Source organism: Pseudomonas panipatensis (genome assembly GCF_900099785.1).
GTDB classification, from domain to species: Bacteria; Pseudomonadota; Gammaproteobacteria; order Pseudomonadales; family Pseudomonadaceae; genus Pseudomonas; species Pseudomonas panipatensis.
The window spans coordinates 220,595-275,161 of sequence record NZ_FNDS01000001.1 but is presented as its reverse complement, the minus strand read 5'-3'; the positions used below and the strand labels follow the sequence as shown (position 1 = coordinate 275,161).

The 54,567-nt window shown below is 65.9% G+C and carries 54 protein-coding genes and 1 tRNA gene (2 of these 55 only partly in view); 22 read left to right on the top strand and 33 right to left on the bottom strand.

Features of this window, described 5'->3' with window-relative positions:
• The 5 genes from BLQ74_RS01345 to hflK (BLQ74_RS01325) form a co-directional block, all read right to left on the bottom strand.
• Positions 1-1,789 carry the 5' portion of a heavy metal translocating P-type ATPase gene (locus BLQ74_RS01345; protein ID WP_090260051.1) on the bottom strand. Its footprint begins 173 nt before the window's first position, so only the first 1,789 of its 1,962 coding nucleotides appear in the window; its start codon is at positions 1,787-1,789; its stop codon lies beyond the left edge, outside the window.
• Between the two features lie 7 nt (positions 1,790-1,796).
• Positions 1,797-2,303, bottom strand: coding sequence for a hypothetical protein (locus tag BLQ74_RS01340; RefSeq protein ID WP_244507126.1), 507 nt, complete (start codon positions 2,301-2,303; stop codon positions 1,797-1,799).
• Positions 2,304-2,427: 124 nt separating this feature from the next.
• The gene (gene hflK, locus BLQ74_RS01335) at positions 2,428-3,468 is read right to left on the bottom strand and encodes a protease modulator HflK (protein WP_090260048.1); all 1,041 of its coding nucleotides are present in this window, start codon (positions 3,466-3,468) and stop codon (positions 2,428-2,430) included.
• On the bottom strand, positions 3,461-4,522 hold the full coding sequence (gene hflC / locus BLQ74_RS01330) for a protease modulator HflC (RefSeq protein WP_090260046.1): 1,062 nt from the start codon (positions 4,520-4,522) through the stop codon (positions 3,461-3,463). Before hflC ends, hflK (BLQ74_RS01335) begins: the two co-directional genes overlap by 8 nt.
• Positions 4,519-6,507 carry a protease modulator HflK gene (gene hflK / locus BLQ74_RS01325; protein ID WP_090260044.1) on the bottom strand — a complete coding sequence of 663 codons (1,989 nt, stop codon included), beginning with the start codon at positions 6,505-6,507 and terminating at the stop codon, positions 4,519-4,521. Before hflK (BLQ74_RS01325) ends, hflC begins: the two co-directional genes overlap by 4 nt.
• 241 nt (positions 6,508-6,748) lie before the next feature.
• Here hflK (BLQ74_RS01325) and BLQ74_RS01320 point away from each other — a divergent pair, with 241 nt between their 5' ends.
• The 5 genes from BLQ74_RS01320 (at position 6,749) to BLQ74_RS01300 (ending at position 10,920) form a co-directional block, all read left to right on the top strand.
• Positions 6,749-7,747 carry a D-cysteine desulfhydrase gene (locus BLQ74_RS01320; protein ID WP_090260042.1) on the top strand — a complete coding sequence of 333 codons (999 nt, stop codon included), beginning with the start codon at positions 6,749-6,751 and terminating at the stop codon, positions 7,745-7,747.
• A gap of 111 nt (positions 7,748-7,858) precedes the next feature.
• Positions 7,859-8,659 (top strand): cystine ABC transporter substrate-binding protein, encoded by an 801-nt coding sequence (gene tcyJ, locus BLQ74_RS01315; RefSeq protein WP_090260040.1) that lies wholly within the window; start codon positions 7,859-7,861, stop codon positions 8,657-8,659.
• Entirely contained in the window at positions 8,656-9,330 is a 675-nt protein-coding gene (tcyL, locus tag BLQ74_RS01310) for a cystine ABC transporter permease (protein ID WP_090260038.1), read from the top strand. Before tcyJ ends, tcyL begins: the two co-directional genes overlap by 4 nt.
• A complete protein-coding gene (gene tcyN, locus BLQ74_RS01305) occupies positions 9,327-10,085 on the top strand; it encodes an L-cystine ABC transporter ATP-binding protein TcyN (protein WP_090260036.1) in 759 nt (252 codons plus the stop codon). Before tcyL ends, tcyN begins: the two co-directional genes overlap by 4 nt.
• 136 nt (positions 10,086-10,221) lie before the next feature.
• A complete protein-coding gene (locus BLQ74_RS01300) occupies positions 10,222-10,920 on the top strand; it encodes a pirin family protein (protein ID WP_090260034.1) in 699 nt (232 codons plus the stop codon).
• A 54-nt stretch (positions 10,921-10,974) separates the two neighbouring features.
• Here BLQ74_RS01300 and BLQ74_RS01295 read toward each other — a convergent pair.
• The 7 genes from BLQ74_RS01295 to ttcA form a co-directional block, all read right to left on the bottom strand.
• Positions 10,975-11,050 (bottom strand) — tRNA-Ala (locus BLQ74_RS01295).
• Between the two features lie 48 nt (positions 11,051-11,098).
• Positions 11,099-11,761, bottom strand: coding sequence for an O-methyltransferase (locus BLQ74_RS01290; protein WP_090260032.1), 663 nt, complete (start codon positions 11,759-11,761; stop codon positions 11,099-11,101).
• 15 nt (positions 11,762-11,776) lie between these two features.
• Positions 11,777-12,307, bottom strand: a complete 531-nt coding sequence (locus BLQ74_RS01285) for a C40 family peptidase (protein ID WP_090260030.1) — start codon at positions 12,305-12,307, stop codon at positions 11,777-11,779.
• Between the two features lie 83 nt (positions 12,308-12,390).
• Positions 12,391-13,017, bottom strand: coding sequence for a C40 family peptidase (locus tag BLQ74_RS01280; RefSeq protein ID WP_090260028.1), 627 nt, complete (start codon positions 13,015-13,017; stop codon positions 12,391-12,393).
• A 68-nt stretch (positions 13,018-13,085) separates the two neighbouring features.
• On the bottom strand, positions 13,086-13,847 hold the full coding sequence (locus BLQ74_RS01275; RefSeq protein WP_090261139.1) for an NAD-dependent deacylase: 762 nt from the start codon (positions 13,845-13,847) through the stop codon (positions 13,086-13,088).
• Between the two features lie 53 nt (positions 13,848-13,900).
• The gene (locus tag BLQ74_RS01270; RefSeq protein WP_090260026.1) at positions 13,901-14,572 is read right to left on the bottom strand and encodes a DNA-3-methyladenine glycosylase I; all 672 of its coding nucleotides are present in this window, start codon (positions 14,570-14,572) and stop codon (positions 13,901-13,903) included.
• 65 nt (positions 14,573-14,637) lie between these two features.
• Positions 14,638-15,462, bottom strand: coding sequence for a tRNA 2-thiocytidine(32) synthetase TtcA (gene ttcA, locus BLQ74_RS01265; protein WP_090260024.1), 825 nt, complete (start codon positions 15,460-15,462; stop codon positions 14,638-14,640).
• A 100-nt stretch (positions 15,463-15,562) separates the two neighbouring features.
• Between ttcA and BLQ74_RS01260 the strand changes: the two genes are divergently transcribed.
• From BLQ74_RS01260 to BLQ74_RS01250, 3 genes are all read left to right on the top strand, one after another.
• Positions 15,563-16,159, top strand: coding sequence for a DNA-J related domain-containing protein (locus BLQ74_RS01260; RefSeq protein ID WP_090260022.1), 597 nt, complete (start codon positions 15,563-15,565; stop codon positions 16,157-16,159).
• A 161-nt stretch (positions 16,160-16,320) separates the two neighbouring features.
• On the top strand, positions 16,321-16,917 hold the full coding sequence (locus BLQ74_RS01255; RefSeq protein WP_090260020.1) for a Yip1 family protein: 597 nt from the start codon (positions 16,321-16,323) through the stop codon (positions 16,915-16,917).
• Positions 16,918-17,105: 188 nt separating this feature from the next.
• Positions 17,106-17,603 carry a SprT family zinc-dependent metalloprotease gene (locus tag BLQ74_RS01250; RefSeq protein ID WP_090260018.1) on the top strand — a complete coding sequence of 166 codons (498 nt, stop codon included), beginning with the start codon at positions 17,106-17,108 and terminating at the stop codon, positions 17,601-17,603.
• A gap of 6 nt (positions 17,604-17,609) precedes the next feature.
• Here BLQ74_RS01250 and BLQ74_RS01245 read toward each other — a convergent pair whose 3' ends face one another.
• The 7 genes from BLQ74_RS01245 to BLQ74_RS27375 form a co-directional block, all read right to left on the bottom strand.
• Positions 17,610-18,791: a CaiB/BaiF CoA transferase family protein gene (locus tag BLQ74_RS01245; protein ID WP_090260016.1), complete on the bottom strand. Its 1,182-nt coding sequence runs from the start codon at positions 18,789-18,791 to the stop codon at positions 17,610-17,612.
• Between the two features lie 40 nt (positions 18,792-18,831).
• A complete protein-coding gene (locus tag BLQ74_RS01240) occupies positions 18,832-19,971 on the bottom strand; it encodes an acyl-CoA dehydrogenase family protein (protein WP_090260014.1) in 1,140 nt (379 codons plus the stop codon).
• 308 nt (positions 19,972-20,279) lie between these two features.
• Positions 20,280-21,575, bottom strand: coding sequence for an OprD family porin (locus tag BLQ74_RS01235; RefSeq protein ID WP_090260012.1), 1,296 nt, complete (start codon positions 21,573-21,575; stop codon positions 20,280-20,282).
• Between the two features lie 205 nt (positions 21,576-21,780).
• On the bottom strand, positions 21,781-22,020 hold the full coding sequence (locus tag BLQ74_RS01230; protein ID WP_090260010.1) for an anti-sigma factor family protein: 240 nt from the start codon (positions 22,018-22,020) through the stop codon (positions 21,781-21,783).
• On the bottom strand, positions 22,014-22,622 hold the full coding sequence (locus BLQ74_RS01225; protein WP_090260008.1) for an RNA polymerase sigma factor: 609 nt from the start codon (positions 22,620-22,622) through the stop codon (positions 22,014-22,016). The genes BLQ74_RS01230 and BLQ74_RS01225 overlap by 7 nt, the downstream gene beginning before the upstream one ends.
• Positions 22,623-22,625: 3 nt before the next feature.
• Entirely contained in the window at positions 22,626-23,747 is a 1,122-nt protein-coding gene (locus BLQ74_RS01220) for a beta-ketoacyl-ACP synthase III (protein ID WP_090261137.1), read from the bottom strand.
• Between the two features lie 226 nt (positions 23,748-23,973).
• Entirely contained in the window at positions 23,974-24,147 is a 174-nt protein-coding gene (locus BLQ74_RS27375; protein ID WP_170842749.1) for a hypothetical protein, read from the bottom strand.
• On the opposite strand from BLQ74_RS27375, the gene BLQ74_RS01215 reads away from it, so the two are divergent.
• Together BLQ74_RS01215 and BLQ74_RS01210 are read left to right on the top strand one after the other, a co-directional pair.
• Positions 24,146-24,661 (top strand): ankyrin repeat domain-containing protein, encoded by a 516-nt coding sequence (locus tag BLQ74_RS01215; RefSeq protein WP_090260006.1) that lies wholly within the window; start codon positions 24,146-24,148, stop codon positions 24,659-24,661. The genes BLQ74_RS27375 and BLQ74_RS01215 overlap by 2 nt on opposite strands.
• A gap of 86 nt (positions 24,662-24,747) precedes the next feature.
• Entirely contained in the window at positions 24,748-25,167 is a 420-nt protein-coding gene (locus BLQ74_RS01210; RefSeq protein ID WP_090260004.1) for a 3-isopropylmalate dehydratase, read from the top strand.
• Positions 25,168-25,206: 39 nt separating this feature from the next.
• Here the strand turns inward: BLQ74_RS01210 and BLQ74_RS01205 are convergent, their stop codons facing one another.
• Entirely contained in the window at positions 25,207-25,644 is a 438-nt protein-coding gene (locus tag BLQ74_RS01205; protein WP_090260002.1) for an HIT family protein, read from the bottom strand.
• A 122-nt stretch (positions 25,645-25,766) separates the two neighbouring features.
• Here BLQ74_RS01205 and BLQ74_RS01200 point away from each other — a divergent pair, with 122 nt between their 5' ends.
• Positions 25,767-26,471, top strand: coding sequence for a glutathione S-transferase N-terminal domain-containing protein (locus tag BLQ74_RS01200; RefSeq protein ID WP_090260000.1), 705 nt, complete (start codon positions 25,767-25,769; stop codon positions 26,469-26,471).
• Positions 26,472-26,605: 134 nt separating this feature from the next.
• Here the strand turns inward: BLQ74_RS01200 and hrpA are convergent, their stop codons facing one another.
• From hrpA to fadD2, 4 genes are all read right to left on the bottom strand, one after another.
• Positions 26,606-30,577 (bottom strand): ATP-dependent RNA helicase HrpA, encoded by a 3,972-nt coding sequence (hrpA, locus tag BLQ74_RS01195; RefSeq protein WP_090259998.1) that lies wholly within the window; start codon positions 30,575-30,577, stop codon positions 26,606-26,608.
• Positions 30,578-30,718: 141 nt separating this feature from the next.
• On the bottom strand, positions 30,719-32,404 hold the full coding sequence (locus tag BLQ74_RS01190) for a methyl-accepting chemotaxis protein (protein ID WP_090259996.1): 1,686 nt from the start codon (positions 32,402-32,404) through the stop codon (positions 30,719-30,721).
• Positions 32,405-32,543: 139 nt separating this feature from the next.
• Positions 32,544-34,229: a long-chain-fatty-acid--CoA ligase FadD1 gene (gene fadD1 / locus BLQ74_RS01185; RefSeq protein ID WP_090259995.1), complete on the bottom strand. Its 1,686-nt coding sequence runs from the start codon at positions 34,227-34,229 to the stop codon at positions 32,544-32,546.
• 245 nt (positions 34,230-34,474) lie between these two features.
• On the bottom strand, positions 34,475-36,163 hold the full coding sequence (gene fadD2, locus BLQ74_RS01180; RefSeq protein ID WP_090259993.1) for a long-chain-fatty-acid--CoA ligase FadD2: 1,689 nt from the start codon (positions 36,161-36,163) through the stop codon (positions 34,475-34,477).
• A gap of 217 nt (positions 36,164-36,380) precedes the next feature.
• On the opposite strand from fadD2, the gene BLQ74_RS01175 reads away from it, so the two are divergent.
• Positions 36,381-37,331 (top strand): alpha/beta hydrolase, encoded by a 951-nt coding sequence (locus BLQ74_RS01175; protein ID WP_090259991.1) that lies wholly within the window; start codon positions 36,381-36,383, stop codon positions 37,329-37,331.
• On the top strand, positions 37,328-37,798 hold the full coding sequence (locus tag BLQ74_RS01170; RefSeq protein ID WP_090259989.1) for a MaoC family dehydratase: 471 nt from the start codon (positions 37,328-37,330) through the stop codon (positions 37,796-37,798). Before BLQ74_RS01175 ends, BLQ74_RS01170 begins: the two co-directional genes overlap by 4 nt.
• Before the next feature lie 138 nt (positions 37,799-37,936).
• Here BLQ74_RS01170 and ccoM read toward each other — a convergent pair whose 3' ends face one another.
• The 4 genes from ccoM to BLQ74_RS01155 all read right to left on the bottom strand — a co-directional run bounded on the left by ccoM (position 37,937) and on the right by BLQ74_RS01155 (position 39,388).
• Positions 37,937-38,044, bottom strand: a complete 108-nt coding sequence (gene ccoM, locus BLQ74_RS27885) for a cytochrome c oxidase subunit CcoM (RefSeq protein WP_280139796.1) — start codon at positions 38,042-38,044, stop codon at positions 37,937-37,939.
• 236 nt (positions 38,045-38,280) lie between these two features.
• A complete protein-coding gene (locus tag BLQ74_RS27370; protein WP_090259987.1) occupies positions 38,281-38,442 on the bottom strand; it encodes a hypothetical protein in 162 nt (53 codons plus the stop codon).
• Complete coding sequence (locus tag BLQ74_RS01160) at positions 38,439-39,038, bottom strand: alpha-ketoglutarate-dependent dioxygenase AlkB family protein (RefSeq protein ID WP_090259985.1); 600 nt, start codon at positions 39,036-39,038, stop codon at positions 38,439-38,441. Before BLQ74_RS01160 ends, BLQ74_RS27370 begins: the two co-directional genes overlap by 4 nt.
• A gap of 53 nt (positions 39,039-39,091) precedes the next feature.
• A complete protein-coding gene (locus BLQ74_RS01155) occupies positions 39,092-39,388 on the bottom strand; it encodes an aspartate-semialdehyde dehydrogenase (protein ID WP_090259983.1) in 297 nt (98 codons plus the stop codon).
• A gap of 260 nt (positions 39,389-39,648) precedes the next feature.
• On the opposite strand from BLQ74_RS01155, the gene rapA reads away from it, so the two are divergent.
• Both rapA and BLQ74_RS01145 read left to right on the top strand, forming a co-directional pair.
• Positions 39,649-42,501: an RNA polymerase-associated protein RapA gene (gene rapA, locus BLQ74_RS01150; protein WP_170842759.1), complete on the top strand. Its 2,853-nt coding sequence runs from the start codon at positions 39,649-39,651 to the stop codon at positions 42,499-42,501.
• Positions 42,502-42,701: 200 nt separating this feature from the next.
• On the top strand, positions 42,702-43,151 hold the full coding sequence (locus tag BLQ74_RS01145; protein WP_090259978.1) for a universal stress protein: 450 nt from the start codon (positions 42,702-42,704) through the stop codon (positions 43,149-43,151).
• A gap of 90 nt (positions 43,152-43,241) precedes the next feature.
• On the opposite strand, the gene BLQ74_RS01140 is transcribed toward BLQ74_RS01145, so the two are convergent.
• The 3 genes from BLQ74_RS01140 to BLQ74_RS01130 form a co-directional block, all read right to left on the bottom strand.
• On the bottom strand, positions 43,242-44,903 hold the full coding sequence (locus BLQ74_RS01140; protein ID WP_090259976.1) for a phosphoethanolamine transferase: 1,662 nt from the start codon (positions 44,901-44,903) through the stop codon (positions 43,242-43,244).
• A gap of 163 nt (positions 44,904-45,066) precedes the next feature.
• The gene (locus BLQ74_RS01135; RefSeq protein ID WP_090259974.1) at positions 45,067-45,864 is read right to left on the bottom strand and encodes a hydroxypyruvate isomerase family protein; all 798 of its coding nucleotides are present in this window, start codon (positions 45,862-45,864) and stop codon (positions 45,067-45,069) included.
• 11 nt (positions 45,865-45,875) lie between these two features.
• A complete protein-coding gene (locus BLQ74_RS01130; protein WP_090259972.1) occupies positions 45,876-46,766 on the bottom strand; it encodes an NAD(P)-dependent oxidoreductase in 891 nt (296 codons plus the stop codon).
• A gap of 160 nt (positions 46,767-46,926) precedes the next feature.
• Between BLQ74_RS01130 and BLQ74_RS01125 the strand changes: the two genes are divergently transcribed.
• From BLQ74_RS01125 to phnE, 4 genes are read left to right on the top strand one after another with little or no spacing between them, the layout of a single operon-like run.
• Positions 46,927-47,784 carry a putative selenate ABC transporter substrate-binding protein gene (locus tag BLQ74_RS01125; RefSeq protein ID WP_090259970.1) on the top strand — a complete coding sequence of 286 codons (858 nt, stop codon included), beginning with the start codon at positions 46,927-46,929 and terminating at the stop codon, positions 47,782-47,784.
• Positions 47,781-48,587, top strand: a complete 807-nt coding sequence (locus tag BLQ74_RS01120; protein ID WP_090259968.1) for a phosphonate ABC transporter ATP-binding protein — start codon at positions 47,781-47,783, stop codon at positions 48,585-48,587. Before BLQ74_RS01125 ends, BLQ74_RS01120 begins: the two co-directional genes overlap by 4 nt.
• Complete coding sequence (locus tag BLQ74_RS01115) at positions 48,581-49,408, top strand: PhnE/PtxC family ABC transporter permease (RefSeq protein WP_090259966.1); 828 nt, start codon at positions 48,581-48,583, stop codon at positions 49,406-49,408. Before BLQ74_RS01120 ends, BLQ74_RS01115 begins: the two co-directional genes overlap by 7 nt.
• Positions 49,405-50,187 carry a phosphonate ABC transporter, permease protein PhnE gene (phnE, locus tag BLQ74_RS01110; protein WP_090259964.1) on the top strand — a complete coding sequence of 261 codons (783 nt, stop codon included), beginning with the start codon at positions 49,405-49,407 and terminating at the stop codon, positions 50,185-50,187. Before BLQ74_RS01115 ends, phnE begins: the two co-directional genes overlap by 4 nt.
• A 72-nt stretch (positions 50,188-50,259) precedes the next feature.
• On the opposite strand, the gene BLQ74_RS01105 is transcribed toward phnE, so the two are convergent.
• Positions 50,260-50,616 carry a DUF5064 family protein gene (locus BLQ74_RS01105; protein ID WP_090259962.1) on the bottom strand — a complete coding sequence of 119 codons (357 nt, stop codon included), beginning with the start codon at positions 50,614-50,616 and terminating at the stop codon, positions 50,260-50,262.
• A 65-nt stretch (positions 50,617-50,681) separates the two neighbouring features.
• Positions 50,682-50,999, bottom strand: a complete 318-nt coding sequence (locus tag BLQ74_RS01100) for a DUF2288 domain-containing protein (protein ID WP_090259960.1) — start codon at positions 50,997-50,999, stop codon at positions 50,682-50,684.
• Between the two features lie 306 nt (positions 51,000-51,305).
• On the opposite strand from BLQ74_RS01100, the gene BLQ74_RS01095 reads away from it, so the two are divergent.
• The 3 genes from BLQ74_RS01095 to BLQ74_RS01085 form a co-directional block, all read left to right on the top strand.
• Positions 51,306-52,427: a branched-chain amino acid ABC transporter substrate-binding protein gene (locus BLQ74_RS01095; protein ID WP_090259958.1), complete on the top strand. Its 1,122-nt coding sequence runs from the start codon at positions 51,306-51,308 to the stop codon at positions 52,425-52,427.
• Between the two features lie 123 nt (positions 52,428-52,550).
• Complete coding sequence (gene livH, locus BLQ74_RS01090) at positions 52,551-53,468, top strand: high-affinity branched-chain amino acid ABC transporter permease LivH (protein WP_090259956.1); 918 nt, start codon at positions 52,551-52,553, stop codon at positions 53,466-53,468.
• Positions 53,465-54,567, top strand: partial view of a high-affinity branched-chain amino acid ABC transporter permease LivM gene (locus BLQ74_RS01085; protein WP_090259954.1) — the 5' portion only. The gene runs 154 nt beyond the window's last position; 1,103 of the gene's 1,257 nt are visible here — the first part of the coding sequence; it begins with the start codon at positions 53,465-53,467; the stop codon falls past the right edge of the window. The genes livH and BLQ74_RS01085 overlap by 4 nt, the downstream gene beginning before the upstream one ends.

Below are 54,567 nucleotides of genomic sequence, written 5' to 3'. Positions count from 1 at the left end.
TCGCCAGGGTCCAGCCGAGGCCGATCAGCACGTTGACCTGCAGGGTGCGCCGGCACTGGCGGCTGAGCCGCACGCAGGTGCCGAGGCGGCGCAGGTCGCTGCCGATCAGCACCACGTCGGCCGAGGCCAGGGCGATGTCGGCACCGCCGGCGCCCATGGCCACGCCGACCACGCCGGCCTTGAGCGCCAGCGAGTCGTTGATGCCGTCGCCGACCACCAGTGGGCGGAAGCCCTTGGCGATCTCCTGGTTGACCCGGCGCAACTTGTCCTCGGGCAGCGCCTGGGCGCTCACCTCGCCGATGCCGACTTCGCGTGCCACCGTATCGGCCACGCTCTGCCGGTCGCCGGTCAGCAGCAGTTGCCGGCCGAGGCCGAGCTGACGCAGTTCGGCCAGGGCCTGGCTGGCTTCCGGGCGCAGGCTGTCGGCCAACAGCAGCCAGGCACGGAAGCGTCCGTCCAGGGCCAGGCCGGCGATCGGGCCGTCATGCTCAGGCACCGCGGGAGTGACGATGCCAAGCTGCTTGAACAGCTCCGGCCGGCCAAGCGCGGCCTCGCCCTGCGAGGTCTCTGCGATGACGCCGAGCCCCTGGCGCTCACGGATGTCGGCCAAGGGATGGTAGGCATCATGTGGCACCAGCGCGGCCAGCGCGCGGCTGACCGGATGGCTGCTCGCCGCGCCAAGGCTGGCGGCCAACTGGCGCAGTGCCGGCGGCTCGTCCCCGGTGACCGACAGAATGCTCTGCAAGCGCAGCGCGCCGTGGGTCAGGGTGCCGGTCTTGTCGACCACCAGGGAAGTCAGGTCGGCGAGTTCCTCGAGGAACGCCGAGCTGCGGATGAGAATGCCGTGGCGCGCCGCCACGGCGATGCCGGCGATGGCCGTGGCCGGCGCCGACAGCACCAAGGCGCAGGGGCAGGCGGCGACCAGCACGGCGAGCATGGCCTGCGCGTCGTTGGTGATGAACCAGGTGACCGCGGCGATCAGCAGCACCAGCACCATGTAGCGTCCGGCGTAGCGCTCCAGCAGGCGCGTGATCGGCGGCTTGGAACGCTCGGCGCGTTGCATCAGGGCGATGACCTTGCCGAGGGTGGACTCCTCGCCGGTGCGGGTCACCTCGATGCGCAACAGGCCGTCGAGGTTGATGGCGCCACCGTAGACATCCAGGCCGGCACGCGCCTCCAGCGGCACCGATTCGCCGGTGATGGGCGCGGTGTCCAGGCTGGCCTGGCCGTCCAGCACACGGCCATCGGCCGGCACCCGGTCGCCGGCGCGCACTTCCACCTGGTCGCCGGGGCGCAGTTGGCCATTGTCCACTTCCCGCACGCTGCCATCGGCCTCGATGCGCCGCGCCTGGCTGCGGGTCAGGCGGCCGAGGGCGTCGATGGCCTCTTGCGAACCGATCACACTGCGCTCTTCGAGAATGTGCCCGAAGATCATGATGATCGGCAGCAACGCGGCGGTCATCAGGTCGCCCGTGGCCCAGGCGCCGAGCATGGCCAAGGCGATCAACTGGTCAGTGATGCCGTGCAGGCTGGGGTGCCGCAGGCTGGACCAGCCCGAGCGCAACACCGGCACCGCGACCAACAGCGAGGCGACGCCCAGGAGCATCTGCGCCACGCCTTCCTGGGCCGGCGACAGCCAGCGCCAGAGCAGGCCGAGCAGCAGCAGGCCGAGGGCGACCATCGCCAGGCTCAACTGGCGGGCGGCGGCGCGCTGCTCGTCGCGGCTGAGCATGGCGCCGGTGAGGTGGCCATGGCTGTGTCCGTGGTGGTGGTGATGCTGTGCACTCATGTCGGGGTCATTCGCTGGTCGAGCTGGACGTACTGGCGCTGCTGCCGCTGAGGGTGGCGACGGGCGGGAACAGGGTGCCGGGGCGGGTGATGTATTCCTCGGCCTCGGCCTCGCTGAGCACCCAGATCTGGTTGACCTCGCCGTTGAGGCCGCTCTTGAGGGCGACGAACTTGTCCTTCAGTTGCGGCATCAGGCCGCTAACGACGAACAGGTTGTTCTGGTTGCGGATGCGCACCGACGGCGCCACCGGGTAGCTGATGGTGCCGTCGTACATCCACAGGGTGATGATCCGCGTGAGCAGGCCCGGCTTGGGCCGCTTGAGGGTGATGACCGGGAATTGCGCGCTGTCCACCACCCCGACCAGCATGCCGGAAGGCAGTTCGCGTCCCGCTTCGGCACCCCCCGCGCAGAGCAGCAGCAGGGTGCCCAGGGCCAGCAGCCGCGCGCACAGGCTACGCAGCGGGCGCGCCCGATCCCGGGCCGTGAAGTTGCGCTGAAGTCCTTCCGCATTCATTGGTTGTCCCGCCCTTTCCATTGTTGTTCATGGGGTGTCGTGCCGCGGGCGCTTGGCGCCCACAGCGAGCCTAGCGGTTCCGCTGCACGCTGTCCGCCCATTGCTTCACAGGTGCCGCGCGGTCTCATGGTTGTGCGCCCTGGAGGATCAGGTGGCCGGCATCGCGCGGATCGACGGTGGTCACCGATGCGGCCTTGGCGAGAATCGCCGGCACCCGTTCGCGATACAGGCGCAGCAGCAGGCCAGGGTCGGCCTCCTGCTGCTGGCTGCGCGCCAGGCTGACGATGCTCGCGGTGTCGCTCTGCGCCTTGGCCAGGCGCTCGCCGGCCTGGGCATGGGCGACCTGCAGCAGACGGTCGGCCGCCTGGGTCGCGGCCTGGGTCTGCCGTGCCGCATCGTTCTGCGCGCTGGCGACGTTCTGCTCGGCCAACTGGCTGGCGGTGAGCACGGCATTGAAGGCGCTGACCGCGTCGCGCGGCAGCGAGGACTGCACGTCGACCCGCTCGATCTCGATCCCCAGTCCGCTTCCGGCGGCCTTGAGCGCCGCCAGGCTTTGATTGATGCCTTGTTGCAGATCGCCACGCAACCGCTCGCGGCGCTCGGCGACGTGGCTGTCAGCGCCGACCAGCTCCGGGCGCGCCACCAAGATGGTGTCCAGGTCACGCGAGGCGCAGACCGCCACCGCGTTGCGCGCCACCAGGCGGTCCAGCGCCGGCAGCACATGCTCGCCCTGCAGGACGTAGGCGTAGGGATCGACCACCTTGAAGAACACCCGCACGTCCAGTTGCACCACCCCGGCATCGCCGGTCAGCAGGTAGCCGGAACCCGCTGTGGCGTCGTTGGCCAGGCTGACGTCGAGATCGGCCTTCTGCGCCTGTTCCGAGCGCAGCAGGGTTTCCACCCGACGCTCGATCACCCGCTCCGCCGACGGCAGCATCACCACCTGCTCGATGGGGCGCGGCCAGGCCAGCAGCAGGCCGGGATTCTGAATGCGTTCCAGGGCGCCCATGCGCAGCACCACGGCACGGCTGTCCGGGCCGACCTGGCGCACGTTGGACAGTGCCCAGCCGAGCGCCGCCAGCAGGGTCACGCCGTAGAGCGCGACGAACGCCAGGCGCCCGGCCTGCAGCCAGGGGCTGCCGCCCTGCGCGGCCGCCTCAGTCATGGTTGCCACCGGCCTTGGCGCTCGGCGCCGGCAATTGCGGCGGACCGTCGACCAGCACGCGGAAGGGCGCGGCGTCGGTACGCAGGACCAGGCGCGTGCCGGAATTGACGATGGTGCCCAGGGTGTCCAGCGAGCGCAGCAGGTTGTACAGCTCGGGCGAGCCGGCGTAGGCCTTGGCATAGATCTGCGCGGCCTCGACCCGCGACTGTGCCTCGATATCGGCAGCCTTGACCGTGGCGTCGGCCTGCAGGATGCGCGCGTCGCGCTCGGCGGCGGAGCGGATTTCCGCGGCCTTGCGCTTGCCTTCGGCGGTGCGCTCGGTGGCGATGGTCTCGCGCTCGGCGCGCATGCGGTCGACGGTGGCGCCGAGGGTGACCGACGGCAGGGTCAGGCGTTCGACGCCGACCTGCAGGACGCGCACGCCGTAGGTGTCGAGCAGTTGCTTGTCGATCTGCCCCCGCAGGCGCTGCTCGAAATCGGCGATGCGCACCTTGCCGGCGTCGGTGTTCACCAACTCGGCCAGGTCGAAGCCGCTGGCGCTGGTCTCCAGCGCCGAGCCGACGAAGGTGCGGATCTGCCGCGCCGCTTCGTCCGGCTGGTTCTGCACCGCGCGCATGAAGCGTTGCACGCTGGCCGGATCGGGCTGCACCTGCCAGGCGACATAGGCCTGGACGATGATGCGCAGGCCGTCGCGGGTGCCGACGTCCTGCAGACCGCTGGAGGTGGTGCGCAGGCGCAGATCGACGGGAATCGCCGCCTCGAAGGGGATCGGCAGGCGCCAGGCCAGGCCAGGCTGCAGCAGCACCCGCGACGGATTGCCGAAACGGGTGATCACCGTGGCCTCGCCGGAACGCACCTGCACCAGGCAGGCGGTGGCGGCGGCGAACAGCACCAGCAACGCGGCCAGGCCGGCACGGCGCCAGGGGAAGGGGCTGGGGCCTTGGTCGTCATGGCCATGCGCGTGCTGATGGCCGTGCTCGTGATGCGCGTGGTCATGCTCATGAGCATGGGCGTGATCGTGGTCGTGACCCGCATGGGTGTGCGACGAACTCAAGGGACGAGCTCCTGGCTAGGGGTGGAGGCAGGCCGGCCACGCGCCGGGTCGATGGGCGTGGCGAAGCTGCGCAGATCGAGGGTCGGCGCGTCGGCGGCGCTCAGGCGGTGATCGATGATCAAGACGCGGGCATTGCCCAGGCCCTGGCCGAGCTGGGCCAGATACTGCTCCAGCAGGAAGGCCTGGCCGGCGCTCTGCCAGGCCTTGCGTTCGGCGCCGAAGCGCAGCTCGGCGGCTTGCGCCCCGGCGAGGTTGTCACGGGCGTCGGCATTCGCCTTGTCCACCGCCACGCTGGCGGCCAGCTGCGCCGCACTGGTCTGTTCGGCGGCCTTGCCGCGCTCGCGGGAAATCAGCGCCTGGGCGGTGATCTGCGCCGCCTGCACGGCATGGTAGGCGTTGGCCGCGCCGGCCGGCGGGTGGATGGCCTCGACCACGGTGGCGAGGATTTCCACGCCGCAGTCGAGACGGTCCAGGTCGGCCTGCACGGCCTTGCCGATATCGCTGGCCAGGGCGTCACGCTGGCCGCCCAGCACGCCATCCAAGGTGCGCGAGGCGAAATCGTGGACCAGTACCCGGCTGGCGGTACTGCGGATCAGCGCCGGCACATCGGCGCTGTGGTAGGTCGCCGCCAGCGCCGCCCGATCGCTGAGGCCGATGCGATAGACGAAGCGCACGTCCATGTTCACCACCTGGAAGCTCTGCTTGCCGTCCGCGGCACTGGCGATGACCTGGGATTTTTCACTGACGTGGGAGGCATCCCACAGGCGGTTGGCAGCGTCCGGCGCCGGTCCTTCGGCGGCGCTCGGCTCATCGGCGGCAGTGGCCTCGCCGGAGGTGGCCAGTTCGTGGATCACGCCGTTCTCGACGGCGATCAGCCGCCCGAACGGCCACGGCAGCCCCAGGTGCAGGCCGGGTTGCAGCACGGCTTCCGGCTTGCCGAAACGCTCGTAGACACCACGGCCGTTCATGGGAATTTCCTGGATGCCGGTGAGCAGCCAGCCGACCACGGCGATCAGCGCGGCCACCGGCAAGAAGGCGCGGCGCATGAAAGCGAAGGCCCAGACCTGGCGCAGGTCGATACCGAAGCGCTGCTGCAGTTCGTCCTGGAGGAACTGCAGCGGCCGCGGCGGCCAGCGCAATTGCTGGGCGATCAGACTTTCCCCGACCAGGCGCGGCTCGAGGCTGTCGCGCTGCGGGCTGAACACCGAGAGCAGCGCGCGCAAGGCCAGCTCCAGGGCCACCGCCGCCGGCAGCAACCCGGCCAGCACCAGCAGGCGCTGCGGCCAGGCGCTGTCGGCGCTGGCGAACAGCAGCCCGAGCAGCGACAGCAGTTGCACGCCGATCACCATCCGCACCAGCGGCGCCAGGCCAACGCCCTCGGGCCATTGCGCTGGCGCATTGGCGGCGAAGTGACGCTCCAGCACCAGCAGGGCGAAGGCCGCGGCCAACAGCAAGCCGGCGCCGAGATAGGCCGCCTGACCAAGGGCCTTGCCGGGCAACGCCAGGTTCCAGCCGCCACGCACCATCAGCAATGCCGCCAGCGCCAAGCCCCCCAGCCAGAGCGCGCCCAGACCGATGCGCCGCAGCAGCGAGCGCAGGCCTCGGCCAAGGGTGTCGAGAAAGCGGTCGTAGGCACTGAGTTGCGCGGGCGCAATGGCCTCGGCGCCGGCCTGTGCCTCTTTGCGCCAGCGCGCGAAGGGCACTGCCGCCTGGCCGAGCGCCGCGGCGCGCCAGGCATCCACGCGCCAGCCGGACTGCGCAGCGGCGGCCAGCAGCAGCAAAGCGGCGGCGTTGTTGCACAGCAGCGGCACCCAGGGGGAATCAGCGGCGAACAGGCCGATGAGGATCGCCAGGAGAAACAGCGACCCGGCCAGCAGGCCCGCGGACAGGGCCAGGACGAACAGACGGCGGGCATGCGGCGCGGCCTGCTGGAAACGCGGCAGCGCCTGCAGGTCCTCACCCGCGGTGTCCAGGTCGACTCTCATTGCAACTCCAAAAAGGCGGCCCCGGCGGGGGCCGGCCGGTACATCGGTCGGTAGAGGGCTGGCCAGCGCACGCCAGTAGCCCGCCGCGCGGCGGAGAAATGTAACCTTATAACGCTCGGGGTGGAATTCTCGTTCAACACCGCGGCAAAGGAAAGCGCGGCGTGAGCCCTGGCGCTGATTTGCCGAGCGCCCGAGGCGCGATCTATCTTGATCCCTCGCCCAACCGCAACCGAGGTGCAGCATGAGTACCCTGCGCGATTCGCTCGCCGGCTTTCCCCGCCTGGAACTGATCGGCGCAGCGACGCCGCTGGACAGACTGGAGCGACTCTCGGCGCGCCTGGGGCGGGAAATCTACGTCAAGCGCGATGACCTCACCCCGCTGGCGCTGGGCGGCAACAAGGTGCGCAAGCTCGAGTTCCTCGCCGCCGATGCCCTGCGAGTCGGCGCCGACACCCTGGTGACCGCCGGCGCCATCCAATCCAACCATGTGCGCCAGACCGCCGCGCTGGCTGCCCGCCTCGGCCTGGGTTGCGTCGCCCTGCTGGAAAACCCCATCGGCACGACGGACGCCAACTACCTGAGCAACGGCAACCGCCTGCTGCTCGATCTGTTCGGCGCCGAGGTGGAGGCGGTGGACAACCTGGACAACGCCGACGCCCTGCTGCAAGCCTGCGCCGAACGCCTGCGCGGCCAGGGCCGCCAGCCCTACCTGGTGCCCATCGGCGGCTCCAATGCGCTCGGCGCGCTGGGCTACGTGCGGGCAGGCCTGGAACTGGCGCAACAGGTGCGCGCCAGCGGCCGCCAGTTCGCCGCCGTGGTGCTCGCCTCCGGCAGCGCCGGTACCCACGCGGGCCTGGCCCTGGCGCTGGCCGAGGCACTGCCGGAAACCCGCGTGGTCGGCGTCACGGTGTCACGCAGCGAGGCGGCGCAGCGGCCCAAGGTGGAGGGGCTGGCGCAACGCACCGCGGAACTGCTCGGCCGCCCCCTCGCCGCCCATTTCAGCATCGAACTCTGGGACGCTTACTTCGGCCCGCGCTACGGCGAGCCCAACCCCGGCACCCTCGACGCCGTGCGCCTGCTGGCATCCCAGGAAGGGCTGCTGCTCGACCCGGTGTACACCGGCAAAGCCATGGCCGGGCTGCTCGATGGCATCGCCCGGCAGCGTTTCGCCGAGGGCCCGCTGCTGTTCCTGCACACCGGCGGCGCTCCCGCGCTGTTCGCCTACCACCCGGCGATGTAAGAGAATTCGCATATTCATAAGACTTTTTATTATTTCATCGCATAAGCGTTGCGCCCCTATAGTCGACCGGCCTTGACTAACCTGCTTAAGAAAACCGGAACGAGGGCAATCATGAACGTCTCCATCCTGCGACGCGGCTTCATCTTCGCTAGCCTGACCCTGGCCCTCGGCGCCAGCCTGATCGGCCCGGCCTCGGCCGATGAGGATCTGCTCAAGCAGATCCAGCACAACGGCAGCATCAAGGTCGGCCTGGAAGGCACCTATCCCCCCTTCAGCTTCGTCGATGAGAGCGGCAAGCTCAGCGGTTTCGAAGTCGAGTTCGCCGACCTGCTGGCCAAGGAGCTGGGCGTCAGCGCCAAGTTCCAGCCGACCAAATGGGACGGCATCCTCGCCGCGCTGGAATCCAAGCGCCTCGATGTGGTGATCAACCAGGTGACCATCTCCGAGGAGCGCAAGAAGAAATACGACTTCTCCGAGCCCTACACCGTCTCCGGCATCCAGGCCCTGACCCGCAAAGGCGAGGAAGGCAAGTACGCCAAGCCGGCCGATCTGGCTGGAGTGAAGGTCGGCGTCGGCCTGGGCACCAACTACGAGCAGTGGCTGAAGCAGAACGTGCCGCAGGCCGATGTGCGCACCTACGAGGACGACCCGAGCAAATTCCAGGACCTGCGCAGCGGACGCATCGACGTGATCCTCGTCGACCGCCTGGCGGCCTTCGACATGGTCAACAAGACCAATGGCGCCATGGCCCTGACCGGCGCGCCCTTCGCCCGCCAGGAAGCCGGCATCGCCCTGCGCAAGGGCAACCCGGAACTGCTCGCGGCGCTGAACAAGGCCATCGACAAACTGCGCGCCGACGGCACCCTGAAGACGCTGTCGGAAAAGTGGTTCAAGGCTGACGTGACCCAATGATCGACGCAAGCCTGCAGCTTGCGCTGGATTCCGCGCCCTTTCTGCTCAAGGGCGCGGTCTTCACGGTAGTCCTCAGTGTCGGCGGCATGTTCTTCGGACTGCTGTTGGGTTTTCTGCTGGCGCTGATGCGTCTCTACGGCATGACCGCGCTACGCTGGCTCGCGCGTATCTATGTGTCGTTCTTCCGCGGCACGCCGCTGCTGGTCCAGCTGTTCATGATCTATTACGGCCTGCCACAACTGGGCATCGAACTCGATCCGCTGCCAGCGGCGCTGATCGGCTTCTCGCTGAACATGGCCGCCTACGTCTGCGAAATCCTCCGCGCCGCCATCGGCTCCATCGACCGCGGCCAGTGGGAGGCAGCGTCGAGCATCGGCATGACGCGGGCACAGACCCTGCGCCGGGTGATCCTGCCGCAGGCCGCGCGCACCGCCCTGCCGCCACTGGGCAACAGCTTCATCTCGCTGGTCAAGGACACCGCCCTGGCCGCCACCATCCAGGTGCCGGAACTGTTCCGTCAGGCGCAACTGATCACCGCACGGACCTTCGAGGTCTTCACCATGTACCTCACCGCCGCGCTGCTCTACTGGGTGCTCGCCAGCATCCTGGCGCACCTGCAGAACCGCCTCGAAGATCGGGTCAACCGCCATGACCGGGAGCAAGAGGCATGATCGAAGTGCGCAAGCTGACCAAGGTGTTCAACGGCCAGGAAGTGCTCAAGGGCATCGACCTGAGCGTCGACGCCGGCGAAGTGGTGGCGATCATCGGCCCCAGCGGCTCGGGCAAGACCACCCTGCTGCGCTGCCTGAACCTGTTGGAAACCCCCAGCGGCGGCAGCATCCGCGTCGGCGAGATAGAGATCGATGCCTCGCGCCCGCTGAGCAGCCAGCAGGCGCTGATCCGCACACTGCGCCAGCACGTCGGCTTCGTCTTCCAGAACTTCAACCTGTTCCCCCACCGCACGGCGCTGGAAAACGTCATCGAAGGCCCGATCGTGGTCAAGAAGGAACCCCGCGCCAGCGCCATTCAGCGCGCCCGCGCGTTGCTGGCCAAAGTGGGCCTGGCCGGCAAGGAAGACGCCTACCCCAAGCGCCTGTCCGGCGGCCAGCAGCAGCGCGTGGCCATCGCCCGCGCCCTGGCCATGCAGCCTGACGTGATCCTCTTCGACGAGCCCACCTCGGCGCTCGACCCGGAACTGGTCGGTGAAGTCCTCGCGACCATCCGCGGCCTGGCCCAGGAAAAACGCACCATGGTCATCGTCACCCACGAGATGAGCTTCGCCCGCGACGTGGCGAACCGCGCCATCTTTATCGACAAGGGCCTGATCGTCGAACAAGGCGACGCCAAGGCGCTGTTCGCCACCCCACGCGAAGAGCGGACGCGGCAATTCCTCAGCAAGTTCCTCAATCCAGGCGCCTCTGCCTGACAGAGAAAAATCCATTTATTCGATCAATATCCTCGGATATTTGCGCTTTTATATCGATAAAATCTGATCCAGTATTGCCTCCACGAACCGCACCGACCGGTCCAAGACCGGCCGGCGCCCCAAGAGGAGTCATCCCATGATCGAACGCAGACCCTTCCAGCAACTCGGCGGCGCCAACCACGGCTGGCTCAACGCCAAGCACCACTTCTCCTTCGCCGAGTACTACGACCCCGAGCGCGAAAGCTGGGGCCGCCTGCGCGTCTGGAACGACGACGAAATCGCCGCCGGCACTGGTTTCCCGCCGCACCCGCATCGCGAGATGGAGATCGTCACCTACGTCCGTCAGGGCGCGATCACCCACCAGGACAGCCTGGGCAACAAAGGGCGCACCGAAGCGGGCGACGTACAGGTGATGAGCGCCGGCAGCGGTATCGTCCACTCCGAGTACAACCTGGAGAAGGAAGTGACCAAGATCTTCCAGATCTGGATCATTCCTTCGGTGCGCGGCGGCACGCCTTCCTGGGGCGCCAAGCCTTTCCCCAAGGGCGATCGCGCCGGCCGCTTCGTGACCCTGGCCAGCGGCTACGAGAGCGACAACGACGCTCTGCGCATCCGCGCCGAGGGTCGCCTGGTGGCCGCCACCCTGAAGGCCGGACAAAGCGCCGAGTACGAGCTGGGCAGCGAACGCCGTGCCTACCTGGTGCCGGCGACAGGCAAGGTGGAGGTCAACGGTGTCACCCTGGAAGCCCGTGATGGCGCGGCCATTGCCGACGAGACGGTGGTGCGTGTGACGGCGATCGAGGACAGCGAAGTGATTCTGGTGGATATCGCCTGATCGTCGCAGGAACGAAAAAGGGCACGCCGAGGCGTGCCCTTTTTCATGTCGAGGTGGTGGACCGAAGGAGGATCGAACTCCCGACCTCCGCATTGCGAACGCGGCGCTCTCCCAGCTGAGCTATCGGCCCGAGGTAGCAAGAATCTAGCCTAGGCACCGCACGCAGGCAATGCCCGACTCAGCGCTTGCGGCACAGGCTCATGCCATCGCCCAGCGGCAGCAGCGAATAGTCCACGCGCTCATCGTGCTTGAGCGCCAGATTCAGTTGCTGGATGGCTCGGGTGTCTTCGCTTTGCGGCTGGCGCTCCAGCACCCGGCCGCTCCACAGCACGTTATCGAAGATCAGCAGGCCACCTGCGCGCAGCAAGGTCAGCGCCTGCTCCAGATAGCGCGGGTAGTTCGCCTTGTCGGCGTCGATGAAGGCGATATCGAAGCTGCCGCCCTGCCCGTCCCTTTCGAGTGCTTCGAGGGTTTCCAGGGCCGGACCGAGGCGCAGTTCGATGCGCGTTTCCACACCGGCCTCCCGCCAGTAAGAGCGCGCGGTGGCATTGTAATCGCCTGCCAAGTCACAACAGAGGATGGAGCCCTCCGCCGGTAGCGCTTCGGCCATGCACAGGGCGCTATAGCCAGTGAAGGTGCCGACCTCGAGTATTCGCCGCGCCCCGGTCAGCTTGACCAACAGAGCGAGGAACTGCCCCTGCTCGGGCGCAATCTGCCAACGCGCCATCGGCAAGGCCGCGGTTTCCGCCCGCAGGCGAGCCTTCAGCGGGGTATCGCGCAAGGAAACATCGAGCAGATACTGGTAGAGCGCGTCGTCGAGATTGAGTGTGCGGGTCGTCATGCCGCCTCCCGGAGATCAGGGGTGCAGGGCGACACTCTGGCTGGCGAGCACGCGCTTGGCGTTGAGAAAAGCCTTCTGCCAATAGGTGCTGTCCAGGCTGTCCAGGCGCACAGTGCCTCCGGTTCTGGGGGCATGCACGAATCGCCCTTCGCCGACATAAATACCGGCATGGCTGACATTACGTCCACCACCAGTGGCAAAGAACACCACATCGCCACTCTGCAGTTCGCTACGGGACACATCGGGCGCAGACATGCTGATCATTTCGCGCGTCGAACGTGGTAGCTGCAGGCCGGTGGCATCACGGTACACGTAGTCGATCAGGCCGCTGCAATCGAAACCGCCGTCGGGAGTATTACCCCCCCAGCGGTAGGGCGTACCGACCAGGCCGATCGCGCGGATGAGAACGTCATCAGCCGCTTGCGAGCTGAAGCCGTTGTTGGCGGGCGCGTAGACCACCGGAGGCGGTGCTGGTGGAGTGTGACTGGCGCAGGCGGCCAGCAATGCAATTGCAGCGAGCGTCGCAATGCGAAGGGAGGTATGCATAGTGATGGCATCCCCGATTCAGGAGTGCCATCACTTTGCACCGTCATAGAGTTAAGCGCAATACTTAAAGTAAAACTTTAAGTTCAGCGGCTAACCGTCTGCCGTGCCTCGTAACCTGGTTCGAGCACGCGCTTGGCTTCCATGTAGCTCAAACGCCAGTAACTCTCGTCCAGGCTGTCCACTCGTACACCACCGCCACGGCGGCTTGCCGAATGGATGAACTGGCCATCACCGATATAAATGCCGGCGTGGCTGACCCGTCCGCGTCCACGATTGTTGAAGAAGATCAGGTCGCCCGGTTGCAGGTCGTCTTTCGAGACCAGCGGGACGTCCATATTGATCATCTCTCGCGTGGAACGCGGAAGGTTGATTCCAGCCTCTTCTCGGAAAAGATATCCAACGAAGCCGCTGCAATCGAATCCAGTTTGTTCCGAACGCCCTCCGAACCGATACGGCGTACCGATCAGTGCGAAAGCGCGATCCAGAATACCCGAGACCCGCCCTGACGAGTCTCCACTATCATTTCCTGCCCCCTCGTCTGCTACACCCGCCAGCGTTGCCTTATGGTGGCCAATCTGAATCGCGTTTCCGGTGGCCTGCGCTACGGCTGCCTGATCCAGTTGCGATTCCGGCGAATGGCTGGCACAAGCGGCCAGCAGCAAGACGAAACTCATGGGCACGAGGGGTGCGAAGCGTTTAAGCATGGGCACGACCGTGTCTCATTAGTTCCATTAGCGGGCTAATTTGCCCGCTCGATCGATCCGATGCAAGTTTTTTATCAAGAAATGTGACTTATCAGACGCGGCAAAATGTCTAAGGCTCGTCCAACAATTTTTACATCGACTCTTGCGCTCAGTTCCGTGGGCGCCGGATTGATCTCGACGGTGAAGCCTCCACGGGCCTGAGTACGCAGTACCGGCTCGACGATATAGGGGAAGCTCGCCGTAGTCCCCACCAGCATCACCAGATCGAAACCCTTGCGCAGTTCCGTATAGAGGCTGTCGATCGCTGCTTCCGGCAGCATCTCCTCGAACAGCACCACCGGTGGGCGCAACTCCCCACCGCAAGCGGCGCAGCGCGGCGGCAACGAACGCTGCAGATGTTCTTCCAGCGCGTCGCTTTCGGCGCCACAGGACTGGCAATACAGCGGCCGCAATTCGCCGTGTATCTCGATCAGGCGCTCGCTGGGCGATCCGGCCCGGCGATGGAAGCCGTCGATATTCTGCGTGAGCACCCAGCACTCCGGCTTCAACCGCTGAAGCTCGGCGATCGCCAAGTGTCCGGCATTGGGCGCGGCATTCAAGCAGGCCCGGCCCAGCTCGGCAAGGTATTTCCAGCACAAGGCGGGATCGCGGCGCAGCATCGGGCCGGAAATCACCGCCTCGATGGGGATGCCTTCGGCGGTGACACCGTTGTACAGCCCGCCAAGCCCGCGATAAGTCGGCATACCGGAATCGGCGGAAAGGCCCGCTCCGGTGATGACCAGAATGCGCGTGGCGCCTCGCAGTGCGGCCAGGGTACGTTCGATGGCCGGCTCCATGTCGCTCTGCATGCCCATCTCCATTCCCCTCCTCCGCGCTGCAGCGCCCGGTCTCAGTGGTTGACCGTGTGCGCCAGCATCACCGACAACTGGCACAACGGCCGCCCACTCTGCTCATGCCATTGGTTGAAGGCGGCCTGCACGGCGGCAAGGTCTTTCTGGCTGGTCGGCGCCTTGTCGATGATTTCCTGCGCCTTGAGCGCAGCGACCATATCGTCGGTGGGGATAAAGGTGTCCTTGCCTGCCATACGCAGCAGGCGAGGCGCTGATAGCCCACCAAGCTGGTTGCCGCGTTTCGCCAGGAGCTTCCACAGGCCAACGATATCGGTTACCGGCCAATCCGCCAGCAGCTTGCCGAAACTGCCATATTCGCGGGCGATATCGAGGACCATCTGGGCATTGCGCGGCACGCTCTTGAGCTTGCCCAGGTGGCGGATCAATCGCGCATCCTGCATGAGGTTTTCCAGACGTTCGCCGCCCATCAACACAACTTTCTCCGGATCGAAACCGAAGAACACCTCCTCGAAAGCCGGCCACTTGGCGTCCACCAGGCTGTGCTTGAGGCCGGCACGGAAGATGCGCAGGCTGATCAGCGAGAGGTAGCGGTCATCGCTCAGCGCGCACAGCTCTGCCGGCGTTTTCGGCATCGGCAAGCGAGCCTCCAGGGCTTCCTTGGAGCCGAAACGGTTCAGGCAGTACTCGTAGAGCCATTGGTAGTCGCGCATGGACGGTCCTTGTTTGGCTGAACCATGGCTATCGCAGCGCGACAGCCATCCCGGGCAGCAGTTGTTCAGAGACTCATGACATCGAGGAAACGCGGCGTGGCGTTGTCGTCGACGCGCAGGCTGGCGAAGTCGAACAGGTTGCGGTCGGCGAGCTGCGAGGGCACCACGTTCTGCAAGGCGCGGAACATGATCTCGGTGCGCCCCGGCGACTTGCGCTCCCATTCCAGGAGCATTTCCTTGACCACCTGGCGCTGCAGGTTTTCCTGCGAGCCGCAGAGGTTGCACGGAATGATCGGGAATTCCTTGAGCACCGAATAGGCTTCGATGTCCTTCTCGCTGCAGTAAGCCAGCGGGCGGATCACCACGTTACGACCGTCGTCGGAGAGCAGCTTTGGCGGCATGGCCTTGAGGGTGCCGCCGTAGAACATATTAAGGAAGAAGGTTTCCAGGATGTCGTCGCGGTGGTGCCCGAGCGCCATCTTGGTCGCACCGATCTCGTCGGCGTAGGTGTACAGGGTGCCACGACGCAGCCGCGAGCACAGCGAGCAAGTGGTCTTGCCCTCGGGGATCTTCTCCTTCACCACCGAATAGGTGTCTTTCTCGATGATGTGGTAGGGCACGCCAATGGACTCCAGGTACTGCGGCAGCACGTGCTCGGGGAAACCGGGCTGCTTCTGGTCCATGTTCACCGCCACCAGCTCGAACTTGATCGGCGCCACTTTCTGCAGGTACAGCAGAATATCGAGCATGGTGTAGCTGTCCTTGCCGCCGGACAGGCAGACCATGACCTTGTCACCGTCCTCGATCATGTTGAAGTCGGCGATGGCTTCGCCTGCCTGGCGACGCAGGCGTTTCTGCAGTTTGTTCTGATTGACCGAAAGGGTGCCCATGGTGCTGTGGAATCCGCGGATAAGACGAAAAGCTGGCTATTTTACGCACAAAGCGACGCGCACCCCAGCCCCATCGGTAGGGCAATGCTAGGCTCAGGTCATGAACCTCGACCTCGACGATCGCCTGGACCTCGCCGAACAGCTGCTCGTGCTGCTGCGCGCGGCGCCGCAAGGTCTTTCCGAATACCAACTGATCCAGCAACTGAAGGCTGGGCATTCGACGCATATTCCCCACCTTTCGCTGACCGACAAGCTGGTGTTGTTCCGCACCCACTTCCTGGTTTTCAACGCTCTCTATCGACTGCGCGACCAGCTCTGTGGCGATGCCAGCGCCCACCTGCAGATCGGCCCGTTGCACATTCGCCTGATGCCCTGGCAACCGGGTGTGCAGGCACTGGTCGAGAGCGACCCGCTGCGCGACTACTACCTGGACGAGAGCAATCTTCGCGACACCACCGAGCGCGATGTGGAAAAGCTTCTGGAGAGTTTCTGGACGCGCATGCAGGGCGATGGCGAGAAAGCCGCCGCCCTGGCTTTGTTCGAGCTGGAGGACGGGCCGGTGGACTATGCCCTGATCAAGCTGCGCTACCGCCAACTGGTCAGCCAGCACCACCCGGATCGCGGTGGCAGCACCACGCGCCTGCAATCGATCAACAAAGCGATGGAAATACTCGAGCGCTATTACAGCCGCCCATGAAACTTCGATTTGCTCTAACCCCTCGCCGCACGAGGCTATCCGCCCTTTTCTATACTGCGACCTAAGGCCGCACGTGTCGGACGGGCACCGAGTGACGCTGTCCACGCGTCCCCGGCGCTTCGCTGGGAGGCGGCCTGCATAATAACGAGGAGGTTGCTGAGATGATCCATCATGTGTGGGGGCTCTTCACCCATCCCGATCAAGAGTGGCAGGAAATCCGTGGCGAAGAAGAAACCATCAGCCACATGTACCTGACACATGTCTTGATACTGGCTGCCATTCCAGTGATCTGCGCCTATATCGGCACCACCCAGGTCGGGTGGGTGCTCGGTAGCGCCGGCCCGGTCAAGCTGACAGCCACCAGCGCGATACAACTGACAATCCTGACCTACCTGGCGATGCTCGCCGGGGTGGCGGTCATGGGTGCCTTCATCCATTGGATGGCGCGCACCTATCACGCCACGCCAAGCCTGACGCAATGCATCGTGTTCGCCGCCTACAACGCCACCCCTCTGTTCATCGGCGGCGTAGCGGCACTCTATCCGCACCTGTGGCTGGGGATGGTCATCGGCACCGCGGCCGTCTGCTATACCGTCTACCTGCTTTACGTGGGCATACCGGCCTTCATGAACATTCCCAAGGACGAAGGCTTCCTGTTCTCCAGCTCGGTGCTGGCGGTGGGTCTGGTGGTGCTGGTGGCGATGATGGCGCTGTCGGTGATCCTCTGGGGCAGCGGTATCGGGCCGGAATACACCTGATCCGAGCAGCATGAAGAACCGGGCCGAGTGCCCGGTTCTTTTTTTTTGCAGCCTGCCCTGGCGCAGCCGGCCTTTGCCCGATACTCCATCCCCTTGCCTGAATCTGCACGGCGGACGAGTGGATGCTTGAAAGCCTGCGACAGCCCACACATCTCCGGCATAATCAGCGCCCGCCGGAGAAATACTGTATGCCCGAACAGCTCAACGCCCGTGTCGAAGCCTGCTATCAATTGGCAGAGAGCTTCTTCCAGCGCCGCTTCCCGCGCCCGGAGGTGAGCTTCCGGCTACGCGGGCAGAAAGCCGGGGTCGCGCACCTGAACGAGAACCTGTTGCGCTTCAATCCCCAGCTCTATCGCGAGAATCGCGAACATTTCCTCAAGCAGACCGTCGCCCATGAGGTGGCGCATCTGATCGCCCACCAGATGTTCGGCCCACGCATCCGCCCCCATGGCGAGGAGTGGCAACTGATCATGCGCGGTGTCTATGAGCTGCCGCCGGATCGCTGCCACACCTACGAGGTCAAGCGGCGCCGGGCGACGCGCTATATCTATCGCTGCCGCTGCGCGGAGAACGCCGACTTCCCTTTCTCCAGCCAGCGCCACAACCTGGTTGCCCAGGGCCGTCGCTACTATTGCCGGCGCTGCCGAACCACCCTGGTGTTCACCGGCGAAGTCAAACGCGAGTGACGGCGTTCAGCCGATCACCCCGTCCGCCTTCAACGTGGCCACCTGCTCGGCCGAATAGCCCAGCTCCTGCAATACCTCCTCCGTGTGCGCGCCCAGCGCCGCGCCGATGTGGCGAGGCGCCGGCAGCCCCGCGGAGAAGCGGATCGGACAGGCCATCTGGCGCTGACTGCCGGCGTCCCCGCGCGGCACGTCGGTAACCAGGCCACGCGCCTTGATCTGTGGATGCTCCAGCGCCTCCGCGAACGGCAGCATGGGCTCCACGCAGGCGTCCACGGCAGCGAAGCACTCGCACAACTCGGCGAAATCGCGCCTCTCGAATTCGATGGCGATCTCACGCTTGAGCGCCCGCTGCTCCTCGGCCTTGGGCGACAAGCCTCGCGCGGCCAGTTCGGGCCGGCCGATGGCCGCACACAACTGCTGCATGAACTGTGGTTCCAGGCTGCCCACCGAGAACCAACGCCCATCGCGGGTACGGTAGTAGTCGTAGAAGCTGCCGCCATTGAGCGCCAGCGCCTCCATCTGCGGCTCCACGCCACAGGCCAGGTAGCCGGCGCCGGCCATGCCGTTCAGGCTGAAGGCGCAGTCGGTCATGCTGACATCCACCAGTTGCCCCTCGCCGGTCTGCTGGCGATGGATCACCGCCGCCAGCAGACCCATGACGCCGTGCAACGAGCCGCCGGCGATATCCGCCAGTTGCACGCCCAACGGCAGCGGTCCGGTATCGCGGCGCCCGGTGTAGCTGGCAACGCCAGCCAGGGCCAGGTAGTTGATGTCATGCCCGGCACGCTCGCGATAGGGGCCGGTCTGGCCATAGCCGGTGATGGCGACATAGATCAGCCCCGGGTTGATCGCCTTCAGCGCCTCGTAGCCGATGCCCAGCCGCTCCATCACGCCGGGACGGAATTGCTCCAGGACGATGTCGTATTCACGCACCAGTTGGCGCACCACCTCCAGTGCCTCGGGGCGCTTGAGGTCGAGCGCGATGCTGCGCTTGTTGCGGTTCAGGTAGGCATGGCTGGCGGAGACGCCGCCGTCATGCGGCGGCAGCACGCGGATCAGGTCCATGCGCGTGGGCGACTCCACGCGCAACACTTCGGCGCCCATGTCGGCCAACAGCAGCGATGCAAAGGGCCCCGGCAGCAAGGTGGAGAAATCGATGATTTTCAGCGAGGCAAGCGGGCCTTTCATCGGGCGACTCCTGTGTTGTCGTTTTCGCCGCAGCCGCGCCTCACAGCTTCATGCCACGGCTGATGATCTCTTTCATGATCTCCGAGGTGCCGGCGAAGATTCGCTGGATGCGCGCGTTGGCGTACATGCGGCAGATCGGGTACTCCCACATGTAACCCCAGCCGCCATGCAGTTGCACCCCCTCGTCGACTACCTTGCCGAGCAGCTCGGTGGTGAACAGTTTGGCCTCGGCGGCGACTTCCGGGCTGAGTTTCTTCTGGTTGTGGTCCATCACGCAGCGATCGGTGAAGACCTGCGCCACGTCGATCTGCGTGCGCATCTCGGCGAGCTTAAAGCGGGTGTTCTGGAAATGCGCCACGGGGCGGCCGAATGCCTTGCGCTCCCTGACGTAATCGAGGGTCGCCTGCAACGCCGCCTCGGCGCCGGCCACCGCACCACAGGCATTGGTCAGGCGCTCCTGGGCGAGCATGTTCATCAGGTAGTAGAAGCCCCCCTTGGCGTCGCCGAGGAGGTTTTCCTTGGGCACCCTGACGTCATTGAAGAACAGTTCAGCGGTGTCCTGGCTCTTCATGCCGAGCTTCTTCAGGTTGCGCCCGCGCTCGAAGCCGGGCATGCCACGCTCGACCAGGAACAGGCCCATGGCGTGCGGGTTGCTCGGATCGGTCTTGGCCGCGACTATCACCAGGTCGGCGAGCAGGCCGTTGGAGATGAACACCTTGGAACCGTTGAGCAACCAGTGGTCGCCCTTGTCCACCGCGGTGCTGCGCATGCCGGCCAGGTCGGAACCGGCGGAGGGCTCGGTCATGGCCACGGCGAGGATGGTTTCGCCACGGATGATGCCGGGCAGGAAGCGCGCCTTCTGCTCGGCGTTGCCGTATTCGGCGATGTAGGGGCCGCAGAGCGCCGAATGCAGCGGGATCATGAAGCCCGGCTCGTTGATGCGCGCCAGCTCCTCGCACATGATCTGTTCGTAGCGGAAGTCCTTGAGCCCGGCGCCACCGTACGCCTCGTCCGCCCAGGGCAGCAGGAAGCCCTGCTCGCCGGCCTTCAGCCAGACGCCACGGTCGACCACCCCGGCCTCTTCCCAGGCGTCCTGATGAGGCAGTACTTCCTTGCCGAGGAAGGCGCGGAAAGCATCGCGGAACAGGTTGTGCTCGGTCTCGAAATGAATGCGCTGCATGTCGGCAATCCCTTGTGGGTGGAAGTGCCGGCAGGTTAGGTGGCGCCCCTGCCCGCCTCAATGACGCCAACGCTCAGGGTCGATTGACGCTTTCGGTCAAGTCGCTCGAAGCGCCGCAGCACCCCGACAGCGTGACGGGAAGCGCCGACAACGGATCGAACGGCGGGTGGATGCACGGTGCAGCGACCATAAAAAAGCCCCGCCAGGGCGGGGCTCAAACCAGAGGAGTTGCCGTCTCGCACGGCGCGGAAGCCTGCCGAGGGGTCGCCCATGCAAGCTGGGCGACCGTGGCTTCCGTCAGGTGTTTCTTACCACAGCGGCATGGTGTAGCTGAGGATCAGACGGTTCTCGTCGACCGAGTTGCTGGACGTGCTGTTCTGCGCGTAGTTGCTGCGGGTGGTCGCGTTACGCCACTTGATGCCGAAGCCTTTCAGCGCGCCTTCCTGGAAGACATAGGCGATGTCGGTATCGCGTTCCCACTCGCGGCCTTCGTCGCTGGTGTTCAGGCGGTCGATGCCGGTGCCCTTCACGTAACGGGTCATGAAGGTCAGGCCGGGAATGCCGAGGCCGGCGAAGTTGTAGTCATAGCGCGCCTGCCAGGATTTCTCGTCCTTGTTGGCGAAGTCCAGCACCTGCACATAGTTCACCAGGTACGGGTCGGTACCGTTGATGTAGGCGAAGCCGGTGTCGCCGCTCATCTTCTGGTAGCCGAGGCCGAAGGCGTTGTAGCCCAGGTTGTAGGTGAACATGGCGTTGATCGCCTTGTTGTCTACGTTGCTGGTGCCGTCGTCGGTGGACTTGGCGAAGCGGATGTCGGACTTCAGCGACTGGCCATCGGTGATCGGCAGGTTATAGACGGCGGTCAGGTAGTGCTGCTTGTAGAAGTCCTTCAGCTCGCCGTAGTGGTAGCCGGTGCTGAAGTTCTTGTTCCACTGGTAGGTACCGCCAGCGAAGTCGAATTCGTTGGTGGTGGTGCCTTTGGCGAAGCTGATGTTCTTCTTGCCGCCGGTGGTGACAGTCATTTCCTGGTAATCGCTGGAATCACGCAGGTTGGTCTGGTTCAGGCGGCCGCCATCGAGGGTCAGGCCAGCGATCTGCGTGGAGTTCACCGCGCTACCCAGGAAGACTTGCGGCAGCAGACGGCTATCGTTAGGCACGATGACCGGCAGTTTCGGGACCAGGGTACCCACCTTCAGGGTGTTCTTTTCGTAGCGCAGCTTGGCGGTCATACCCAGCTTGCTGTAATCGTCCGGGGCGGAGCCGTCGGCGGTCTTCGGCAGCAGGCCGGTGCCGGAACGTGCCGGGCTGGAGTCCAGCTTCAGGCCCAGCATGCCGATGGCATCGACGCCAACGCCGATGGTGCCGTCGGTGTAGCCGGATTCGTAGCGCAGGATGAAGCCCTGGGCCCACTCGTCAGCCTTGCTCTGCTGCGCCGGAGTGGAGCTGCGGAAGTCGCGGTTGAAATAGAAGTTGCGCAGTTCAACGCTGGCTTTGCTATCCGAAATGAAGTCGGCGTGAGCGACGGTTGGAACGACAATGCTGGCTCCCAGCACGGCCTGCGCCAGTGCACTGGCGGCGAATCCGGCGTGGTTCTTACGGATCATCAAGTTTTCCCCTTATGTTTTTTTAAGCGCTGAACACGGTCGGTGCCTGGCCTGGTGCGCGCCCCCCCAAAAAGGACTCGCGCGGCCATATGGCGGCCGGTATGTGTTGCGGGAATCTTGGCGAGGGGTTATTTCAGATCGACGGCAGCTATATAAACTTTTTATGACAGCGGAACTTTCGCCCCGCGCGAAGCGGGCGGCCGGCTCAGCGCCGGGCGTTATCGCGCCGCAGTTCGGCCAGGCGCGCGGCGAGCAGGTCGAGTTCCGGGCTGGGTGCCTCTGGCAGCAGACGCAGCGTCGCGCGGGTCAGGCGCATTTGCTTGAGAAAACGCCGACAGTTGCGACACACCAATAGATGGCGCCGCACCGCCAACTTCTCGCGCAGGCTCAACTGGCTGTCCAGCAGGTCGCTGGACAGGGCCACCAGTTGCTTGCAGGTCAGCATTGGCCGGTCTCCTCGAAATGCTCCAGGGTGGCGAACAGCTTCAGCCGGCCGCGATGCAACAGCACCCGGACATTGGAGAGGGAAAGCCCGAGAAGATTACAGATGTCCTCCAGTGCCAGGCCCTGGCGCTCGCGCAGCAGCACGACGCTGCGCTGCATCTCCGAGAGGCTGAGCAGGGTCTTCTCCAGGCACTCGCGCAGCTCCTCCTCGGCCAGCAGCGCTTCGGGCGAGTCCTCGTGCCAGGCGAACGGCGCCGGACTCCAGTGACCGTCGGCGGCGAAGCGCGCATCGTCGATGCTGCCATGGGGCGCCGGCAGGTCTTCCAGAGAAACCTCCTGACGTATCTGACGCAGACGGCTTTTGGCAGTATTCGCGGTGATGGTCAGCAGCCAGGTCTTGAGGCTGGCGCGCTCCTGGAAGCCGTCCAGATGGCGCACCACCGCAAGCCAGGCATCCTGCACCACCTCATCGGCCAGGCTGGCACCGACGATGGCCCAGGCCACCGCGCGCATGGCGCCCTGATAAGCGCCGACCAGCTCGCGGAACGCCTGTTGCTCGCCAGCGCGCAAGCGCGCCAGCAGGTCACCGTCGGCCGGGGCCATGGATCAGCGTTTGCGCAGGATCACGCTGCCGATGGAATAGCCCGCACCGAAGGAGCTGAGCACGCCAATGGAGCCGGCGGGCAGGTCGTCCTGGTGCTTGTGGAAGGCAATCACCGAACCGGCGGAGCTGGTGTTCGCGTAGGTATCGAGGATCACCGGCGCCTCATGAGCCTCGGCGTCGCGGCCAAGCAGCTTGCGGGTGATCAGCAGGTTCATGTTGAGGTTGGCCTGGTGCAGCCAGAAGCGCTTGACGTCGCCGACCGGGATGTCGTTCTGCGCCAGGTGCTCGCCGATCAGCTCGGCGACCATCGGGCAGACATCCTTGAACACCTTGCGGCCCTCCTGCACGAACAGTTTGTCGCGCTGGCCGATGCCCTCTTCGGCGGCACGGTTGAGGAAGCCGAAGTTATTGCGAATGTTGTTGGAGAACTGCGTCAGCAACTTGCTGCTGACGATGTCGAACTGGTAGCTGGAGGTGGCCTGGTCGGCGCGCTCGACGATCACCGCGGTGGCCGCGTCGCCGAAGATGAAGTGGCTGTCGCGGTCACGGAAGTTCAGGTGGCCGGTGCAGATTTCCGGGTTGACCATGAGAATGGCGCGGGCCTGGCCGAGTTGTACTGCGTTGGCTGCCGCCTGCAGGCCGAAGGTGGCCGAGGAGCAGGCCACGTTCATGTCGAAACCGAAGCCCTGGATGCCCAGCGCGGCCTGTACCTCGATGGCCACCGCCGGGTAGGCGCGCTGCAGGTTGGAGCAGGCGACGATCACCCCGTCGATATCCGCGGCGCTGCGGCCGGCGCGTTGCAGCGCCTGCCTGGCGGCGTGCACGGCCATCTCGCAGAGAATGCCCCAGTCGTCGTTGCTGCGTTCGGGGATGCGCGGGACCATGCGCTGCGGGTCGAGGATGCCTTGCTTGTCGACCACGAAGCGGCTCTTGATCCCGGAAGCCTTCTCGATGAAGCCCGAGCTGGATTCGCTCAATGCGTGCAGTTCGCCCTTGGCGATGGCTTCGGCATGCTGGTCGTTGTAGTGACGGACGTAGGTATTGAAGGACTCCACCAGCTCATCGTTGGAAATGCTGAACGGCGGGGTGTACAGACCGGTCCCACTGATCACGACTTTATGCACGGTCAATCCTCTTCTCAATCTGGCTGCCAAGCCCGGCAGCATGGTTAGGCATCAAAGCGCCCGCGCATCGGCCGGCACTGGAAAGAATCGCCCTCTTGGGGCTGGCTCGTCGGCCAAGGCGGCTGCGCCCGATGACCCGGCAGTTTGCCAGTCAGTCCAGGCAACGGCACTCCCGGCCGCCCAACGGCGCCCGCCGGGATGCACGATCCGAGCGGATAACCGTGGATTATGCGGTAATTCGCCATGAAATGCCGCCGTCCCACGGCAATTTTCGCGCATCGCCGGCCACGGGCGCTCGATTGAAATTGCCGAACGGGCCCATAGCCAAGGCCAGCGGGCATGATTGGCCGAGCAGCCCTATCATCTTGCGCAATTCCCCTATTGAAAGGATGCCCGCCATGCACGACTCCCGCCCCATGGAACTGGACGAAGACACCCAAGGCTTCGTCAACCAGGTGTTCGACGACGCCCGCCAGGGCAACGGCGAGCGCCTGGAAGAACTGCTGCGCCAGGGGCTGTCGCCCAACCTGCGCAATCAGAAAGGCGACAGCCTGCTGATGCTGGCCAGCTACCACGGTCACGCCGACAGCGTGCGCCTGCTGCTGCGCTACCAGGCCGATCCCGATTTGCGCAACCTGGCGGGACAGACACCGCTGGCCGGCGCCGCGTTCAAGGGCGACCTGGCCATGGTCGAGTTGCTGCTGAGCCATGGCGCCGACGTGGAAGGCGCCTCGCCCGATGGCAAGACCGCGCTGATGATGGCCGCCATGTTCAACCGCAGCGAGGTCGTGCGCGCACTGCTGGCCCACGGCGCCAACCGCGAGGCCTGCGACGCCAGCGGCCTGACCGCACTGGCCGCGGCGCGGATGATGGGGGCGCAAGACACCCTGGCGCTGCTCTCCACGCCAGCCTGAGCGGCCGCAGCGATACGTCCCGCCGGCGCGGGCAAAGCCGGCGCGGCTGGACTAGTCTTCGAGAAGTCCATCCACGGAGGGTTTTCATGCGCGTTCTGATCGCTTCGCTGTCCCTGCTGGCCCTGGCCGGCTGCTCCTCCTACCAGACCGATACACCTTCCAGAGTCCCCGCCGAACGCCTGCTGGCCTACCAGCAGAACAGCCAGGACGATGCCCGGGTTCAGGTTCAACGGGACGTCGGCTTCCTCGGCGGCGGCTGCATGATCGCCTTCAACATCGATCGCCAGTTGGCCGCGCGCGTCGCCGCGGGCGAGTCCGCCAGCTTCCACCTGCCGCCCGGAGAACACATCGTCGGTATCGGCATCGACAGCCAGGGCGACGGCCTGTGCAGCAAGGGCTTCCTGCGCCGCGAGCTGACGGTCAGCCTGAGCAGCGGCGAAAGCGCGCAATTCCGCATCCTCAGCGACGCCAATACCGGCTTCGATATCAAACCGGCCAAACCCTGAGCCAACTCATCGGCGCGCCCGCCCGGGCGCGCCGGGCGATCAACCGTTGAGGCGTTGCAGCAGACGCGCCTGGAGCTTCTCCAACTCCAGCGGATCGCCCTTCTGCGCCGCATGGATTGCCAGCCCCTGGCCGCTGTAGCGCGGCACGATATGCATGTGCAGGTGGAAGACCGTCTGCCCCGCCGGCGCGCCGTTGAACTGCGCCACCTGCACGCCATCCGGCTGCAGCTCCTCGACCAGCACCGCGGTCAGGCGCTGCACCACGCGCATCACCTTGCACAGCGCCTCGGGATCGACATCGAGAATGTTGCGCGCGGCCGAACGCTTGGGGATCACCAGGGAGTGGCCGTAGGACTGCGGGAACAGGTCGAGGAAGGCGAGCACATCCTCGTCTTCGTACAGGGTGTAGCAGGGCGCATCGCCACGAATGATCTGGGCGAAGATGTTCTGCGGATCGTAGGTGCCTTGCAGGCTCATGCGACTGTCCTTGAGCGATGGATCGAAGGCCGCACGATACCGGCTCACGGCGCCGCTGGCATCTCCCCTCGACGCGCCGCGACGGCTAAGCTGGGCGCCTCGATCACTCGACCGGAGCATCCATGTCCGCACTGTCCGCCTTCCCCATCACCGACAAATGGCCCGCCACCCAGCCCGACCGCCTGCAGCTCTACTCGCTGCCGACGCCCAACGGCGTGAAGGTGTCGATCATGCTGGAAGAAACCGGCCTGCCCTACGAAGCGCACCTGGTGAGCTTCGAGCGCAATGAGCAGTTCAGCCCGGAATTCCTCTCGCTGAACCCGAACAACAAGATCCCGGCGATCCTCGATCCCAACGGCCCTGACGGCCAGCCGCTGGCGCTGTTCGAGTCCGGTGCCATCCTCCTCTACCTGGCGGAGAAAACCGGCCAACTGCTGCCCAAGGCCCCGGCCGAGCGCTACCAGGCCATCCAGTGGCTGATGTTCCAGATGGGCGGCATCGGTCCGATGTTCGGCCAGGTGGGTTTCTTCCATAAATTCGCCGGCCGCGAGTTCGAGGACAAGCGCCCGCTGAACCGCTACGTGGAAGAAGCACGCCGCCTGCTCGGTGTCCTCGAGCAACGCCTGGAGGGCCGCGACTGGCTGATGGGCGCGGACTACAGCATCGCCGATATCGCCATCTTCCCCTGGGTGCGCAACCTGGTGGGCTTCTATGAAGCCGGCGAGCTGGTGCAGTTCGAGCGCTTCGCCAATGTCCGCCGCGTGCTGGACGCCTTCCTGACGCGGCCGGCGGTACAACGCGGATTGGCAATTCCGCAGCGCGCGTGAATACCCGCCACCCCCAGGGCCACGGCGGATGACCGCGAAGGGTCATCCGCCCTACGCGGTCGCCGTCCCTCTCGGCAAACGTAGGGCGGCCAACGCGGAGCGCCTCGGGCGCTGCCAGCGAGCTGGCATAGCGCTCAGGCGTCCACCTGGCTCCACTGCTTGGAGAGGCGCTTGTCCGATACCGGCAGCTTGGTCCCCAACTGCTGGGCGAACAGCGAGACGCGATATTCCTCGAGCATCCAGCGGTACAGCTGCAGGTTCGGGTCGCGCTTGCCTTCCTGGGCATGCTTGGCCAGGCGCGCCTGGTACTGCTCCCAGTAGCCAGCCATCTCGCCGCTCCACACGCGGTCGCGCTGGACCTGCCCGGCAACCTTGTCCAGGCGCTGCTCCACGGCCTTGAGGTAACGCGGGTATTCCTTCAGCCACTCCAGCGGCGTATCGCGGACGAAGCCCGGGTAGACCAGCCTGGCCAACTGGCCTTTGACGTCATTCAGCGGCACCGTCATGGCCAGGTCGATCTTGCCCTTGAAGCGCTTCTGCAGGCCGTGCCACAGCGTGAGGATATCCAGCACCAGGCGCGCCAGGCGCTCAGCGTGCTCGGCCCAGGCAGCGCGTTTCTTCTCCGCCAGCGAGGCCAGGGCGGCGCCGTCGCGCGGCAGCTGGGCTTCACCGTCGAGGACGCAACTGTCCAGGCTGGCCAGGAGGATATCCTCGACCAGCGCCTCGACACGCCCGAGGTCGCGATAGAGCAGGCCCATCTCGGTCTGCCCCGGCAGCTTGCCGCGGAGGAACTTGGCCGGCTCGGCGAGCTGTTGCAGGAGCAGGCGCTGTAGCGCGCGACGGTGCTGGTATTCGGCTTCGGCCTGGGTCGGGAAGCGGTTTTCCTTGACCGTACCGGCCTCCTCCACCAGCGCCGGGTAGACAGTCATCGACAGCCCGGCGATCTTCTGCTGGGTCTTCTCCGCCACTTCGGCGAAGCCCTTGGCTTCCACCGGCTTCTGCGCCTTGTCGGCCTGCGGGATGGCCAGCGCGGCCTGGCTGGCCTCGGCGAAGCGCGCAGTCAGCTCGGTGAGGTCGCGGCCTTCGCCGAGGAACTTGCCGCGCGCATCGACCACTTCGATGTTCATGCGCAGGTGGCTTTCCACCTGGGTTTCAGCCTCCGCCCAGGCCTCCTCCGGCACCCGGCTGCCGGTCATGCGTTGCAGCTCGCGACCGAGCGCTTCGGCCAGCGCGCCTTCGGCGAAGACGATCTTGCCCAGCGCGGCGCGGACGAAGTCCGGCACCGGCACGAAGTTCTTGCGGATCGCCTTGGGCAGGTTGCGCACCAACGCCACGCACTTGGCTTCCAGCAGACCGGGCACCAGCCACTCCAGGCGCTCGGCGGGCAGTTGCGGCAGCAACGGCGCCGGCACCCGCAGGGTCACGCCGTCACGCGGGTGGTTGGGCTCGAAGTGGTAGCTCAGCGGCAGCTGCAGCTCGCCCAGGCGCAGTTGGTCCGGGTAAAGGCCGGCGGTGACTTCGCTGGCGTCGCGAGCGAGCACGTCTTCCTCGCGCATGATCAGCAGCTCGGGGTTGTTCGCCCGTTCGCGCTCGTACCATTTTTCGAAACTGGCGGTCTGGTAGATGTCCGCTGGCAGACGTGCGTCGTAGTAGGCGAACAGGGTTTCCTCGTCGGCCAGGATGTCGCGCCGGCGGGCCTTGGCCTCCAGCTCGTCGAGCTTCTCCAGCAATTGCCGGTTGGCCGTCAGGCAGCGCGCGCGGCTGTTGATCTCGCCGCGCACCAGTGCCTCGCGGATGAACAGCTCGCGCGCCACCGGCGGATCGATGGGACCGAAATGCACGGCGCGGCGGCCGACGATGATCAGCCCGTAGAGCGTCACCTGCTCGTAGGCCACCACCTGGCCACGTCTCTTCTCCCAGTGCGGCTCCAGGTGATTCTTCTTCACCAGGTGGCCGGCCAGCGGCTCCAGCCAGTCCGGCTCGATACGCGCGACCATGCGCGCGAACAGCTTGGTGGTCTCGACCAGTTCCGCGGCCATGAGCCATTGCGGCTTCTTGCGCCCGATCACGCTGGACGGATGCACCCAGAAGCGCCGCTGGCGCGCGCCCAGGTAATCGCCGTCCTCACTCTTCTGGCCAATTTGGCTGAGCAGGCCGGAGAGGATCGCCTTGTGCACCGCGGCGTAGTCGATGTCGCGCTTGGGCTCGTCGGCCTTGCTCTCGGTCTTGCGCGGTTGCGCCTTGTCGGCTTTCTCGGCCTTGGCGAACGGCAGCTTGAGTTCGCGGCAGATCAGCGTCAGTTGGCGGTGCGCATCCCGCCACTCGCGCAGACGCAGATAGTTGAGGAAGTTCTTCCGGCACCAACTGCGCAGGGCGTTGGAACCCAGCGCCTGGCGCTGCTCCTCGAAACCGCGCCAGAGGTTGATCAGCGCGGCGAAGTCGGAATCCGGGTCCTTCCACTGCGCATGGGCCTGGTCGGCGGCCTGCTGGCGCTCGATCGGGCGTTCGCGTGGGTCCTGCACCGAGAGCGCACTGGCCACCGTCAGCACCTCATCGAGACTGCCCTGGTTGGCCGCCTCCAGCAGCATGCGGCCCAGCCTTGGGTCGATCGGCAGGCGCGCCAACTGGCGACCCAGCGGGGTCAACTGGCCCTCGCGGTTCACCGCCGAGAGTTCCTGCAGCAGGGTGAAGCCATCCTTGATCGCCTTGCTGTCCGGCGGCTCGATGAAGGGGAAGGCCTCGATGTCGCCGAGCCGCAGATGGAGCATCTGCAGGATCACTGCCGCGAGGTTGGTGCGGAGGATTTCCGGGTCGGTGAAGGCCGGACGCGAGTTGAAGTCCTCTTCGCTGTACAGACGAATGCAGATGCCCGGCTCGACCCGCCCGCAACGGCCCTTGCGCTGGTTGGCGCTGGCCTGGGAAATCGCCTCGATGGGCAGGCGCTGGACCTTGGCGCGGTAGCTGTAGCGGCTGATGCGCGCAGTGCCGCTGTCGATCACGTAGCGGATGCCCGGCACCGTCAGCGAGGTTTCCGCGACGTTGGTGGCGAGGACGATCTTGCGCCCGGCCATGGGCGCGAAGATCTTCTGCTGCTCCGCCGGGGTCAGCCGCGCGTACAACGGCAGCACCTCGGTGTGGCGCAGGTTGGCCTTGCGCAGCATGTCGGCGGCATCGCGGATCTCGCGCTCGCCGGGGAGGAACACCAGCACGTCGCCGGGACGCTTGCCAACCTCGCGCTCATGGGCGGCGATTTCGTCCAGCGCACGGAGGATGCCCTGGTCCACCGAAAGGTCGTCGAACAGCGCCTCGCCGTCTTCGTCCACCTCCGCTGCCAGCGGGTGATACCAGGTCTCCACCGGGTAGGTACGCCCGGAGACCTCGACGATGGGCGCATTGCCGAAATGCCTGGAGAAACGCTCCAGGTCGATGGTCGCCGAGGTGATGATCAGCTTGAGATCCGGCCGGCGCGGCAGCAGGGTCTTGAGGAAGCCGAGGAGGAAGTCGATGTTCAGGCTGCGTTCGTGGGCCTCGTCGACAATGATGGTGTCGTAGCGCTCCAGGTAGCGGTCGTGCTGAGTCTCGGCGAGCAGGATGCCGTCGGTCATCAACTTGATCAGGGTGCTGTCGTCGCTCTGGTCCTCGAAGCGCACCTGGTAACCGACCAGCGAGCCCAGCGGCGTGCCGATTTCCTCGGCGACCCGCGTGGCCACGCTGCGCGCCGCCAGCCGGCGCGGCTGGGTGTGGCCGATCAGGCCGTGGCTGCCGCGGCCCAGCTCCAGGCAGATTTTCGGCAACTGGGTGGTCTTGCCCGAACCGGTCTCACCGGCGATCACCACCACCTGGCTCTTTTCCAGCGCGGCCTTGATCTCGTCGCGCTTGGCGGCGATCGGCAGGCTGTCGTCGTAGCGGATCGCCGGGATGCTGGCGCGCCGCTCGGCGACCTTGGCGCAGGAGGCCTGGAAACGCTCGACCCACTGCGCGAGCCGAGCCTCGTCGGGCTGCTTGCGCAGTTCGTGGAACTGCCGGCGCAGCCGGTGGCGGTCGCGAATCAGGGCCTGATCCAGGCGTTGCAGGAGTTGTTCGGGAGAGGCTGTGGCTTCGGTCATCGGCTGCGCTGGCGTTTCGGCGAAAGCCGGCGGCGCCTGGGAGGCGCGCCGGTCCTGGAAAGTGGCGAATGCGGAGGATTGTCGCAGAGGACCGGCACGGGCCGCCACGCCCAATGCGTGGCGGCCGGATCGAGGCGGGAATCAGATGCGGAATTGACCGACCAGTTGGCGCAGGCGCTCGCCCACGCCATTCAGCTCGCCGGCGGTCTGCGCGCCACGGGCGGCGTCGTCGGCGACCACGTCCACCGAGCCGGCGATCTGATGCACGCTGCGGTTGATCTCCTCGGCCACCGCGGTCTGCTCCTCGGCGGCGCTGGCGATCTGCGCGTTCATCGAGTTGATGGTGCCGATCAGGCTAGCGATGGCGTCCAGCGACTGTCCGGCCAGGTTGGCCTGGCCACGGGTGCGCTCGGCCATTTCGCTGGCGCGCTGCATGGCCTGCACCGAGCCGGCGGTGGTGCCCTGCAGGCGGTCGATCATCTGCTGGATCTCGCCGGTGCTCTGCTGGGTGCGGCTGGCCAGGGCGCGCACCTCGTCGGCGACCACGGCGAAACCGCGCCCGGCCTCACCGGCACGCGCCGCTTCGATGGCCGCATTGAGCGCCAGCAGGTTGGTCTGTTCGGCGATGGAGCGAATCACTTCGAGCACACCGACGATGCCGCGCACGTCCTGGCTGAGGGTGTCCAGGGACTCGCTGCTGCTGCTCACTTCGCCGGCCAGGTCGTTGATCTGGGCGACGCAGAGGTCCACCTCGCGCTTGGCCGACTGGCCCTCGCGATCGGTCTCCTGGGCGGCGTCGGCGGCGCGCTGGGCGCTGCGCGCGACTTCCTGGGCGGCGGCGGTCATCTCGTTGATCGCCGTGGCCACCTGGTCGGTCTCGCCGCGCTGGTCGCCCATGGCCTGCTCCGAACGCTGCGCCTGCTGGGCCACGTCAGCGACCAGCCCGGCGAGTTGCTGGGTGGTGCCGGCCACCTGCTGGACCAGGGCATGGATCTTCTCGACGAATCGGTTGAAGGAGGTCGCCAGTTCCCCCAACTCGTCGCGGCTGCTGACCGGCAGGCGATGGGTCAGGTTACCGTCGCCGGCGGCCATGTCGTCGAGGTTGGCCTTGATCCGCAACAGCGGGCGCACGATGGCATTGCTGGTCGGCAGCGCCACCAGGGCGATCGCTACCAGCAGCGCCAAGGCCGAGCCGAGCATGATCAGCATCAGGTCGTTGATCCGTGCCTGGAAGGCTTCGCGGGCCTTCTGCACATCGCGCTCGATATCGTCGAGGTTCAGCGACGTGCCGAACACCAGGTTCCATTTCGGCAGGTAATGCGCATAGCCGATCTTCGGCACTATCTGACTGCTGCCGGGCAGGGTGAAGCTGTAGTGCACGTAATGGCTGCCATCCTGGCCGGCGCGCACCAGCTCGCGGATGGCGTAGACGCCTTTGGGGTCCTGGTAGCCGCTGAAGTCCTCACCGATGCGCTCTTCGCTGGTGCCTTGGAAAACCCGCACGGCGCGGCTGTCGTAGCCCCAGAAATAGCCGCCGGCGCCATAGGTGAGGCGCTTGAGCAAGGCCACCCCGGCGGCGCGCGCCTCGGCATCGCCTTCGGCCGCCGCCTGGTATTGCGGGCCGACCGCGGCCAGGGCGACATCGACGAATTGTTTGAGCTGGGCCTGGCGGTCTTCGATCAGGCTTTGGCGGATTTGTTGCTCCTGTTGGGCGGAAAGCCGCGTCAGGGCAACGAAGGTCGCGGCGCAGAGCACCAGGGTGAGGATGAGGATCGGGATCAGCGCCAGGCTCAGGACCTTGGCGCGAAGGCGCAGGGTTGGGATCACGGTGTGTGGCCTCCGATGGCAGGAAACGGGGCTACCGTTTTCAGGCTCGATGCGAAAGCCACCTGTGCCCGGTGACGTTTCGTACTGAACCTCGCGGCATCAAAAAACCCGCCGTATGGCGGGTTCCTTGGTTATCGGCTCAGGCTCTGGCCTTCTTTAATTCTTCGTCGCGCAGTTCGCGGCGGAGAATCTTGCCGACGTTGGTGGTCGGCAGGCTTTCACGGAACTCCACGTACTTCGGCCGCTTGTAACCGGTGAGGTTGTCATGCATGTGCTTGACCACCTGCTCCTTGGTCAGGGTGACGCCCGGCTTGGGCACCACGAAGACCTTGATCACTTCGCCGGACCGCTCGTCGGGTACGCCGATGGCGGCGCACTGCAGCACGCCCGGCAGGGTCGCCAGGACGTCCTCCAGTTCGTTCGGGTACACGTTGAAGCCGGACACCAGAATCATGTCCTTCTTGCGATCGACGATGCGCATGTAGCCGTCGTCCTGGATGATGGCGACGTCGCCGGTGCGCAGCCAGCCGTCCTGGTCGAGGATCTCGTCGGTGGCTTCCGGGCGCTGCCAGTAGCCCTTCATCACCTGCGGCCCCTTGACGCAAAGCTCGCCGCGCTCGCCCAGCGCCAGTTCCTTGCCATCGTCGTCGATGACCTTGCACAGGGTCGAAGGCACCGGGATGCCGATGGTGCCGATCTGGATGTTCTGGAACGGATTCACCGACACCACCGGGCTGGTTTCGGTCATGCCGTAACCTTCGCAGATGGCGCAGCCGGTGACTTCCTTCCAGCGCTCGGCGGTGGCCTGCTGCAGCGCCATGCCGCCGGACAGGGTCAGCTTCAGCGCGGAGAAGTCCAGCTTGCGGAAGGCCTCGTTGTTGCACAGGCCGACGAACAGGGTGTTGAGCCCGACGAAGCCGGTGAACTTCCACTGCGCCAGCTCCTTGGCCAGGGCATTGAGGTCACGCGGGTTGGTCACCAGGATGTTGTGGTTGCCGGTGAGCATCATCGCCATGCAATGGAAGGTGAAGGCGTAGATGTGGTACAGCGGCAGCGGCGCGATGAGGATTTCGCACCCTTCATTGAGGTTGGCGCCCATCAGTGCCTTGCACTGCAGCATGTTGGCCACCAGGTTGCGGTGGGTCAGCATGGCGCCCTTGGCCACCCCGGTGGTGCCGCCGGTGTACTGCAGCACGGCGACATCGTCGCTCTTCGGCGTGAATTCGCGCACGCTCTTGCCACGCCCCTTGGCCAGGGCATCGTTGAGTTTGACCGCCTGCGGGATATGGTAGGCCGGCACCATCTTCTTGACGTACTTGATCACCGCGTTGACCAGCAGGCGCTTGAGCGGCGGCAGGATATCCGCGACTTCGGTGATGATGACGTGGCGGATGCCGGTCTTGGGCAGCACTTCCTCGGCCAGGTGGGCCATGTTGGCCAGGCTGACCAGGGCTTTGGCGCCGGAGTCGTTGAACTGGTGTTCCATCTCCCGCGCGGTGTACAGCGGGTTGGTGTTGACCACGATGAGGCCCGCGCGCATGGCTCCGAAAACCACGATCGGGTACTGCAGAACGTTGGGCAGTTGTACTGCGATGCGGTCGCCGGGCTGCAGATCGGTGTTCTGCTGCAGGTAGGCGGCGAAGTCACCGGAGAGCCGATAGAGCTCGCCGTAGGTCAGGGTCTTGCCAAGATTGCTGAAGGCAGGCTTGTTGGCAAAGCGTTGGCAGGACTCCTGCAGTACCGCGAGGATGTTCGGGTACTGGTCGGCATTGATCTCGGCAGAGATACCTGCGGGATATTTGTCCTTCCAGAAATTGTCGATCATGGAAGCCCACTCCTAAGCAACAGCTAATTCGCCGCATATGCGGCTGTTTGTTGTGTTTGTGTCGCTTTTTCCCGGCTCAAGGGAGGAAAAGCGCGCCGAGATTATCAGCTTTGCCTGGTAGCGACCAGCACCAAAGACCGGCCTACCGGTAAAAAAAATGACCGAAAGCAAGGCTTTCGGTCATTTTTATGACATCCGTCGGAAAGCCCCTTTCCAGGGCCTCCGGCAGGGTTTTCAAGGCGCTTTCAGGCGCTTTCGCGCAGCTCGCGGCGGAGAATCTTGCCGACCGGCGTCATCGGCAGGGCGTCCTTCAGGACGATATGCTTGGGCACCTTGTAGCCGGTGAAATTCTCCCGGCAGTAAGCCTTGAGTTCGTCCACCGTGACCCCGCCCTCGCGGGCCACCACGAAGAGTTTCACCGCCTCGCCGGAGCGCTCGTCCGGCACCCCCACCGCGGCACAACTGGCCACCTTCGGATGGGCCATGACCACGTCCTCGATCTCGTTGGGATAGACGTTGAAGCCGGAGACGATGATCAGGTCCTTCTTGCGGTCGACGATACGCACGAAGCCATCCGGGTCGACCACCGCGACATCGCCGGTGCGCAACCAGCCATCGGCATCGAGCACTTCGGCGGTGGCTTCCGGGCGTTGCCAGTAGCCTTTCATGACCTGCGGACCCTTGACGCACAACTCCCCGCGCTCGCCCTGGGGCAGTTCGTTGCCCTCTTCGTCGATCACCTTCAGCGCGGTGCCCGGCACCGGAATGCCCACGGTGCCCAGGCGCGCCTGTTCGCCATAGGGGTTGGTGCTGACCACCGGCGAGGTTTCGGTGAGGCCGTAGCCTTCCACCACCGTGCAGCCGGTAGCGGCTTTCCAGCGCTCGGCGGTGGCCGAGACCAAGGCGGTGCCGCCGGAGTTGGTGACCTTCAGGTTGGAGAAATCCAGGTTCTTGAACTCGGGATGGTCCATCAGCGCGACGAACAGGGTGTTCAGCCCCAGCAGCGCGGAGAAGCGCCACTTCTTCAGCTCCTTGATGAAGCCGGGAATGTCGCGCGGGTTGCTGATCAGCACGTTGTGGTTGCCGTTGTGCATCATGCACATGCAATTCGCGGTGAAGGCATAGATGTGGTACAGCGGCAGCGGCGCGATCATCACCTCGCCCCCCTCGTTCATCAGCCGGCGGCCGTCCGGGCCGTGCTGCGACAGGCAGGCATCCACCTGCAGCATGTTGGCCACCAGGTTGCCATGGGTCAGCATGGCGCCCTTGGCCACGCCGGTGGTGCCGCCGGTGTACTGCAGCACGGCGACGTCTTCGAGACCGACCTTGACCGGCTGCAGCGCATGGCCACGGCCCTTGCGCAGGACGTCCTTGAAGGCCACCGCCTGTGGCAGTTGATAGTCCGGGACCATCTTCTTCAGGTGCTTGACCGCGGCGTTGACCAGCCAGCCCTTGGCCGTTGGTTGCAGATCGCCCATCTGCGCCTCGATCAGGTATTCGATAGCGGTATCCGGCAGCACCTCCTGCACCAGCTTGCCGAACAGATTGACGTAAACCAGCGCGCGCGCGCCCGAGTCCTTGAACTGGTGGCGCATCTCGCGGGCGGTGTACAGCGGGTTGGTGTTGACCACCACCAGCCCGGCGCGCAGGGCACCGAACACGGCAACGGGATATTGCAGGACGTTCGGCATCTGCACGGCGATGCGGTCGCCGGGCACCAGGTCGGTGTTGCGCTGCAGATAGGCGGCGAAGGCGGCGGAGAGGCGATCCAGCTCGGCATAGCTCAGGGTCACGCCCATGTTGCTGAACACCGGCCGATCGGCGAAGCGTTTGCAGGAGCGTTCGAATACTTCCACCACCGACTGGTAAGCCGCCAGGTCGATCTGGCTGGGTACCCCGGCGGGACGCTTGTCGTTCCAGAAATCCGCTTGCATTTGTTGTTGTCCTCTCTGCCTGCAAGTCTGTTTCGCGCCGATCGCCCAAGGCGGCCCGGCCGCGGCCATCCGTCGGAAAGTAGCAGTTGGGCGGACAGGCGCAAATACTCCGGGGGCCCTCATTGACCACGTGAATCTCGCGCCACCGCCCCGGGATGCTGCGCAGCGGGCGGCGCTGCTAGAATGCCGCGACCCCGAGCCGGCACCAGGAGTGCCCATGCCGTACGCCGCCTATTGGCTGACCGCCGCCGACGAGACACCGCTGTACACCCATCTCTGGGCCGCCGAGGCGCCCAAGGGCGTGGTGATGCTCTCCCATGGCATGGCCGAGCACGCCGGGCGCTACGCGCGCCTGGGCGAAGCGCTGAATCTCGCCGGCTATTCGCTGCACGCCATCGACCAGCGCGGCCATGGTCGCAGCGCCGAGCATGGCGACCTCGGCCACTACGCCGACCATGGCGGCTGGGGCAAGGTGATCGGCGACCTGCAGACCCTCAACAGGCATATCCGCGAACGCGAGCCGGGGCAGCCGATCTTCCTGCTCGGCCACAGCATGGGCAGCTACATCGCCACCGCCTACCTGCTGCAACACAGCGACAGCGTCCGCGGCGCCGTGCTGTCCGGCTGCAACTACCAGCCCGTGGCGCTGTATCGCCTCGCGCGGCTGATCGCTCGCTTCGAGCGCTGGCGCCAGGGCCCGCTGGGGCGCAGCGCGCTGATCGAGTTCATCTCCTTCGGCGCCTTCAACAAGGCCTTCAAGCCCAACCGCACCCCCTTCGACTGGCTCAGCCGCGACGCCAGGGAAGTGGACAAGTACCTGGCCGACCCCTTGTGCGGCTTCCGCTGCAGCAACCAGCTGTGGCTGGATCTGCTCGGCGGCCTGGAAGAAATCACCCCGGTGGAAAACCTCGCGCGCATCGCCCCGCAGCTGCCGCTGCTGATCATCGGCGGCGAGCGTGATCCGGTCAGCCAGGGCCGGCGCCTGCGCGATCTCGCCGCGGCCATGACTCGCGCCGGGCTACGCGACGTCCAACAGCAGATTTATCCCGAGGCCCGTCACGAAGTCTTCAACGAGACCAATCGCGACGAGGTCATCCGCAACCTCATCGCCTGGCTGGACGGAGTGCTCTCCGCCAGTGCCGGCATGACATCCGAGGAAAAAGCATGAGTCAGGTGCAGAACGTCCCCTACGAAGAACTCGAAGTCGGCCAGAAAGCCAGCTTCGAACGCGAAGTCGGCGAACGCGACATCCAGCTGTTCGCGGAAGTGTCCGGCGACCGTAACCCGGTGCACCTGGATGCCGACTACGCCGCCACCACCCTGTTCAAGGAGCGCATCGCCCACGGCATGCTCAGCGGCGCGCTGATCAGCGCGGCGATCGCCACCACCTTGCCCGGCCCGGGCACCATCTACCTCGGCCAGAACCTGCGCTTCACCCGCCCGGTGAAGCTCGGTGACCGTCTGACGGTGGCGCTGGAAGTCCTGGAGAAGCTGCCGAAGAACCGCGTGCGCATCGGCACCCGCGTGCTCAACCAGAACGGTGAGGCAGTGGTGGAAGGCGAGGCCGAGGTGCTGGCACCGAAGCAGAAGCTCGACATCGAGCTGCCGGCGCTGCCGCCGATCACCATCGGCTAAGGCCATGGCGCAACGACAAAGCCCCGCATCGCGGGGCTTTGTCGTTTCTGCGGATAAAAATGCGGGCAAAAAAAACGGGCGACTCGAAGTCGCCCTAAGTGCCTTGCGTGCTCTGTGTAATCCGAAAGGATCGTCGTCTCAGTGACGATGCGAGTCCTTCCAGATGAAATATCCGACACCACCGAAAAACAGGACCATCAGGCCAACCGTAATCACTCCGGCAAGAACCACCTCGTCGATGAACATGATGCTGGCCTCCTGTTGCCCTGTCTGCTTGGTTGATGGGCTCAGGTTAGCGGCGTGGGGGGCGCCGATATTGACTTGTGTCAATGGCCGGAAAAGGCTGCCCCGGCACCCCACGGATCACTGACGCAGATCAAGTTCGGCGCGTGTCAGGCTGCGGTGCATGGCCGCGGAAAGCGGCCAATGGCGGGGGTTCGGGAGGGAAAAGGCAGGAAAACGCGGGTAACGCGAGGGGTCGATCAACGCTTCTTCGGCTTGCTCTTGCCCTTCTTGCGCGACTTGCCCAACGGCAGCGCCTGCTCGAAGGCCTTGCGCACTTCCTGCAGACGTTTCTCATGGACGTCGTGAATGCGCTTGTCGCGCTCGGCGTTGAAGTCGATCAGTTTGTCGTCGTTGCTCATGGCTGGGCGTGCACCAGGCGGAAAGTCAGGTTCAGGCGGGGAGCGACCGGGCGCCGCGTCTTGGCCACCTGATGCTGCCAATAATGCTGTGTTGCGCCGGCCATGACCAGCAGCGAACCGGATTCCAGCTGCAGGGAGTGCTCGATCGCGCCATGGCCCTTGCGCCGCAGGTCGAAGCGCCGGGTGCCGCCGAGGTTCAGCGAAACCACCAGCGGATTGCGCCCCAGCTCGGGTTCGTCGTCGCTGTGCCAGCCCATCGAATCCTGGCCGTCGCGGTAATAGTTGAGCAGTACGCCATTGAGCGGCTGGCCGACGCTTTCCTGCACCCGGCGACGAATCTCCGCCAGCAGCGGCGTCCAGGGTAATGGCCGATGCACCAGGCCGGAGTAGCGATAGCTGGCCTCGGCGTCGCCGTACCAGGCGACCAGGCGCGGCACCGCATAGTCGCGACCGTGCAGGCGCACGCTGGGCTGCTCCCAGGGGGTCTGCGCGAGCAGGCGCGCGAACCAGTCCGCCGCGGTCGCGGCATCGCACCATGGCGCGATCAGGCGCAATTCGGCATTGGCGAGCTGAATGGGGGCATCGGCGAACAGCATGGCGCACGCAAGGCTGGGCAGTGGATGACGCTGGACAGCGTACTACGTCGCGCTCACACCTCGATATCGATCCACAGCCCCTTGCGCGGCGCGTCCTCCACCTCCTCGACGCGTTCGTCGGCAGGCGCCTCGTCCGCCTCGGGCGACGCCTCGACGGATGCGGACGCGCGCCGACGGCGCCGACGGTACTCCTCTTCCGGCTGCAATTCGGCGGGGCGGCGCTGCAAGGTCACGGCGGCATCGGCGGAGACGGCTTCGACCGGTGCGACCGGAGCCACCTCCGGCCGCGACCGGGGTGGGTCCTGCTGCGCCGTGACCGGCTGCAGGCTGCTGGGGATCGGCGGCAACATGGCTGGATCGTCCTCGGCTGATTCGGGTGGTCGGCTCAGGTTGTCGGCTCGGGGCGCCGGGCTGAATCCGCCTCGCTACACTTCCCAGGAATTCCACCAGCCACCCCGGCCCCGGCCGGAACTGCGCGGTGTCACCAGGGATCATGGTCGCCAGCGGCTATCCACGGCCCCTGGCGGGACTGGCGAGCAACGGTCCTCTCAGCGGACGGCCGTCGCTGAAAATCGCGCGTTCCGTTACCATAGCCGGCTTTTTGCGGGAGGTGTCCATGGCGCAGTATCAACCGGGTCAACGCTGGATCAGCGACAGTGAAGCAGAATTAGGGCTGGGGACCATCCTGGCGCTCGATGGACGGCTGCTCACCGTGCTCTATCCGGCCACCGGCGATACCCGCCAGTATGCCGAACGCAACGCCCCGCTGACCCGCGTGCGCTTCGCCCCGGGCGATGAAGTGACGCACTTCGAAGGCTGGAAGATGACCGTGCGCGAAGTCGAGGAAGTCGACGGCCTGCTCATCTATAGCGGCCTCAACGCGCAGAATGAAGTCTGCGTGCTGCCGGAAACCCAGCTGTCCAACTTCATCCAGTTCCGCCTGGCCAGCGACCGCCTGTTCGCCGGACAGATCGACCCCATGTCCTGGTTCGGTCTGCGCTACCACACCCTGGAACACCGCACGCGCCTGCTGCAATCCTCCCTGTGGGGCCTGGGCGGCGCCCGCGCGCAGCCGATCGCGCACCAACTGCACATCGCCCGCGAAGTCGCCGACCGCATCGCTCCGCGCGTGCTGCTGGCCGACGAAGTGGGCCTGGGCAAGACCATCGAAGCCGGCCTGGTGATCCATCGCCAACTGCTCTCCGGACGCGCCAGCCGCGTGCTCATCCTGGTGCCGGAGAACCTGCAGCACCAGTGGCTGGTGGAAATGCGCCGGCGCTTCAACCTGGAGGTCGCGCTGTTCGACCGCGAGCGTTTCGTCGAGAGCGATGCCAGCAACCCCTTCGAAGACAGCCAACTGGCCCTGGTCGCCCTGGAGTGGCTGAAAGACGACGAGCGCGCCCAGGACGCCCTGTGCGCCGCCGGCTGGGACCTGCTGGTGGTCGACGAAGCCCACCACCTGGTCTGGCACCCGGAGCAGGCCAGCGCCGAATACCGCCTGGTCGAGCAACTGGCGCAGATCATCCCCGGCGTCCTGCTGCTCACCGCCACCCCCGAGCAGCTCGGCCTGGACAGCCACTTCGCCCGCCTGCGCCTGCTCGACCCGGACCGTTTCCATGACCTGGAAGCCTTCCGCACCGAAAGCAGCCAGTACCGCCCGGTCGCCGAAGCGGTGCAGGAGCTGATCGATCATGGCCGCCTATCCCCCTCCGCGCGCGACGCTATCCACGGCTTCCTCGGCGCCGCCGGGGACGAACTGCTGGCCAGCGTCGAGGGCGGCGACGAAGACGCCCGCGCGCGCCTGGTGCGCGAGCTGCTCGACCGCCACGGCACCGGCCGCGTGCTGTTCCGCAACACCCGCGCCGCGGTACAGGGCTTCCCCGAGCGCCAGCTGCACGCCTACCCGCTGCCGAGCCCGGCGGAATACATGGAGCTGCCGGTCGGCGAGCAGGCCGACCTGTACCCTGAGGTGAGCTTCCAGGGGCAGGTCGACGACAGCGACGAGAACACCCGCTGGTGGCGTTTCGACCCGCGCGTGGAATGGCTGATCGACACCCTGAAGATGCTCAAGCAGTTCAAGGTACTGGTGATCTGCGCCCACGCCGAGACCGCCCTCGACCTGGAAGACGCCCTGCGCCTGCGCTCGGGCATTCCGGCCACGGTGTTCCACGAGGGCATGAGCATCCTCGAACGCGACCGCGCCGCGGCTTACTTCGCCGACGAAGAGTTCGGCGCCCAGGTGCTGATCTGCTCGGAAATCGGCAGCGAAGGCCGTAACTTCCAGTTCGCCCATCACCTGGTGCTGTTCGATCTGCCGGCGCATCCGGACCAGTTGGAACAGCGCATCGGCCGTCTCGACCGTATCGGCCAGAAGCACACCATCCAGATCCATGTGCCGCACCTGGAAACCAGCGCGCAGGAGCGCCTGTTCCAGTGGTACCACCAGGCGCTCAACGCCTTCCTCAACACCTGCCCGACCGGCAACGCCCTGCAGCACCGCTTCGGCCCGCGCCTGCTGGAACTGCTCGATGGCGGCGATGACCAGCAGTTCGAAGCCCTGCTGGCCGAAGGCAAGGCCGCCCGCGAAGCCCTGGAAGCCGAGCTGCACAGCGGCCGCGACCGCCTGCTGGAACTCAACTCCGGCGGCGCCGGCGAAGGCGAAGCGCTGGTCGCGGCGATCGAGGAGCAGGACGACGAGTTCGCCCTGCCGATCTACATGGAGCGCCTGTTCGACACCTACGGCATCGACAGCGAGGACCACTCGGAGAACGCGCTGATCCTCAAGCCCAGCGAGAAGATGCTCGACGCCAGCTTCCCCCTCGGCAGCGACGAAGGCGTGACCATCACCTACGATCGTGCCCAGGCCCTGGCCCGCGAAGACATGCAGTTCCTCACCTGGGAACACCCCATGGTGCAGGGCGGCATGGACCTGGTGCTGTCCGGCTCGCTGGGCAACACCTCGGTGGCGCTGATCAAGAACAAGGCGCTGAAGCCCGGCACCGTGCTGCTGGAAATGCTCTTCGTCAGCGAGGCGGTGGCGCCGCGCAAACTGCAACTGGGGCGTTTCCTGCCGCCGGTGGCGCTGCGCTGCCTGCTCGACGCCAACGGCAACGACCTGGCCGCGCGGGTGTCCTTCGAGACCCTTAGCGACCAACTGGAAAGCGTCCCGCGCGCCAGCGCCAACAAGTTCGTGCAGGCCCAGCGCGATGTGCTGGCCAAGCAGTTCGCGGTCGCCGAAAGCAAGATCGCGCCGCGCCACGCCGAGCGCGTGGAGAAGGCCCGCCAGCAATTGCTGGCCAGCCTCGACGAAGAACTGGCCCGCCTGACCGCGCTCAAGCAGGTCAACCCAAGCGTGCGCGACAGCGAGCTGGAAGCCCTGCGCCAGCAGCGCGATGAAAGCCTGGCGATGCTCGACAAGGCGTCGCTGCGCCTGGAAGCGATTCGCGTACTGGTCGCCGGCTAAGCGCCACGCCGCGATCCAGCGAAGCCGCGACGGCCCCCGTCGCGGCTTTTTTGTTTTTGTGCCCCCACTCCTGCGGCACCGATTCGTTCGATCCCGGGCACTATTCCCAGCCCCACCGTCTACTATTGACCCTGCGCAAGGGAATCCCCGTCAGGGGACGCTAGAGTTTTTCCACCAAGCCACTCATTGAGGGAAACATCATGTACGAGCGCATTCTGGTAGCAGTGGACGGCAGCCCGGTTTCCGACCGCGCCCTGGGTGAAGCGGTGAAACTGGCACAACTGACCGGCGGCGAGCTGCGTGTCATCACCATCGTCGATAGCCCGCTGCGCCACCTGCCCGACTATGCCGTGTACTACAACCCCGAGCCGCTGCGCGAAGCCGCGCTGAAGGCCGCCGATGACGTGCTGGCCAAGGCCCGCGAGCTGGTCGGCGACAAGGCCAAGACCAAGTTCGACCGCGTCTGCCAGGAGCGCGCCAGCGAAGAAATCGCCGAGCGCATCGAAACCGAAGCCGAAGAATGCAAGGCCGACCTGATCGTCATGGGCACCCATGGCCGCCGTGGCGTGCGCCGACTGATGCTGGGCAGCGTCGCCGAAGGCCTGCTGCGGGTGAGCAACCGTCCGGTGCTGCTGGTGCGCGACAAGTAAGCCCGGCCTGTCCAACGAAAAAGGCCGTATGGGGCGTACCCGTACGGCCTTTTTCATACCTGGCGAGATTCGCGTCTCGCCGGACTCGTCTTACTGTCCAGCCACCGAAGTGCCACGGCAGGAATGGAAGATGTCCAGCGTCGGCTGATACAGGCTGGTGTGCACGTCGAGCAGGCCGAGCACCGAGTGGAACAGGTTGTCGTGGCTCAGGTCAGCCTCGTCGCGCTTGCCGGCCAGGCAGCCACGGTCGATGCCGAGGTTGCCCAGGGTCGAGGGGCCGAACCACATGACCATGGGCACATGGGTCTGCGCCTCAGGGGCGATGGCGTAAGGCGCGGCGTGCAGGTACATGCCGTTTTCGCCGAGCGACTCGCCATGGTCGGACACATACAGCATCGAGGTGTCGTACTTGTCGCTGTTGTGCTTGAGCAGCTCGATCACCTTGGACAGGAAGAAGTCGGTGTAGAGGATGGTGTTGTCGTAGACGTTGACCAGTTCGTCCTTCGAGCAGCTACCCAACTGATTGGTGTGGCACACCGGCTTGAAGCGCTCCTTGTCCGCCGGGTAGCGGTCGTAGTACTCGGGGCCGTGGCTGCCGTCGGCGTGCAGGACGATGATGGCGTTGTCCTTCAAGCCGTCGATGTAGGCCTGCAGGTCCTGTAGCAGGGCTTCGTCAAGGCAATTGCTGCCGTTGCAGAACGGACCCGGCTGGTTCTTCGGAATGTCGCGGTGCGGCACGCGCAGGCAGGTGCCTTTGCAGTCGCTGTTGTTGTCCAGCCAGATCACCTGCATGCCGGCGCGCTGCAGCACGTCGAGCAGGCCTTCGTAGGTCTTGCCCTTCTTGTCGCTGTAGTCCTCGCGCGGGAACTTGGAGAACATGCAAGGTACCGACACGGCGGTGGACGTGCCGCAGGAATGCACCTGGGTGAAGTTGAGGATATCCAGCTTGGCCAGCTCCGGGTTGGTCTCGCGGGCGTAGCCATTGAGGGAGAAGTGGTCGGCTCGCGCGGTCTCGCCGACGACGAAGACCATCAGCGACTTCTTCGCCCGTTGCGAGGCGTTCGCGCTCATCACCGCGTCCTCGCCGATCTTCTGCACCACCAGGTCGGCCTTCTTGATGCCCAGGCGCTGCTTGCCGTACTTGCTGATGGCGTAGATGTAGTTGGTCGGGTTGATGAAGTGGGTGAGCTTGCCTTCCTCGCGGAAAATCGGCGCGTAGGTGGAGTAGAAGGCGCCGACCATCACGGCAATCGCCAACACGCAGGCGAACACCACCAGCACCTTGTTCAGCAGGCCACGGAAGAACGGTTTGTAGCTCACCGGCAACAGCCACACCAGGGCCGCCGGCAGCACGCCGAGCAACAGCAGATAGCCGACCAGCTTGCCGCTGAACAGCGCCGAGGCCTCACCGGGGTTGGTCTCGAAGACGTTCTGCACCATCACCGTATCGATGGCGATGCCGTAGTCGTTCATGAAATAGGCCGCGGCCGCCGAGAACAGCGCCACCAGGGTCAGCGCGGGCTTGAGCAGCGGGCGGAAGGACACCAGCGTCAGCAGCAGGGTGAAGGCCGCCCAGAGGAAGACCGCGAAGGAGCCGAAGAAGGCGATGCGGTAGAAACCTTGCAACGGCACCAGGCTATCCAGCGCTTTCCAGGTGGCGAGGTTGTAGAACACCACCAGGAGCAGGGAAAACAGCAGGATCAGACGAGTCGAGCTGATCGACGGGAAAAAGCGGCTCTTGCCCTCGGACATCGAGTGCACTCCTTGGTTGCGCGCGGCTCTGAAAAGCGGCAATGAAAACGGAAGGACCCGCCGCCACGACGGGCGGCAAGACTGTACCGGCAGGCAAATCAAAAAAGCGTCAAATTCGCTACAGTTGCGCACATTTATTTCACCCCGGTGCGGCGTGGCGCCGTCAGCGCCAGGATTCGCGCAGTCCCTGGCGCCAGCGCGGCAGCCAGTCCAGGCTCGCCGTTGCCTTGGCGGCCGGTCGGTATTCCGCCCCGAGCCAGCCCGAATAGCCCTCCTCACGCAAGGCGCGCAGGGCCGGAAGGAAGTCCAGTTGACCGCTCCCCGGCTCGCCGCGCCCCGGCACGTCGGCGAACTGCACATGGCCGATATGCCCGGCCAGTTGCCGCACGCAGGGTTCCAGCGCCAGCCCCATGCGCGCCATGTGATAGAAGTCGAGCTGGGCGGCGAGGTTGCGATGGCCGACCCGCGCCAGCATCTCCAGCAAGTGCGCCGGCGTATTGAGCAGGAAGCCCGGCATGTCGTGCAGATTGATCGCCTCCATCAGCACACCGCCCCCCGTCGCGGCGAACGCCTCGGCGGCCAGGCGCAGGTTGTCGGCCAGCACCGCCAAGGCCTGCTCGCGGGTCACCCCCTCGCTCGCGCGCCCGGCCAGGACGTTGACCTTCTGCGGCGCCACCACGGCGGCATAGGCCAGGGCCTGCTCCAGCGCGGCGGCGAACTCGGCTTCGCGCCCGGGCACGCCGGCCAGGCCGGCACCGCCCTGCATCAGGTCGCCGGCCGGCAGGTTGATCAGCACCAGCGGCAGGCCGGCGCGATCCAGCGCGGCCTTCAGCTCGACGGCCGGCACTTCGTAGGGAAACTGAATCTCGACGCCATCGAACCCGGCGTCGGCGGCGGCACGCACGCGCTCCAGCAAAGGCAGCTCGGTGAACAGCAAGGACAGGTTGGCGCAGATCGGCATGGCGGGGCTCCTCAGGATTTCGCCTGGCGGTACTGTTCGACCAGGGTCGCCGGGTCACGCTCCAGGTTGCCCTGGCTGCCGTGCAGGCGCATCAGTTGCGCGGCCAGCCCGCTCATGGGCGTGGCCGAGGCTTGCTCGCGGGACAGCTTCACCGCGGTATCCAGGTCCTTGAGCAGGGTGCGCACATGCCACTTCACCGGCTCGAAGCGGCTCTCGGCCATTTGTGGCGCGAGAATCTGCAACGGCCTGGAATCGGCGAAGCCGCCGGCCAGGGCCGGGGCGATCAGGCTGGCATCGACCCCGGCGCTTTCCGCCAGGGCCACCACTTCGGCGATCACCAGGGCGTTGCAGGCGACGATCATCTGATTGCACACCTTGGTCACCTGCCCGGCGCCGACCTCGCCCATGCGCGTCAGCCGCTGGCCGAGATGGGCCAGCACCGGGCGCACCCGCTCGATGTCCGCCTCGCGGCCACCGGCCATGATCGCCAGGCTGCCCGCCTCGGCGCCCGGCGTGCCACCGGAGACCGGCGCATCGATCCAGCGCATGCCGCTACGCGCTTCCAGCTCGGCGGCCATCTCGCGGGTGGCGGCCGGCTCCAGACTGGAAAAATCCACCAGCAACTGCCCAGGGCGCGCACCCTCGACGATACCGCCGGGGCCGAAGACCACTTCCCGCACGGCGGCGGTATCGGCCAGGCAGAGCATCACCAGTTCGGCATCGCCGCACAGCTCGGCGGGTGTCGACACCGCGCGCGCGCCCTGCGCGGCCAGGCGATCGCACTTGCCCGGCGAGCGATTCCAGACCGTCAGCGGATAACCGGCGGCGAGCAGCCGCTGCGACATGGGAACGCCCATCAGGCCGAGACCGGCGAAGGCCAGGGAAGGCTGTGCGCTGGACATGAACAACTCCTGTGATCGAGAGACGGGGGCACGGGGCGCCCATCTTAACCGCCGCGCGCCGACGCGCCGAGTCGATGCATGCGCGGCCGGGCTGTCGCTCGACCCGCCCCGCCACTATACTCCGGCGGTTTTTTCCGCCATTGAACCGGAGAACTCTCCCATGTTGAAACGCACCCTGGCGCTCGCCGCCGGTATCGCCCTGTCCCTGTCCGCTGTCATCGGTCACGCCGAGGCGTTGAAAGAACTGAAGGTCTCGGCGATCCCCGACGAAGCCCCGACCGAACTGCAACGCAAGTTCAAACCGCTGGGCGAGTATTTGCAGGAACAACTGGGCATGCCGGTGAAGTTCATCCCGGTTTCCGACTACGCCGGGGTCGTCGAGGCGCTTGCCTCCGACCGCCTCGACATGGCCTGGCTGGGCGGCTTCACCTTCGTCCAGGCGCGCCTGAAGACCGGCAACGCCATTCCCCTGGTGCAGCGCGAGCAGGACCAGCAGTTCACCAGCAAATTCATCACCGCCGACGCCAATGTGAAGTCCCTGCAGGACCTCAAGGGCAAGACCTTCGCCTTCGGCTCGGTGTCCTCCACCTCGGGCAGCCTGATGCCGCGCTACTTCATGCAGAAGGACGGCATCGTTCCCGAACAGTTCTTCTCCCGCGTGGCCTACTCCGGCGCCCATGACGCCACCGTGGCCTGGGTCCAGGCCGGCAAGGTCGACGCTGGCGTGCTCAACGCCTCGGTGTGGCAGAAGCTGGTCGATGCCGGCAAGGTCGACACCAACAAGGTCAAGGTCTTCGCCACCACGCCCAGCTACTACGACTACAACTGGACGGTGCGCGGCAACCTCGACCCGGCGCTGGCGGAGAAGATCAAGAAAGCCTTCCTCGCCCTCGACCCAAGCAAGCCGCGCGACAAGGAGATCCTCGATCTGCAGGCCGCCAGCCGCTTCATCGAGACCAAGCCGGAGAACTACAAGGGCATCGAGGAAGCCGCTCGCTCGGCCGGCCTGCTGAAGTGATGCTGCGGTTGTCGGGCGTCGGCCTGGTGCAGGCGAATGGCCAGCCGGCGCTCAGCGCCATCGATCTGCAGGTGGAAGCCGGTGAGCGACTGGCGATCATCGGCCCTTCGGGCGCCGGCAAGACCACCTTGCTGCGCCTGCTGGCCACCGCGCTCAAACCTGCCGCCGGTGACTACCGGGTATTCGGCGAACAGCCCTGGGCCATCGGCGCGGCGGCCCGGCAGCGCCTGCGCGCGCGCATCGCGCTGATCCATCAGAACCCACCGCTGCCGCCCCGGCAGCGGGTGGTCAACGCCGTGCTGGCGGGACGCCTCGGGCAGTGGCCGCTGTGGAAGAGCCTGGCCAGCCTGGCCTACCCCCTGGACTGCGCTGGCGCCGCCGATGCCCTGCGCCGCCTGGACCTGGCGGACAAACTCTTCGAGCGCTGCGATCGCCTTTCCGGCGGCCAGTTGCAGCGCGTCGGCATCGCCCGTGCGCTCTATCAACGCGCCGAGCTGATCCTCGCCGACGAGCCGGTATCGGCGATGGACCCGGTCCTCGCCAGCCATACCCTCGACGTGCTCGGCCGCGAAGCCGAGGCGCGCGGCGTCACCCTGCTGGCCAGCCTGCATGCGGTGGACCTGGCGCTGTCCCACTTCCCGCGGATCATCGGCATCCGTGACGGGCGCGTCGCCTTCGACCGCCGCGCCAGCGAGGTCAGCCCGGAGGACTTGCAGGCGCTCTACGCCAACGAACAACTGCTCCCCGCAAGCGTCGGCAGCGCGCCGAGCCCGCAGCATCTGGTGCAGATACCGCGATGCTGAAAGCGTCCCTGCGCGATCCCGCGGCCCTGCCCCGCCTGTTGCTGACCCTGCTGGCGCTGGCGTTGCTGTGGCCCGGGCTGCGCCTCAGCGAACTGGACCTCTCCAGCCTGTTCAACAGCGCCAATGCCCAGACCATGGGCAGCTTCCTTGGCGGCTTCTGGCCGCCGGCCCACGATGCCGAGTTCCTCGCCCTGCTCGGCCGCGCGACCCTGGAAACCCTGGCGATCGCCACCGCCGGCATGGCCCTGGCCTGGCTGATCGCCGTCCCCTCGGCGCTGCTGGCGACCCGCGCGCTGTCCCTTTCCGCGCTGCCTCGCGGCGGCTTGCCGGTCTGGTGGGCACGCGCCCTGCGCTGGCCGGTGCGCGGCCTGCTGATCGCCCTGCGCAGCATCCCGGAAATCGTCTGGGCGCTGCTCTTCGTGCGTGCCGTGGGCCTGGGCCCCACGGCCGGGGTCATGGCCATCGCCATCACCTACGGCGGCATGCTCGGCAAGGTCTATGCGGAAATCTTCGAGTCGGTGGATAACCGCCCGACCCGCGCCCTGTTGCTGGCGGGCGGCTCACGCTTGGGTGCCTTCGCCTACGGCCTGCTGCCGGCGGCCGCCGCCGAACTGATCTCCTACACCGTCTACCGCTGGGAATGCGCGATCCGCGCCTCGGTAGTGATGGGCTTCGTCGGCGCCGGCGGGCTCGGCCAGCAGATCGACCTGTCGCTGCGCATGTTCGCCGGTGGCGAGGTATCCAGCATTCTGCTGACCTTCCTGTTGCTGGTGCTGGTTGCCGACCAGCTCAGCCGCCTGCTGCGGCGGAGGCTGGAATGAACCAGGCGCGAGCCACTCTGTTGCGCGCGCTCGGCTGGACGTTGCTGGTCCTCGCCGCGGTGCTGGCGTCCTTCGTCTACCTGCGCGTGGATGGCACGGGCCTGTTCAGCGGCGCCGGCCTGGGGCAGATGCTCGGCTATGCGCGCGACTTCTTCCCGCCCGACCATTCCGTCACGCACCTCCAGGCGGTGGCGCGCGGCGCCCTGGAAACCCTGGCCATGTCGGCGTTGGGCACCCTGCTGGCGGCGCTGCTCGGGCTGCTCTTCGCGCTGCCCGCCGCCGGGCGTTTCGGCGGCCTGGCGCAAAGCCTGGCGCGGCTCCTGCTCAATGCCTTGCGCGCCGTGCCGGAGCTGGTCTGGGGCGCGCTCATGGTGCTGGCCGCCGGACTCGGACCGAACGCCGGCACCCTGGCCCTGGCCCTGCACACCAGCGGCGTGCTCGGCCGGCTGTTCGCCGAAGCCCTGGAAAATACTCCCGGCGAGCCCGCCGACGCCCTGCGTCTGGCCGGCAGTGGACGGCTGGCGGCGTTCAGCTACGGCACCCTGCCGGCGGTCTGGCCACAACTGGTGGCCTATGTCCTGTATCGCTGGGAAAACAATATCCGCATGGCCAGCGTGCTCGGCTTCGTCGGCGCCGGCGGCCTGGGACAGATGCTCTACTTCAGCCTCAGCCTGTTCCAGCAGGCCCAGGCGGCCACGGTGATCATCGCCATGCTGGTGCTGGTGCTGGCGGTCGACAGCCTGAGCGCCTGGGCACGCCAGCGCTGGGTCAGCGCCTGACGCCCAGGCGCTCCGCGCACCATGCAAAAGCCCGGCATTCCGCCGGGCTTTTGCATGGGTGGAGCGCTGCGATCAGGGGACCATCTTGTCCAGATCGACCGGGTCGCCGGGGTGGGTGCCCAACTTGGCGCGGATGTCCTCGAACATCGCGTCGTACTCCTTGTGGATACGCACGATAGGACCGAAACGCGGGTGCAGGCCATGCTTCTGGGCGATGCGGGTGGCGTCGCTGGCGAAGTTGAAGGCCTGGTCCTTGGGCATGTCGAACTCCTCCTTGAAGGCGTTCCCGTCGATAGTGCCATCCATGCTGAAATGGACATAGGTGCCCTTCTCGGCATCGTGGCGGACCTCATAGCGCAGGTTGATTTCTACCGCCTGCTGGTCCAGCCCCGGGAGGGCACGGAGTTGCATATGGCCGGGTTCGAACATGACTTACCTCCTTCCGTTGATCCGCTGAGTCTAGCTCGGCTTCGGGCAATGAGAGCCGCCTCGGATCAGTGCAGCAGCTTTTTTTCAGAGCGTTCCTGAACCAGCACCCAGGGTGCCACCACCACCGCCCAGAGTTGCGGATCGCGGGCCAGGAAATCTTCCGCGCGGGCTTCGTCGACCTTGGCCAGTTCGCCATTGCCGAGCCAGCGCGCGACTTTCTCGTGATCGTCCTCGGCCACGGCTTGTGCCGCTTCCACCAGGTCGAGGCCGGCGGCCACCTGCAGCAGGGCGCCACGGGCGAAGAACGGCTGCAGCTCCTGCCAGGAAATCATTGCGGTTTCGCCGAGCAACTTGGCATACAGGGTGCTAGTTTTTTCAGTCATGGTTCTTACCGGGAAATCGGGCGGCGCCATGATAACGCCGGGGCGGCGCCAGGCAAGTTCCCAGGCGGTTCCATCCCGTCGGCGCGGACCAAAGGAGGATGGTGGCAGAGCGCCGTTTTTCTGTACGTTTGTTACGACTTTGCGACATGCCTCGAAGCGCCCCGCCGCGGCCCGCTTTTCAAGCGACGAAGCGGCACTCTACACTGTACCGGTACAGTTGCCCCTGGGGTTGCCCGGGCCTTACTCGGTCTCGCAGCCCATGGCTGCCAAGGCCACAAAACGAAAACACAAGAAGAGTGGAGCATTATGAAAAAGGGTACTCAACGTCTTTCCCAACTGTTGACCGCCATGGCTCTGGCCGGCGTCGCCAGCTATTCGATGGCCGCCGATACCATCAAGATCGCCCTGGCCGGTCCGGTGACCGGCGCGGTCGCCCAGTACGGGGAGATGGAGTTCGTCGGCGCCAAGATGGCCATCGAGCAGATCAACAAGGCTGGCGGTGTGGACGGCAAGCAGCTTGAAGGCGTGGTCTACGACGACGCCTGCGATCCCAAGCAAGCCGTCGCCGTGGCCAACAAGATCGTCAACGACGGCGTCAAGTTCGTGGTTGGCCACCTCTGCTCCAGCTCCACTCAACCGGCTTCGGACATCTATGAGGACGAAGGCGTCCTGATGATCTCCCCCGCCTCCACCAGCCCGGACATCACCAACCGCGGCTACAAGCTGGTGTTCCGCACCATCGGCCTGGACAACATGCAGGGCCCGACCGCCGGCAAGTTCATCGCCGAGCACGTCAAGCCCAAGGTCGTCGCGGTCATCCACGACAAGCAGCAGTACGGCGAAGGCATCGCCACCGCGGTGAAGAAGACCCTGGAAGACGCCGGCATCAAGGTCGCCCTGTTCGAAGGCATCAACGCCGGCGACAAGGACTTCTCCTCGCTGATCGCCAAGCTCAAGCAAGCCAACGTCGACTTCGTCTACTACGGCGGCTACCACCCGGAACTCGGTCTGCTGCTGCGGCAGACTTCCGAGAAAGGCCTGAAGGTCGGCTTCATGGGCCCGGAAGGCGTCGGCAACAAGGAAATCTCCGCCATCGCCGGCCCGGCTTCCGAAGGCCTCTACGTGACCCTGCCGAAGTCCTTCGACCAGGATCCGAAGAACCAGGCCCTGGTCGCCGCCTTCAAGGCCAAGAACCAGGACCCGAGCGGTCCGTTCGTGTTCCCGGCCTACGCCGCCGTGCAGGTCATCGCCGAAGGCATCAAGAAAGCCGGCAGCGAAGAGACCGACAAGGTCGCCGCCGCGCTGCGCGCCAATACCTTCGACACCCCCACCGGCAGCCTTGGCTTCGACGCCAAGGGCGACCTGAAGAACTTCAACTTCGTGGTCTACCAGTGGCACAAGGACGGCACCAAGACCGAAGTCAAATAAGGTCGGCCGCCTTTAAACCAGAGCCCACTGCACGCGCAGTGGGCTTTGTTTATTCCGTGTATTCCGTCCGGGGGTCCGTCGCGCCACAAGCGCCGCTTCACGCGACGCCCGAGGAGTTAGGTAATGCCTGAGCTCTATCACTACCTGCAACAGCTGATCAACGGACTCACCGTTGGCAGCACCTATGCCCTGATCGCCATCGGCTACACCATGGTCTACGGCATCATCGGCATGATCAACTTCGCCCATGGCGAGGTCTACATGATCGGCTCGTACGTAGCCTTCATCGTGATCACCGGCCTGGCAATGATGGGGATCGTCAGTCTGCCGATCGTCATCGTCTGCACGTTCGCGGCCAGCATCATCGTCACCAGCGCCTACGGCTACGGCATCGAACGGATCGCCTACCGGCCGCTGCGCGGCAGCAACCGGCTGATCCCGTTGATCTCGGCCATCGGCATGTCGATCTTCCTGCAGAACGAAGTCCTGCTCGCCCAGGACTCCAAGGACAAGGCGATCCCCAACCTGCTGCCAGGCAACTTCGTCTTCGGCGGCGATGCCGGCGTGACCGTGTCCTACATGCAGGTGCTGATCTTCATCATCACCCTGCTGACCATGTACGGCCTCAGCCTGTTCATCTCCCGTTCCCGCCTGGGCCGCGCCTGCCGCGCCTGCGCCGAGGACATCAAGATGGCCAACCTGCTGGGCATCAACACCAACAACATCATCGCCCTGACCTTCGTCATCGGCGCCACCCTGGCCGCCGTGGCCGCGGTGCTGCTGGGCATGCAGTACGGCGTGATCAACCCGCAGATCGGCTTCCTCGCCGGCATCAAGGCGTTCACCGCCGCCGTGCTCGGCGGTATCGGCAGCATTCCGGGCGCCATGCTCGGCGGCCTGGTGCTCGGCGTGGCCGAGGCCTTCGGCGCCGACGTGTTCGGTGACCAGTACAAGGACGTGGTGGCCTTCAGCCTGCTGGTCCTGGTGCTGCTGTTCCGTCCCACCGGCATCCTCGGTCGTCCGGAGGTGGAAAAGGTATGAGCAAGAAACTCAGAACGGCTTTCTTCAGCGCCCTGCTGGTGCTGGCAGTGGCCTACCCCGTGCTGGGCGTGAAGCTCAGCGTGATCGGCATCGGCCTGCAGCTCGAAGGCGTCAGCCCGACCACTCTGTGGACCATCGCCGCGTGCGCCGTGGCCATGTTCGTCTGGCAACTGGTGCGTGACCGCGTCAACCTCGGCGCCGGCATCGCCGGGCTGCTGCCGGGCGGCGAGAACGTGCTGTTCCGTGCCCTGACCCTGCCCTCGGTGCAACGCCGGGTGATCATCGTGATGATCCTGATCGCCCTCGCCTGGCCCTTCTGGGGCTCGCGTGGCGCGGTGGATATCGCCACCCTGGTGCTGATCTACGTGCTGCTCGGTCTCGGCCTGAACATCGTGGTCGGCCTCGCCGGCCTGCTCGACCTCGGCTATGTCGGCTTCTACGCCGTCGGCGCCTACAGCTACGCGATGCTCTCGCACTACTACGGCCTGGGCTTCTGGACCTGCCTGCCGATCGCCGGCGGCATGGCCGCGCTGTTCGGCTTCCTCCTCGGTTTCCCGGTGCTGCGCCTGCGCGGCGACTACCTGGCGATCGTGACCCTGGGCTTCGGCGAGATCATCCGCGTCCTGTTGCGCAACCTCACCGGCCTGACCGGCGGGCCCAATGGCATCAGCAACATCGAAAAGCCGACCCTGCTCGGCCTGACCTTCGAGCGCCGCGCCCCCGAGGGCATGCAGACCTTCCACGAGTTCTTCGGCATCGATTACAACTCCAACTACAAGGTCGTGTTCCTCTACCTGGTCGCGGTGCTGCTGGTGCTGCTGGTGCTGTTCGTCATCAACCGCCTGCTGCGCATGCCCCTGGGCCGCGCCTGGGAAGCCCTGCGCGAAGACGAGATCGCCTGCCGCGCGCTGGGCCTCAACCCGACGATGATCAAGCTCTCGGCCTTCACCCTCGGCGCCTGCTTCGCAGGCCTGGCCGGTAGCTTCTTCGCCGCGCGCCAGGGCCTGGTGACGCCAGAGTCGTTCACCTTCATCGAGTCGGCCACCATCCTCGCCATCGTGGTGCTGGGCGGCATGGGCTCGCAGTTGGGCGTGATCCT

What these genes read in the sequence shown, in the direction of transcription:
- BLQ74_RS01170 (WP_090259989.1), top strand. Translation starts at nt 37,328, where the DNA reads ATGAGTCAGGTGCAGAACGTCCCCTACGAAGAACTCGAAGTCGGCCAG.
- tcyJ (WP_090260040.1), top strand. Translation starts at nt 7,859, where the DNA reads ATGAACGTCTCCATCCTGCGACGCGGCTTCATCTTCGCTAGCCTGACC.
- BLQ74_RS27375 (WP_170842749.1), bottom strand. Translation starts at nt 24,147, where the DNA reads ATGGCGGGCATCCTTTCAATAGGGGAATTGCGCAAGATGATAGGGCTG.
- hflK (WP_090260048.1), bottom strand. Translation starts at nt 3,468, where the DNA reads ATGACTGAGGCGGCCGCGCAGGGCGGCAGCCCCTGGCTGCAGGCCGGG.
- BLQ74_RS01200 (WP_090260000.1), top strand. Translation starts at nt 25,767, where the DNA reads ATGTCCGCACTGTCCGCCTTCCCCATCACCGACAAATGGCCCGCCACC.
- fadD1 (WP_090259995.1), bottom strand. Translation starts at nt 34,229, where the DNA reads ATGATCGACAATTTCTGGAAGGACAAATATCCCGCAGGTATCTCTGCC.
- livH (WP_090259956.1), top strand. Translation starts at nt 52,551, where the DNA reads ATGCCTGAGCTCTATCACTACCTGCAACAGCTGATCAACGGACTCACC.
- hflK (WP_090260044.1), bottom strand. Translation starts at nt 6,507, where the DNA reads ATGAGAGTCGACCTGGACACCGCGGGTGAGGACCTGCAGGCGCTGCCG.
- BLQ74_RS01210 (WP_090260004.1), top strand. Translation starts at nt 24,748, where the DNA reads ATGCGCGTTCTGATCGCTTCGCTGTCCCTGCTGGCCCTGGCCGGCTGC.
- BLQ74_RS01140 (WP_090259976.1), bottom strand. Translation starts at nt 44,903, where the DNA reads ATGTCCGAGGGCAAGAGCCGCTTTTTCCCGTCGATCAGCTCGACTCGT.
- BLQ74_RS01260 (WP_090260022.1), top strand. Translation starts at nt 15,563, where the DNA reads ATGAACCTCGACCTCGACGATCGCCTGGACCTCGCCGAACAGCTGCTC.
- ccoM (WP_280139796.1), bottom strand. Translation starts at nt 38,044, where the DNA reads ATGTTCATCGACGAGGTGGTTCTTGCCGGAGTGATTACGGTTGGCCTG.
- BLQ74_RS01130 (WP_090259972.1), bottom strand. Translation starts at nt 46,766, where the DNA reads ATGTCCAGCGCACAGCCTTCCCTGGCCTTCGCCGGTCTCGGCCTGATG.
- BLQ74_RS01270 (WP_090260026.1), bottom strand. Translation starts at nt 14,572, where the DNA reads ATGCGCGACTACCAATGGCTCTACGAGTACTGCCTGAACCGTTTCGGC.
- BLQ74_RS01340 (WP_244507126.1), bottom strand. Translation starts at nt 2,303, where the DNA reads ATGAATGCGGAAGGACTTCAGCGCAACTTCACGGCCCGGGATCGGGCG.
- BLQ74_RS01115 (WP_090259966.1), top strand. Translation starts at nt 48,581, where the DNA reads ATGCTGAAAGCGTCCCTGCGCGATCCCGCGGCCCTGCCCCGCCTGTTG.
- tcyN (WP_090260036.1), top strand. Translation starts at nt 9,327, where the DNA reads ATGATCGAAGTGCGCAAGCTGACCAAGGTGTTCAACGGCCAGGAAGTG.
- BLQ74_RS01175 (WP_090259991.1), top strand. Translation starts at nt 36,381, where the DNA reads ATGCCGTACGCCGCCTATTGGCTGACCGCCGCCGACGAGACACCGCTG.
- BLQ74_RS01205 (WP_090260002.1), bottom strand. Translation starts at nt 25,644, where the DNA reads ATGAGCCTGCAAGGCACCTACGATCCGCAGAACATCTTCGCCCAGATC.
- BLQ74_RS01230 (WP_090260010.1), bottom strand. Translation starts at nt 22,020, where the DNA reads ATGCTGACCTGCAAGCAACTGGTGGCCCTGTCCAGCGACCTGCTGGAC.
- BLQ74_RS01275 (WP_090261139.1), bottom strand. Translation starts at nt 13,847, where the DNA reads ATGGAGCCGGCCATCGAACGTACCCTGGCCGCACTGCGAGGCGCCACG.
- hrpA (WP_090259998.1), bottom strand. Translation starts at nt 30,577, where the DNA reads ATGACCGAAGCCACAGCCTCTCCCGAACAACTCCTGCAACGCCTGGAT.
- BLQ74_RS01125 (WP_090259970.1), top strand. Translation starts at nt 46,927, where the DNA reads ATGTTGAAACGCACCCTGGCGCTCGCCGCCGGTATCGCCCTGTCCCTG.
- phnE (WP_090259964.1), top strand. Translation starts at nt 49,405, where the DNA reads ATGAACCAGGCGCGAGCCACTCTGTTGCGCGCGCTCGGCTGGACGTTG.
- tcyL (WP_090260038.1), top strand. Translation starts at nt 8,656, where the DNA reads ATGATCGACGCAAGCCTGCAGCTTGCGCTGGATTCCGCGCCCTTTCTG.
- BLQ74_RS01145 (WP_090259978.1), top strand. Translation starts at nt 42,702, where the DNA reads ATGTACGAGCGCATTCTGGTAGCAGTGGACGGCAGCCCGGTTTCCGAC.
- BLQ74_RS01215 (WP_090260006.1), top strand. Translation starts at nt 24,146, where the DNA reads ATGCACGACTCCCGCCCCATGGAACTGGACGAAGACACCCAAGGCTTC.
- BLQ74_RS01320 (WP_090260042.1), top strand. Translation starts at nt 6,749, where the DNA reads ATGAGTACCCTGCGCGATTCGCTCGCCGGCTTTCCCCGCCTGGAACTG.
- fadD2 (WP_090259993.1), bottom strand. Translation starts at nt 36,163, where the DNA reads ATGCAAGCGGATTTCTGGAACGACAAGCGTCCCGCCGGGGTACCCAGC.
- BLQ74_RS01225 (WP_090260008.1), bottom strand. Translation starts at nt 22,622, where the DNA reads ATGGCCCCGGCCGACGGTGACCTGCTGGCGCGCTTGCGCGCTGGCGAG.
- BLQ74_RS01155 (WP_090259983.1), bottom strand. Translation starts at nt 39,388, where the DNA reads ATGTTGCCGCCGATCCCCAGCAGCCTGCAGCCGGTCACGGCGCAGCAG.
- BLQ74_RS01235 (WP_090260012.1), bottom strand. Translation starts at nt 21,575, where the DNA reads ATGATCCGTAAGAACCACGCCGGATTCGCCGCCAGTGCACTGGCGCAG.
- BLQ74_RS01250 (WP_090260018.1), top strand. Translation starts at nt 17,106, where the DNA reads ATGCCCGAACAGCTCAACGCCCGTGTCGAAGCCTGCTATCAATTGGCA.
- BLQ74_RS01160 (WP_090259985.1), bottom strand. Translation starts at nt 39,038, where the DNA reads ATGCTGTTCGCCGATGCCCCCATTCAGCTCGCCAATGCCGAATTGCGC.
- BLQ74_RS01290 (WP_090260032.1), bottom strand. Translation starts at nt 11,761, where the DNA reads ATGACGACCCGCACACTCAATCTCGACGACGCGCTCTACCAGTATCTG.
- BLQ74_RS01285 (WP_090260030.1), bottom strand. Translation starts at nt 12,307, where the DNA reads ATGCATACCTCCCTTCGCATTGCGACGCTCGCTGCAATTGCATTGCTG.
- ttcA (WP_090260024.1), bottom strand. Translation starts at nt 15,462, where the DNA reads ATGGGCACCCTTTCGGTCAATCAGAACAAACTGCAGAAACGCCTGCGT.
- BLQ74_RS01100 (WP_090259960.1), bottom strand. Translation starts at nt 50,999, where the DNA reads ATGACTGAAAAAACTAGCACCCTGTATGCCAAGTTGCTCGGCGAAACC.
- BLQ74_RS01105 (WP_090259962.1), bottom strand. Translation starts at nt 50,616, where the DNA reads ATGTTCGAACCCGGCCATATGCAACTCCGTGCCCTCCCGGGGCTGGAC.
- BLQ74_RS01245 (WP_090260016.1), bottom strand. Translation starts at nt 18,791, where the DNA reads ATGAAAGGCCCGCTTGCCTCGCTGAAAATCATCGATTTCTCCACCTTG.
- BLQ74_RS01135 (WP_090259974.1), bottom strand. Translation starts at nt 45,864, where the DNA reads ATGCCGATCTGCGCCAACCTGTCCTTGCTGTTCACCGAGCTGCCTTTG.
- BLQ74_RS01255 (WP_090260020.1), top strand. Translation starts at nt 16,321, where the DNA reads ATGATCCATCATGTGTGGGGGCTCTTCACCCATCCCGATCAAGAGTGG.
- BLQ74_RS01240 (WP_090260014.1), bottom strand. Translation starts at nt 19,971, where the DNA reads ATGCAGCGCATTCATTTCGAGACCGAGCACAACCTGTTCCGCGATGCT.
- BLQ74_RS27370 (WP_090259987.1), bottom strand. Translation starts at nt 38,442, where the DNA reads ATGAGCAACGACGACAAACTGATCGACTTCAACGCCGAGCGCGACAAG.
- BLQ74_RS01300 (WP_090260034.1), top strand. Translation starts at nt 10,222, where the DNA reads ATGATCGAACGCAGACCCTTCCAGCAACTCGGCGGCGCCAACCACGGC.
- BLQ74_RS01095 (WP_090259958.1), top strand. Translation starts at nt 51,306, where the DNA reads ATGAAAAAGGGTACTCAACGTCTTTCCCAACTGTTGACCGCCATGGCT.